The organism is Edaphobacter dinghuensis, assembly GCF_014640335.1.
Classification (GTDB): domain Bacteria; phylum Acidobacteriota; class Terriglobia; order Terriglobales; family Acidobacteriaceae; genus Edaphobacter; species Edaphobacter dinghuensis.
The window spans coordinates 692,057-746,969 of record NZ_BMGT01000001.1 but is presented as its reverse complement, the minus strand read 5'-3'; the positions used below and the strand labels follow the sequence as shown (position 1 = coordinate 746,969).

Genomic DNA, 54,913 nt, shown 5'->3' with positions numbered 1-54,913 from the left:
CGAACCAATCTTTGGCGCGTCATCGCCATCTTCTGGAGCATCCTATGCAGCCTGCCCGGAACCCACGTCCACGTCAGCACCCAGGATGCCCGCGTCCTGGTCCGCATCCTGTAGAGGCCGTCATGCGATCAGATCGCCGTGTCATCGTCTCGCTCGTCGCTCTCGGCCGTATCACTCCGTCCGAGGCAGAACGTCTCCTTATCGCCTGCAACATCGGCCACTCCGCTCACGACGGCTTCTGGATCTTCGCCGCCTGTCTCGCGGCCGCGCTCTTCACCCTCGTCCCGCACCAGGGCCTCTTTGCCCTCCTGCATCTCTCGCGCGTCTTGCTCGCGGAAGCTCCGCTGCACCACGCCCTGTCCTTCATCCACCATCTTTCAGGAGAAATCCAATGAACGAAAACCGCCGCCAGATTCTCGAAATGCTCGCCGCCGGCAAGATCACCGCCGACGAAGCCGAACGCCTCATCGCCGTCCTCGAAACCGAACGCGCCACTCCCGTCGGCGAGTTCTCCGGCACCGTCTCCGGCTCCAACGGAGCCACCGTGAAGACCCGCGTCAAATACCTGCGCGTTCTGGTCGAAGCCGACGAGTCCATGACCGGCATGAAGGGCCAAACCACAGTCAACGTCCGCGTCCCCATGCAACTGCTCCGTGCCGGCGTCCGCCTTGCCAGCCTCATCCCCGCCCAGGCCCACCAGCAGTTGGACGACGCGCTCAACAAGCACGGCGTTCCTCTCACCCTCTCGCAGATCAGGCCCGAAAATCTGGAGGAGCTCATCGACCACCTCGAAGACCTCACCGTCGATGTCAACGGCTCCGAAGGCAACGCCACCAAAGTCCGCGTCTTCTGCGAATAAGCCAACACCAACCAGGTCGCGAACCTGCAAACGCCGCATTCGGAACTCACATGACTATTCGTGCGCCTTCGCAAGAGGAATTGTTGAAAGAAGAGATGGGCTTGCTTCAGGCGAAGATTGCATGTCTCGAACAGCTCGTCGCCGAATTACTTCTGAAGAACCAACAGCTCCGGGGAGCATCCGAAGCAGCTTCTCCAGATTGATGTCAACTCAGAGCTGGCCAGGACTTACGGGCCGGTTCTGACGATCGCAATGATTCAATCGCCAGCTTCCCCCATGTCAGCTTGACGCCGCGCGTTACAATTTGCGCATCGATCTCGGTCAACACTCACCGGCGCGAAATCTGCGAATTGGGAGGATCGGATGCGGAAGAATCACGTCAAGATCATCGTTTTGGCATTTGCTCTGCAAATTGTCTTTCCCAACGCAGGCGGGCAGGCAGTCGCGCAGGCCGGAAACACTGCCTATCCGGCAATGGCTCCCCTCGATCAGTACCTGATATCAGACGAGAGCGCCGAGATCGCGCTAGCTCGCAGCGCTGCCCCCAGTTCCATCTCCGACGCCGCCGAAGTGATGGTGCTGGGCCGCGAGGGATACAAAACTGCCGCAAAAGGCACGAACGGTTTTCTCTGCCTCGTAGAGCGGTCGTGGGCGCAGGCCACCGATCAGGCAGAGTTCTGGAATCCGAAGATGAGAGCGCCCCATTGCTTCAACGCGCAGGCCGCAAGAAGCTTTGCGCCCATCTATCTGATGAAGACCAGGCTTGTGCTGGCAGGAAAATCGAAGGATGCAATCGCGAGTGCAGTCGCGACGGCACTCGATAAAAAAGAGCTGCCGCCGCTGGAGCCCGGCGCGATGGCCTACATGATGTCGAAACAGCAGTACCTAAACGATCACGATCAAGCCTGGCATCCGCACGCCATGTTTTTTTACTCCGGCGACATGGCGAAGAGCTGGGCAGCCGACGATCCCAATTCACCCGTCATGATTGCGAACGACCCCGAAGAACGTGTGACGATTCTGTTCGTTATTGCAAACAAATGGTCCGACGGCTCGCCAGCTCCATCGACTACACCCTGATCCACCCCCCGCAGTTTCAGACGAGACATCTCTTCAGCAAAAGCCACAATACCTGTGTCAGGCAAGCTCGTTGACACTATACTTAGATATCTATATAAAGACATCTAAGTATGGCCAAGACTGATGCTCTCCAAGGTTCGCTCGATCTGCTCGTGCTCAAGATACTGTCACGACGTCCTCGCCTTCACGGCTACGCCATCATGGCCGCCATCGCCGATATCTCCGGCGAGGTCCTGCGCGCTGAAGAAGGCTCGCTCTACCCCGCGCTCTACCGCATGGAAGAAGCAGGCTGGATTCGCGCCGAGTGGATCAAGAAAGACACCGGTCGCCGCGCCCGCATCTACGAGCTAACCGCCGCAGGCAAAAAGCAGCTCGGCGCGGAAGAGTCGCGCTGGCAGTCCGTCAGCCTTGCAATCAATCGCGTTCTCAGGGAGGCCTGACATGTCTTTGTGGTCGCGCATTTCGAATGCCCTGCACGGCGAGCGCTTGAATCGCGAGATCGACGAAGAGCTTCAGTCGCACATCGAAGAGGCCGTCGCCTCAGGACGCGATCGCAACGAAGCGCGCCACGCACTCGGTTCCACCTTGCGCTCCCGCGAAGTAAGTCACTCCATTCGCGTCGTCGGCTGGCTCGAATCCCTTCGTGCCGACCTCTCCTTCGGCTGGCGACAGCTCTGCCGCAACAAAGTCATGACCGCGGCCGCTGTCCTCTCCCTCGCACTCGGCATCGGCTCCTCCGTCGCAGCCTTTCGTCTCATCGACGCTCTGCTCTGGCGTCCGCTGCCCATCGCCCACTCCAGCAGCCTGTATATCCTCTCCCGCAAGATGACCGGCTTCGACGGCAAGCCAATCGAGGACAACCACTGGGCCACGCCTGACTTCAATCTCATGCGCGATGCCGTCAAAGACCAGGCCGACCTCATCGCCATCAGCGACGCCGACCGCACCGACATCACTTGGTCCACCGACGACGACATGGAGAAAGCCCACGTCGTCTCCATCTCCGGCAACATGTTCCCGCTCTTCGGCCTCCAGCCCGCACTCGGCCGCCTGCTCGCCCCTACAGATGACCGCGCTCTCGGCGCCAGCCCCTACGCCGTCCTCTCATGGGACTACTGGAATCGCCGCTTCGGCCGCGATCCCCACGTCCTCGGCCGCTCGCTTCACATCGGCGACCAGACCTTCGAGATCGTCGGCGTCGGCCCTCGCGATTTCACCGGCACCGAAAAGGGAACTGTCACCGACATCTTTCTGCCCCTCACCATGAGCAGCTTAGCCACTCAGGATAACGTCTCCTGGCACCGCGCCTTCCTGATGTTGAAACCGGGCATCGACCCAGCCACCGCCCTCGAGCCGCTCCGCCAGCATCTCTCCGCCGTCAACCACGTCTTCAATATTGCGTTTACCAAAAGCTTCCACGGCGCGCCGCAGGCACAGATCGACCGCTATCTTAATCAGACGCTCGCCATCTCTCCCGCCGGTGCTGGCATCTCCGATCTGCAAAAGGAATATCGCCGACTGCTCGGCGTCCTCGGTCTCCTCGTCGCTCTCGTCCTGCTCATCGCCTGCGTCAACGTCGCCAACATGATGACCGCCCAGGCAGCCGCACGCACACAGGAGATGGCCCTCCGAGTCTCCATCGGCGCTGGCCGTCGCCGCCTCGTCCAGCTCATTCTGTCCCAAAGCACGCTGCTCGCCCTCTTCGCCTCCATCCTCGGAGCGTTCTTTGCAGCATGGTCCGCGCCCTTTGTGCTCAGCCTCGTCAATCCGCCCGATAATCCTGCACGCCTCGCCCTCCCCGCCGACTGGCGCGTGCTCCTCTTCGGCTTCGCGCTCATCCTCCTCATCGTTCTACTGCTCGGCTTGTTTCCAGCTCTCCGCGCCTCTGCCGTCCAGCCCGTCACCGCCCTCAAAGGCGGTAACGATCCGCACTCGCCACGCCGTCTCATGCGCGGAGCCATCGCGCTGCAAGTCGCCTTCTGCTGCCTCGTCCTCTTTCTCTCTTCGCTCTTCGTCGCGTCCTTCCAGCGCCTCCAGAACCGACCTCTCGGCTTCTCCACCGACCGCATCCTCCTGCTCGAAACCGTCGCCGGCAAAGGCCAGCTCCCCGTCGTCTGGAATCAAACTGCCGATGCGCTCCGTGCCGTCACCGGCGTCGACTCCGTAGCCATCGCGCGATGGCCCCTTCTCGGACGCATCGCCATCAACAGCGACATCTCCATCAACAACGCAACTCCCAGCCCAACTCCCGCCTTCTTCCTCAGCGTCTCCCCCGGCTGGCTCTCCACGATGAAGATCCCTCTCGTCTCCGGCCGCGACTTCAACCGCGACGACACCTCGCCCGGAGCCGCCATCATCAATCAAAGCTTCGCCAAAACCTTCTTCCCCAATCAGGACCCCATCGGCCACACCTTCGCACGCGGCGCCAATGAACATCCCTATGCCATCGTCGGCATCACCCCCGACGCCCCATACCGCGACCTGCGCGAGCCCAACCGCCCCGTCTTCTATGTCCCCTTCGGCGAAATCGATAGAGTAGACAACCAATCCGTTCCTAAGACCGTGGACTTCGCCACCTTCACCATTCACACCGATACCCAAAACCCGCTTGCCCTCGCCGACACCCTCCGCCAGCTCATCGCCGAGCGCCACAACGGCCTCCGCATCTCCAACATCACCACCCAACTCGATCTCTTCCGCGACCAGACCGTCCGCGAACGCCTCCTCGCCATGCTCGCCGCCTTCTTCGCCGCCGTCGCTCTGCTCCTCGCCGGCATCGGACTCTACGCCGTCCTCAACTACAGCGTGCAGCAGCGCCGCCGCGAGATCGGCATCCGCATGGCAATCGGCGCACCTCGCACCCGCATCGTGCGTCTCGTCACCTCCGACATCTTCCTGATGATCGTCCTCGGCGGCTGCGCAGGCATCACCCTCGGACTCGGCACAGCGCGCTACGCCGAATCGCTCTTCTATCAAGTCAAAGCCACCGACGCAGATATGATCGCGCTGCCGACATGCGCCATCCTGCTCACCGCCCTCATCGCCATCCTCCCAGCTGTCCTCCGCGCGCTACGCACCAACCCCACCGAAATCCTCCGCGCCGAATAAGCAACAAATCACTTCTCTTCCGGATTGCCCGTAATCGGAGGATTATGGGTAATCCGAAAGCAATCAGGCAACCTCCGCGCGGATTCTGCTTCGGCCTTGCAAAACACCCGTTGTTGCATCCATGCGACATCTTGTACAGTCGACGCATGGCGCTCAAACGGATGGATAACATAGGGATTGTCGTCGATGACCTCGAAGCGACGATTGATTTCTTCCGCGAGCTCGGCCTGGAACTGGAAGGGCGAGCCACGATCGAAGGAGAATGGGCAGGTCGTATCACCGGACTCGGCGACCAGCGCGTCGAGATTGCCATGATGCGTACACCGGACGGCCACAGCCGTCTCGAGCTCTCCCGCTTCCTCGCGCCGCCAGTCGTCGCGGACCACCGCAACGCCCCGGTAAACGCTTTAGGCTACCTCCGCGTCATGTTCGCCGTGGACGACATCGACGAAACGCTTGGCAGGCTGCGCAAGCGCGGCGCACAGCTCGTAGGCGAAGTCGTCCAGTATCAGGACTCTTATCGGCTTTGCTACATCCGCGGGCCTGAAGGCCTTCTCATCGGACTCGCCCAGGAACTCCTCTGAGCGCAATGGGACTGGGCTATTCAAAAACTTGAACGAATCGGTCCTCAAAAGTCGGCTTCTCTTTCCTGGTTCCAACGGCATTGAAAGCTCGCTTTGAGAAAAACATGCACCGCCATCGCAACCTTGAATGGGCGACCATCCAGTCAAGCCACAACACCGCTCCCTGCTTTTATAGCGGCAGAGCTTCTCGTGGCTTATTGCAAATAGAAGCCAACTGCGAGCACTTTTGTTCGAGGATTGGGATCGAAGATTTCGCAAACTGAGTACACCTTTACAGGTGCGCTTCCGAGCATCGCACTATACGTTTCGCATATCTGTTCCGAACAATCTTACCCTCGACTTTCGGAAGTATCAGTAGGATAATCCGAGAGTTTCCTGCTGCACATTTTAGGTTCTGGAGGATTCTGCCATGGTTGTTGTGCGTAAGCTATTGCTGTTCCAGTCCACCCTACTTCTGCTTCTGCCTGCCTTCCACAGTGCAGGAGCGCAACTGCATCCAGGTATTAATGCAACTGCAGTTTCTGCTCAGGTTCAACAAACCCCCGATACCACCAAACTGAACGTACTTGCTCAGCAAGCCGCGTCACAGAGTTCTGTACAGGATCAACAGATCGCCGACCTTCAAAAACAACTCGAAGCTGTTCAGTCCCAGTTAGCGCAGAACAACAATGCTGCGTCTACTATCCAGACGCTCACCGCGCGAATAACCGCACTTGAAACAGCTCAAAAGACCCAACAAGATCTAGCTGCGACACAAGCAAAAAAAGCGACTGATGACCTCACCAGACAATATCAAGCCGGATATGCAGGCTTAAGTCTTATGGACGATCAGGCTCACAGACTTGAATTTGCATTCAACCTGGGATCAGCGATTAGTGACTTTCAAGATGCTGTAAATCCTATGAATAACCAACTCTTCACAACTGACGTTCAGGCACTCTTGCAGAAGCAAAACACAAACGTTATTTCATCGTTAACTAGCAACCCTTTGGTGAAATCAGTTGCCACCGCTAATCCCTATGTTTCGCTTGGTCTCTCACTCGCATCGTATTTCACGTCGAAGGTCAGCGATAAGGATCAAAAGTTAACAGACATCGCTTGTGTCGTTAATCTAGGAACTCAGAGTCTCACCGCTACCCAGCAGATTCAGGCGCAACTGACTAGTGTCCAAGCGAACATTAAGCAATTCGAGGCAACCAGCGATTCAACCTTTCAGGGATATGCTGGAGTAATAGGGTATAACAAGAACCTCGATCAGTACCGCGCCGATCAATTGCAAGCGGCCACAGACATTCTCGCGCCATCCGTTGCAAATGCATTCAAAGACGGTGGAAATGCTATTTCTACCGCTGGGATTGTGAATACCCGATATCAGCTTGGTCAACTGAGAACGCAACTGGCGCAGTATGACAGCCTTGTGCAGAACGTCAGTGACTTCTTAACTAAATTCGGAGCAATCCTTAGCGATCAACAGAAGGCTTTCGCAGGCGCGACCTGTGCCTCTACTGCAAACGACAAATTGAAGCAATTGCAACAAACCGTGGCTGATCTCAAGCCCGCATTCGATCAGGGACATTGGGCGATATCGGCATCTCAACGTGCGTTGATGGAGGGAACCCCCGTTCAATAATCGGGCTACTTGACCCACCCAAGTCTTCATGGAACTGATGCATGCATCTTTACAGAGCCGTTTGCGAACTCGCATAACGGCTCTGCCGCACACTCACCTACAATGCAATGAGTCCCTTCATCGAGGATCTACCACCTGCTCGCCGCCATTCGAAGCCGTCTCGTCCGCGCCGCTCCCACCGTTACCGCTGTCAGCTTAATGGCAGGGAACACCGGTCTGCTCCTGAGGCGGGGCCTCCACCCAAACCTTGAAACCGCGGTCGGCTTCCTCTGGATCGCCTCCGACTACGCGCTCCGGCAGAAAAATCGTCATCCCATCGCCGCGCCAAGAATCAACGCCGCGGGTGTCATCCTCGGCAGTCTGCTGCTCGCTGCAAGCGGCCTCCACGCCGGATACATCGACTGGAACCGGGTGAGGACGCCGCTCGGCTACATCCCCGCCGCAGCCATCGTAGGCTTCCAAAATGAGCTGCGCCGTCTTGGCCAGCGCATCACAGCGTCGCCTTCCACCATCGCAAAACTTGCGGGCACCGCCTTGAGGCATCCCTACGCGCTCTCCGCACTCGCATGTTCTTACGGCGTCGTCGAGCTGATGAAGAGCGCCCTGCACATCCACGATGCAGGCCTCGTTGCCATCAGCGCTGCCTACGCCTTAGGAACTCTCTTCCTGTCCCTGTTGGACTACGGACGCGCAGGCGGCAAGCTCGACTTAGCCTCCGATACTTCAGCCACCGGCCAAAGCATCGAAGCCGGCACGCCCTAAGCAAACGACGCTCAACCGGTATCGGAAACCGCGCATCTCAGAAATCCCCTCCGCAAACAAGCGCACCAACTCACCGAGTACCAAAGCATCACCCGACAGAGCAAGCCCCATGGCCTCTGATAAATCTCCTCGCGCATAGACATTTCATACTTGTTGGTATATACCTACCAGTACGATTTTGGAGGTCGTCTCATGCCCCGATCCCTCGCCCAACAGCTCGTCAGCCTGCTGACCGCGCTTGCCCTCGTCCCGCTCCTGTCCATCGCATCCGCCCAGCAAATCCGCACAGGTCCTGCGACACCACCCTCTTCCGCAGTTCTTTGGCGCTCGGCCCACGCCGAACACGCATACGGCCTGCCCGACGCCAGGCCCCACCAGAAAGGCGTTCTCACTCTCGATCAGAAGAGCTTCACCTTCACCGGCAAATCCTTCCATACATCGATCCCTCGCGACCGCATCACAGCCGTCAGCGCCGGCAATGACCGCGTTGAGATGTGGGGAACCGGTGGCCGCGTCATGCGAATGGTCATTCCCGACGGAGGTGGCTTAGCCGCCGCAGCCGTGATGCATCATCGCGTCGACATGCTCACGCTGGACTTCCGCGACGCTCGCGGCGGCAGCCATTCCGCCGTCTTCTATCTCCCCGCAACCGAAGCCGACCTCGCGCTCAAGAGCTTCGGCGACGCTCCCCCTGCACCGCGCCTCTCGCAGACGGCAAGCTGCAGCGGCAAACCTCTCGATCCCCGCGGCGTCCTCGTCGATCTGCCCGACTGGGACCGCGCTCAGGTCCCCGCCGCCTATCGTGCGCTCGTCTATGAACATGTCATCGCCCGTCTCAAAGCAGCGAAGGGCGTCGGCAACGTCTATCGCGCCGGTGAGCTCGGCGAGGGAACAGCCTGCCCGCAATTCACCATCAAGATCGCCATCGATGCATACAAGAAAGGGAACCAGGTCGTGCGTGCGGCAACCGGACCCATCGGCATGTTCACCAGCGCAACCCAGATGACGTTCGATGTGGCCTACACCGATGCTGCATCCGGCGTCACAAAGCAGGAGAAGATCAAGGCTGCGGTGCGTACCGAGTCTGAGAGCACCGGCGTTGCAGACGCCGTAGCAAAGAAGCTCGCAAAGAAATACGTGACGATCCTGAAGGCGTCAGCATCCTCCGTGGTGTCCGCTCCCAACAGCCAGGCGTAGAACTGAGAGGCCAGTACGCAATGAACATACAAGAACAATCAAGCAAGCCTATCTCGCCATCCCAGATGATCTTGGGACATCCTTCAGCTACGATGGTGGACGAGATGCCACCGACAAAGCTGAACAAGCACGAGCAACGCACCAAAGAGACCAGAGAGCTGCTCCTTCAAGCCGCAGAAAAAGTCTTTGTGCGCGATGGATACGAGAAGGCCGACCTCGCCGAGATCGCCGAGATCGCCGGACGAACCAAGGGAGCGATCTACGGCCAGTTCAAGAGCAAGGAAGACGTCTTCCTCGCTCTCATCGAAGCAACTGCTCTCCGCCGCAGAGTCACGATGAGAGACCTGCTCGAGGACTCGCGATCGACCGAAGAAAACATCCGCATCCTCCGAAAGTTCCTCCTCTCGCTCGCAAAGGACGAGGTCTGGAGCTTGCTGATCCTCGAGTTCAAGCTCTATGCAATCCGCCACCCTGAAGCGCGAGAACGCCTCCTCGATATCTACAAGCGCATGCGGCCGCAGGACGAAGAGACCGAATACATCGCCCATCTTGGAAAGCCTCCACGCGGCAAACAATCCTTCACGCGGACCAAGGCAGTCCATGCATCGTTCGCCGTCCTCTACGCCCTGCAGTTCGAAAAGACCTTCGACCCTCACCTCTTCCAGCTCGCCGACGTGGAACGAATCTCCGCCACCGTCTTCGACACCCTCTTCGGAATAAAGTGACTCGCTTGAGTGAAATGCCATGTCCTGTCATGTCCCATGAAACGAATGACACCGCCCCAAGCGCGTCCGAAGAAAGAGACCGGCTCCAGTTGCTCGTCGCCGAGCTGCTGATAAAAAACGAGCGCTTACGAAATCAGTTGCACGACTGCACAGCAAACCTGGCCAATTGCCTTGAGACCGAAGGCAAGAGATAACGCCCGAGAACAAGCGCTGTGCGAACGCGCCATTACGATCTCTTCTCCAAAGCAATGGCCTTCTTCCCGAAATAACTGATCAGGTAGAACGACGCTCCCAGCGAGATCACGTCCTTGAAGAGAAACAGGCCCAGAAAGCTCATGTACCTCATCCCATGAATCCCGGGTACAGAGATGATCGCGCCCGGCGTAGTCATCAGCATGGTGCTGGTCGTAAAAAACATCACCACACCGATCAGCCCGCCCGCGATACCGGCCTTCGGTTTAAAGTAACCCACGATAATCAGCAGAGCGTAAAGCCACTCGGTCAAGCCGATAAGGTCCGATCCGACATAAGGGCCGAACACCTTAAAGTGCCACCAGATCAGCGGGCTGTTCGAAACCAGAGGAATAATGCCTTCGGCGCCGGGACGCGTCATCTTAAAAGACCCGGCCCACAGCAGCATCACAATCATGCCGATGCTCGTGACCAGAAACGCAATCTTGCGCTCATCGATCCATGCCGCCAACTGCACCAGGCCGCTCTCTGCTTTCACTCGAACCTTGCTCAATCCATTCATCGTCTCTGTCCTTTCCGCTCCATCTCAGGTCGTGCCCGAAGCGTCTTTAACCATAAGACGATACTCTATGTTCTTTTTAGTGCCTTTGGTCTACCTTATAGTCTCGTTATGGACCGCCTCGCCCCTTTCTTCGAACGATTCTCTCTCTCCGCCCGCATGTTTTACTCGGGGCGGCAATGCGGCCTCTCTCCTAACCTCGACGAGCCGACAGGCTATCTTCATGTGCTCCGCAGAGGAACGTTGACGGTCATTCGCCCCAACGCTCGTCCTCTGGTGCTCGATACGCCAAGCATCCTCTTCTTTCCTCGTCCTCAACAACATCGCATTCACGGCCCCAAGACCGGTGGTGCTGATCTCGTCTGCGCCACCGTGCAATTCGGCGTCGGCATGTTGAACCCTCTCACCGTCTCACTCCCGGAGCCGTTCGTCGTCCCTCTGAACACTCTTCCCCAGCTCGCTCCCGCCCTCGAGCTTCTGTTCTCCGAAGCAAGCTCTCGCTCCGCCGGCAGGCAGGCCGCGCTCGATCGTCTCTTCGAATACATTCTCGTGCTCCTCATACGGTCCGCCCTCACCGATCGCCTGCTCGACAGCGGTGTCCTGTTGGGCCTTGCCGATGAACGTCTGGGCAAGGCAATCGAGCTTATGCACAAACACCCTGAGTTTCCCTGGTCGCTCGAAGAGCTGGCCAGACGCGCAGGCATGTCCCGCGCCCGCTTCGCCGCACGCTTTCGCCACATCGTCGGCATAACGCCATTCGATTACCTGACAGACTGGCGTCTCGGTGTTGCCCAGACGATGTTGCGCAAGGGCAGCTCTCTGAAGCTCATCGCAGCCGCCGTGGGATACGCCAACGCCACGGCCCTCACGCGGGTCTTCACCCAGCGTCTCGGCATGCCACCCTCCGAGTGGCTCGCACACCAGGAAGACTGAACCTCAGGCAGCACTCACTCTCACGGCGCTGTGGCACTGGAATCGGAGCTATGCTTCGTCAGCCGCTTGCCGATAAATTCCTGAATCACGCCTTGCGCGGCGCGGCCTGCGATGCCAAGCCCCGCGTTCGTGAAGACCAGCCCCGCTCCGCGATCCGACTTAGGATAATACGCATTCGAAATAGCGGCAGAGGTGATATCGCCAAAAAGATACGCATAGTTGGGCATGGTCTTGCCGCTATCGCTGCGTGCAACAAATCCATTGCTCAAGGCATGGAAGAGCCGCGATTTCTTTGTCCCCGTGCCCTGGTAAAAGTAGCGCGGGTCCTGGTGAAGCAGCGATGCGAAGACATAGTGGCTCAGCAGGTCGCTCGTCCGTCCGTCGGCATAGAGCGCGCCCCATCGCTTGCCATATCCCTCCGCACCCTGCCCATAGCCGCTGAAAGAATTGTTGGCCTGCTGAATGCCCGCTCCGATGCTCACGCCGACAAAGCTCGTCCAATCGAACGTGTCGTGAACAGCCATCGAGAGCTTTTGCTTCGACGTCAGAGGAGCGGCATCCGGAATGTAGCTCACATAAAAGTTGGGGACGATGCCCAGCGCGCGCTGCTTCTCTTCCGCCTTGATCTGTTCCGCGGCCACCTCTTCCGTAGGCCGAACCACCACACTCGTGTTTACCCCTGCAATGGCAAGCGAAATCTCCGGGACCGAATAAGCCTGCCCCGCCGCGACAGTAAACGGCGGCGTCTTGAAAGAGGTGAACCTCGAAGCATCCACCATCACGGAATAAGATCCCGCCGGAACCTGTGTGAACGTGAACTCTCCATTCACGCCCGATTTCAGCGTCGCAAATTGCCTTCCATCGCTCAGCAGAACTCTGACCAGCGCACCCGAAACCGCCGCGCCATCCGAATCGACCACTACGCCTGCAATGCTCGCCGTACCTGCCGTCTGGTCATTGGCCGAACCATCCTGCGCGGGCAGCGGAGCATCAGGCAGCGGATCGGCCACTCTGGTCAACCGCGCCGCGCTTTGTTGTGCACTACCGGGAACGGAAAGAACTGAAAAAAATGGAAGCAGTACAAAAATGAAGCGCGCACGCATTCTTGCGTAGTTGCAGATGCGAAGAAGATTACCCGGTGATGTCACTTTTTTTGTTCCTTGTGAGCCGCAAGCCCGTCAACCCATCGTAATTCGTCACGCACAAGATCTTGGCCGCGATTAAGGGCGATGCGTCGAAACGATTTGGACTCAACATGCTCGGAAAGTTCTTCCAGTGGAATGAGTGGAGTAAGTGGAGTAAGTGGAGTGGCGCATTCGCTGAGAGATCACTTGTAAACATTCAGTATTTGCTGGCGCTTCGGTCTTGCCAGTCAATTCTCCCTTTCACAAGCGCTATGCATTAGACGTAGTCATAGATAGACGTCATCACAAAAAAGACGTTAGTTAGTGTCGATGCGAAAACGCAGCAGACGGCCCCGCAGCCGCATCGGCCTCATCCCCAAGCTCCATGGCTGCGATAAGGCCGCTCTTCACCGTAAATACATGGAGAACTTCGCCGTCCGCCAGCACATCACCTTCAAGGCTCCTGACAAGCTGGTGCACCCTCACGCGGACCTTGCCGCCGTCTCCCTCGGTGATGACCAGCGGGTCGACATACGGATCAAACTCGCCCCATTGCCGCATCCAATAAGCGCGAATCTCTTCCTTCCCCACAACCCTGCCGCCCTCCGAAGCCTTCGGCCAGCTCACATCTTCGGTCATCAGCGCTAATGCGCCATCGATGTCCCGCTTGTTGAACGCCGAGTACGCCCGCTCGATCAGAATCTCAGTGTCTGCCATACCACCTCGCGCAACCGCTCATGAGGAATAGATTCATCTGCTCGCGATATGACTCGGAAACATACACTCCACGCGAAGTTCCTGCGCCGTAATGCACTGTGGCGTACCGACCGTCGTAATCAGAGAAAAATAAGAGAAGCGCTCCTCTCCCCGCCTGAACACAATCGGCAATACAGCGCTCTGAGCAGCAGGCGGAGGCTTCAATCCTTCAACCTCTGGATACTCCTGCAACCGCTTCAGCAATCGTTGCAGCTCCACATCCAGCACCTGTCCCACCGCCTCCCGCCGAACCCTTTGCAGCAGACCGGCGGCAACCTTCTCCCACTCCTCAACAAAAGGCCGCACTCCCGCTGGATCGAACATCAGCTCAAGAAGGTTCCGCGGCTTTGGCCACGCCTCCAGGTCAACGAATGAGCCAAAGAATCGTGTCGCTGCCTCATTCCTCCTCAACACGTTCCAGTGCCGGTCCAGCACCAGCGCCGGATGCGGTTCATGCTGCTGCAACATTCGGTCGACGGCACTGGTTACGATCGCCATCTGCTCGTCATCCATGCTCTGCTCGCTATACTGCGGCGCATAGCCCGACGCCAGCAGCAAAACATTTCGCTCGCGCAGTGGAATGTTCAAAGCATCGGAAACAGTGGAAAGAAAATCCCGGCTGGGTGTGCTTCGTCCGCTCTCCACAAAGCTCACATGGCGTTGCGAGATGCCTGTGTCCAGCGAAAGATCGAGCTGGCTCTTGCCGCGCTCCTGTCTCCAGTAGCGCAACAACTCACCCAGTTGAGGAGCCGCGGCAATCGAATGTGTTCCCATCACGATCTTCTCCTGCAACACAAGATCCGGCGAAGCTACGGCGGATTCAGATGCATCCTCCGCTCTATCCTCGCCACGCATACTGCCGGAACGGATCGTCCAGCGGCGTATTGGCGATGGTTCCAGCATAGTTTGTGATCGTCGAGGCTGCCACAATCGCGATCACTTCCAGCACCTGCTCTTTCGTGAACCCGGCAGCAAGAAACGCATCAAGCTCCTCTTCGCTCACATGTCCGCGCCTCTCGATAAGGTTCGTTGCCAGGTTGAAGAGCGCAGCATATCGTCCATCCGCAGGCGCCTGCCGCGCACGAATCGCATCGACCGCCTCGGCCCCGACTCCCTGCTGCAACGCCAATGCCGTATGGAACGCGACAGCATAGGCACACGAGTTCGTCACAGCATCTGTCAAAAGGACGATTTGAATCTCCGCTTCGGCAAGGCTGCTGCTGTGGACCTGCTGAAATACGCCAACCAGAGCGTTGATAAGTTTCGGTGAATTTGCAATCGCTCCGGCAATATTCGGCACGACGCCAAAAGCCTGCTGCAACTGTTCAAGCGCCGTCTTCGAGTTCTCAGGCGCTGAAGCGATGGTATGAACGGAATAATTCGGCATGACGATCTCTCCTCTGTAGCCTCCAGGTCATCCTGAACAGCTACAGCTTCAATATCGAACGGATCGCAGAGCACAGCAATTACCTCGCAGGTAATCGTGAGCGAATCGCCGAACGCAGCCCTGCGCGCCTCACACTGGAAATCTCTCCGCGTTGCGCGCTCTGGCTTTGGCCGCCTCTTCTTCTCGATTCTTTGGCGGCGCATTCGTTTCAAGCGAAAGAAGAAGCTCGGTCGATATGCCTGCAATCGCATCGATCGCAGCCATGAACGCCTCTTCGTTCGCCTTCGATGGCTTGTTGAAGCCAGTGATCTTTCTAACGAACTGCAGCGAAGCCGCTCGAACCTCGTCTGCGGTAACAGGCGGATCGAAGTTGAAAAGCATTTTGATATTTCTGCACATCTTCTAAGAACCCTCCAATTTTCTACCGAGAACGGATAAGTAACGATAAACGCTCCTCCGCGAAATTGGCTGGTTGCCGACCATAAGCCGGCCTATCGGTACAGATCGGATCTCGATGAGCACATTGGCGATCACGCACTCACCGAGATCCTCTGGTATCAGATGGCCGAGAAGCCGCCGTCGACGTTCAACTCCACTCCATTCACGAAGCTCGAATCGTCCGAAGCAAGAAACAGCGCGACCGCCGCAATCTCCTCAGGCTTACCCATCGTTCCCCGCGGAATCAGCGATTCGAACATCTGCTTCGCCTCCTTGGTCAGAACCTGGTCCTGCATCGGTGTGGCGATCGGCCCCGGACCTAGCACATTCACACGGATATTCCTGCCCTTCAGTTCGTTGAGCCACGTGCGTGCGAAGGAACGCAACGCCGCCTTGCTCGCCGCATACACGCCGTAACCGGGAAAGCCCTTCACCGAAGCAACCGACCCGGTCATGAAGATCGATCCGCCATCGTTGAACAGCGGCAGCGCCTTCTGAACCGTAAACAGCGTTCCGCGCGTATTCAGGTCGAAGACCGCATCGAAGTGCTGCTCGGTGATCTCGCCCAGTGGGACAGCTTCGCCCCAGCCCGCGCTCGCGTACAAAATGTCGATCTTGCCCTTCTCCCTCTTGACCGTATCGAACAGGCGATCGAGATCGTCGAGATTGGCCGCATCGCCGCGCACAGCGGTCACGTTCCGGCCAATCACCTTGACGGCCTCGTCGAGCGTCTCCTGCTTCCGGCCCGTGATAAAAACATAGGCACCCTCTTCAACGAACCGCTTGGCGCTCGCCAGCGCCATACCGCTCGATCCCCCCGTAACTACTGCAACCTTACCCTCTAGCTTTCCCATAATGACTCCCTTCGCTGAATGTGTAGTTCTGCTGTGTAGCATTCCTACAGAAGAGTAGATTTCTTTGGCGGTGGACGAGAACTGCTCAGCAGTCCTAAACTTTTGTCTATTCGTCCAAAAGAGGGAGACTAAATTGGACTCGATAACAGACATCTTCAGAACAATGCATGTAACCGCTTTCGGTCAGCACAGGCTCGAAGCCACCGCTCCGTGGGGCTTGATGCAGGACAAACAGACTGAAGAAAGAGTCACGCCCTCCGGCAAAAAAATTTCATCCACAGATTCGGCGCACTTCGCCATGCTGTCGCGCGGCAACTGCTGGCTCAGTGTCGAAGGCATTCCGAAGCCGATCCCCCTCACCGGTGGCGACTGCATTTTGCTGGCCCCGGGAACTTCGATTATCTTGCGCGACAGTCCGCGAACACGTCCAAGGTCAACCTTCCGCGAGATCGCAGCCAAAGCCAACAGCAACGTCGCTCACTATGGAGGCGGTGGCGCACCGACGACAATCGTCTGCGGGTCCTTCAGCTTCGATCGCTCCAGCCCGAAGCCGATCACTCAGTTATTGCCGAGCTTCATTCTGATTAAGGCCGATCAGGCACGCACGCTTGCTCTTCACAACACCATGCAGGCGCTGGCGTCAGAGATGGCAGAACAAGTGCCCGGATCTGAAGTCGTCGCGACTCGCCTGGCCGAGGTCCTGTTTATCCAGGTACTCCGCGCGCATATCGCGTCGGAACCGGAACGCAACAAAGGATGGCTTCGTGCCATCTTCGATCCTCAAATGGGCACTGCCCTCAGCGCCATTCACGACAGAGTGAATACCCCCTGGACGGTCGAATCCCTCGCCGAAGCAGCAGGCATGTCCCGCTCCGCATTCGCCGCCCGCTTCAAAGAGCTGCTCGGACAAACACCACTCGAATACGTAACCGAGTGGCGGATGCAGAAGGCGATGCAATTACTACCGCAGCGTGACAAAAAGCTCATCGACATCGCTCGCTCGGTCGGTTACGAGTCCGACGCTGCGTTCAGCAAAGCATTCAAGCGAGTCGTCGGAGCCAACCCCGGCGAATACCTCAAACGCGGTAAAGAAAAGTAAAGCAAAAAAATTGTCCCCCCAACCGCACGCATCCCTAGTTTGTCATTCCCGAAGGGAATCTGCGTCTAGCATTTCCATTCCGCAGCGAAGCGCAGGAATCCGCCTCTCCACCACCGCACCTCGCACCCAAAACCGGGACATAGGAGTCCACAAATCACCCCAAAATCCAACCCCAAAACTCGCTTTTTGCCCCAAAATGAACCAAAAACCGCACAAAACCGGCAAAAACCCGAAAAAACCTGTGGAAACCGAAGAAATCCGGTTGACAAAGCGCGCGGAAAAGCCGAAGGTGAATTGCGGTACGGTTCTCCGCACCCGCATGAACATTGAGGAACACGCATCCATCCAAGGATGTTTTTCTCCTCCGATCTTCACGCGGGCCAGGCGAGCGGGCCCAGAGATTTTCTATTTTGAACGCTAGAAGGAGCAATACATGGCAAAGGGAATGACAAAGACAGCACTGGTTCGCCACATGGCGGAGAAGCTCGAGATCACCAACAAGCAGGCCGCAGCCGGCCTCGAGCTGCTGGCTGAGACCGCAGTCAAAGAGACCAAGAAGAACGGCGAGTTCACCATTCCCGGCATCGGCAAGCTGGTGAAGGCAGAGCGCAAGGCGCGCCTCGGCCGCAACCCCCAGACCGGCGAGACCATCAAGATCAAGGCCAAGACCGTGGTCAAGTTCCGCGTCGCCAAGGTCGCCAAGGACACCATCGCTCCGCCCAAGAAGTAACGAAGGGGCAGTAGCCACAAGCAACCGCTACAAACAAACGACAAGCCCGTTGTGCCCGCCGCAAGGCAGCACACAACGGGCCATCGTTTTGTTTGTCATTCCCGAAGGGAATCTGCGTTTTGCACGACCCCCAAACCACCTCCGGAAGAGCCCTCAAACCGCACGTCATCTCGACCGAAGCCCGAAGAGCGAAGTGGAGAGACCCCTGTATTTGCCGTAGCTGTTGCTGTTGCCTGTTCTTAAAAACCCACATACCAACCGGGGACGTGAGTTTACGAAGCGCCACAACCAACCCTTAGAGGTCACCTACTCCACCGCAGTCACACCATCCTGCGTCACCGACGTCTTCGGAATCAGCGCCCGAGCCACCAGCGAAACCCCCACCGAAACCACCACGCCCTGCGTAATCAAAAACGCGTTATACCGATACCCCACAGCGATAAACGCAATCGCCACGCCCCACATATAAATCTCGCCCAGCAGAGCCGAGCCCCACGCAGCCGAGGCCTGCGACGCAGCCACCCTTGGCATAAGCGCAGGCAGCAGCCGAGGAACCCGCGCACAGTAAGCCAGATAAGGCTCACCCAGCTTAGCCGTAAGAAACGCCTCTTCGCCCAAAATCAATCGCACCTGAAACAACACAATCGCCACAATCGTGAACACCGCACCGCTAGGCGGCATCAGCAGCGCCAGCGCCAGCACATGAATCATCGTGCCCAGGTACAGCGGATTGCGCACAAAGCGATAAGGCCCCGCAGCCACCACGCCGTTGCCCTGAAACGTATGCGCCTTCACCACATTCGCGCCAAGATACGCCGACCCCCACGTCCGCAGCGCCGCCGCCGCCAGCGCACACACAATGCCCACTCCCAGCAGCACATTGAACGCAGCCGCAATGCCGATCGTCCCCGGCTTCAACATCGCTACATAGGCCGCCAGCGTGCCCCAAACATGCGCGTTAGGCCCAGACGAGTCCACATGCAGCCAGCGGTCCCACGGAGCCGTAAAGCCCAGCACGATGATCACAAAGTGAATCAAAAACCGAAACCGAAACTCAAACGCCGTGGCTTTCATATCTCCGCTCAGCGGACCTCTTTCTCAACCACACATCATCTCAACAAATAACCGGGTGCCGGGTGCCCCATGTCCCGCTTCTGGGACTTGGGTTGAACCACCACAACGTCACCCATAAACCCACGTCATCTCGACCGGAGCGAAGGCGGGGTCCCCGACGAGCTTGCTCGTTGGGGTGCAAGCGAAGTGGAGAGACCCCTGTATTTCGCTCAAATCGCCAAAACTATATCCAGAGAAGAACCACTCTACCCAACCCCAAATCCAACCCAAAACAAGCAACCAAAAAAGTTACAAATAAAAGAAACTCATTCAGTTACATAAAACCCAGCTACTCCTCGCCGCCCAGCGCACTCAAAATCGCATCAAAATCCTCCAACCCCGAGTACTCGATAATCACGCGCCCCTTACCCTTCTTGTCCTCGATCTGCACCTTCAGCCCCAGCGTCCGCCGCAGCTTGTCCTCGGCCTCGCGCACATTCGGGTCCACCTCGCGTTCCGGCTTGTCGGCCTTCTTCTGCTTCGCCTCCGGATTGATCAAGCCCTGCACATACGTCTCCGTCTGCCGCACCGACAGCGACAACGCCAGCACCTTCTGCGCCGCGCTCGCCATCACCTCCGCCGAATCCAGCGACAGCAGCGCCCGCGCATGGCCAAAACTCAGCTCGCCCGTCTCCACCTTCGCCTGGACCGTCTCCGGCAACTTCAACAAACGAAGGAAGTTAGCCACGCTGGCCCGTTCCTTGCCCGTCCGCGTCGCCATCTGCTCCTGCGTCAGGTGAAACTGCTGGCTCAGCCGCTGATACGCCCGCGCCTGCTCCATCGGGTTCAGATCGGCGCGCTGCAAATTCTCGACAATCGTGATCTCCAGCGTCTGCTCGTCCGACACCTGCCTTACAATCGCCGGAATCGTCGACTTGCCCACCCGCCGGCTCGCCAGCCAGCGCCGCTCGCCGGCGATCAACTGATAGCGCCCCGGCATATCCAGCGGCCTCACCAGAATCGGCTGCACCACACCCGTCGCCGCAATCGAGGACGCCAGCTCCGCCAGCTTCGAATCATCAAAGCGCGTCCGCGTCTGAAAAGGATTGCGCTCAATCTGGTCGAGCGGAATCTCCAGCGGCTTTCCATTCGACTCCACCGCCGCCGTAGCGGCAATCTGAGGAACAACTGCCGGACGTGCCGGCAGCAACGATTCAAGCCCCTTGCCGAGGGCGCGGCGCTTAGCATCTGCAGTAGCGGTAGCCATAGTCTTTACGCTTTCTATAAAAATCTCTGAACATCACTCACTGAAATTCAATACATCCAAACTCACGTCATCTCGGTCAAAGCGCCCTAACCGAACGTCATCTCGACCGAAGGCGAAGCCGAAGTGGAGAGATCCCTGTATTTCCGCCGCTCGAATCACCCCAAACCCTGAGTTGAACCACCACAAACCCAAACCTACTTATTCGACCGCCAGAACCGCCCCTTCTTCTCCGGCTGCTGAAACGACTTCAGCGAGCTGGCCGCAGCCCTGGCCGCTGCCTTCCGCCGCTCTTCCTCCGGACTCTTCATCCCATTCCGCTCAAGCAGCTCCATCGCCAGTTCGCGGTAAGCCTCAGCCCCGCGCGACTTGCCGTCATACAGCGACACCGGTTTGCCATGGCTCGGCGCCTCCGCCAGCCGAATATTCCGCGGAATCGTCGTCTTCAATAACTTGTCGGTAAAGAAGCCCTTCAAATTCTCAGTAACCTGTTGCGACAAGTTCGTGCGGTCGTCATACATCGTCAGCAACACGCCCTCAAGCGCCAGCTTCGGATTGAACGACTGCGTCACCCGGTCCAGCGTCGACATCAGCTCCGAGATGCCCTCCAGCGCAAAGTACTCCGCCTGCATCGGCACCAGCAGCCCATCCGCGGCAACCAGTGAATTCAGGGTCAACAAGTCCAGCGCCGGCGGGCAGTCCAGAATAATAAACGGAAACTGCGCCCGCACCGGCTCCAGCGCGTCCCTCAGCCGATACTCACGGCGGTCCTGCGCCACCAGCTCGATGTTCGCGCCAATCAGGTTTTTGCTGCCTGGAACCAGCGACAGGTTCTCCACCTCAGTCGGCACAATAATCTTTTCCGCAGGAGCATGCCCCATCAGCAGGTCATAGATGCTCGACCGCTCATCGTCCCGCGCAAACCCCAGTCCGCCCGTCGTATTGGCCTGCGGATCGCAGTCAATCAAGAGCGTCTTCAACCCCTCCAACGCCAGCGCCGCGGCAAGGTTGATGGCGGTCGTCGTCTTGCCGACCCCACCCTTCTGGTTCACGACGGCCAGTACCTTCGAACCCTTGCCTCCGCCTGCTTCAGCAGCAGGCTTGGCCGCGGACGAAGCGCCGGACTTGGCCCCTGAATTGGATACCGCCGGGCCGCTTGATTCGAGCTGTTTGGAAGAAGGATTTTCGGGCATAACCTGGTAGAAGAAAGGGTATCGGGCATAGCCCCCCGGCGCAACGGCGATCTCGTTGTGGAGAAGCGCTCTCTCCTGTGGAGAACTTGTGGAAGCCGCGTTTTTCAGCCCATTCAGGGGAGTTAGCCCTGCCTCCATGTGGAAAACTTTTGTTCCACGTGGAACAAAATGCGGCCAAAAAAGGACGGTGCAAGGCCAGTGCAGAGTCGCAAGAGACCATAGCTCACCAAGCAAATGTTCCACGTGGAACACTCGCCCCAAAGCCGGGTGCCCCATGTCCCGCCTCTGGGACATGGGTTGAACCAACCATCATGCCACCCCAAATCCACGTCATCTCGACCGAAGGTGTGCAGTTTTATCGCACGCCGTAGTGGAGAGACCCCTGTATTTCGCTATGTAACGAGCCGGGCATCGAAGCAAAATGCGGATACAAAATACAGGGATCTCTCCACTACGCTACGCTTGCACCCCAACGAGCAAGCTCGTCGGGGACCCCGCAATTCCGGTCGAGATGACGTATGGAAGAGTTGAGAATCTAGGACCAGCCAGGCAGAAATGTTCCACGTGGAACATTAAGCCCGCGAAGCCACCAACAGAACACCACTCTGCGAGCCGGGCAAAGGAATTACCTGCTGCTCGGAAAACCCCGCCAGCTCAGGAGCCTGCGCCGCGCTGGTCAGCACTACTATCTGCCGTGCAGCCCGGTCCTCGGCAACCGCAACCGCCGCAGCCATATTATCCACCGCGCGCAGCGCCACCGTATGAAATCGCCGCTCAGGAGGCATGGCCTCCGCCCGTCCGGCCCAGACCTCCGTGGAAAGCCCCAGCGTCCGCACCGCCTCACGCAGAAAGCTCGCCTTCTTATGTTGCGACTCGGCCAGCGTCACCCGGATCTCGGGACGGAGCAAGGCAATTGGTATCCCCGGAAAGCCCGCCCCTGAACCCAGATCGAGCAACGTATCTACCTCCGGCCGCAGATGCCGTGCGGCAAACAGGCTCTCCCCGAAGTGGCGGCGCACCATCTCCTCCGGCTCGCGGATCGCGGTCAGGTTCGTACGGGCATTCCATTTCAGCAGAAGGTCGAGATACGCCGACAGCCGCGGCAAAAGCTCAGGCGGCGGAGCAAGATAAGGCTCAAGCAAACCTGCAATTGCGGATTCCGAGAGAGTGGCCATAGGAAGCTCCAGTATCTCAAACCCGGCAGCGATTTAACCCCAGGCGCGCATCGATAAAGCAGGAATGTTCCACGTGGAACATTCCTGCCGCTTCACAACCTAACCTCTTATTTATCAATCGCCTTCAAAGCATTGGCCCCGTAGCGCTCCCCGGCAATCTCGTCCTGCGGAATCGCGGCCTCCAGCTCCTCAATCTCCGTGGGGGTCAGTTTGATCGCAGTCGCAGCAGCGTTCTCCTCGAGATACTTGCGCCGCTTGGTGCCGGGGATCGGCACAACGTCCTCTCCCTGAGCCAGAACCCATGCCAGCGCCAGTTGGCCAGCCTTGACTCCTTTACGCTCCGCGATGGCACGAACGCGCTCGACCAGAACCTGGTTCTTTTCAAGCGCTTCTTCGCTGAAGCGGGGATAGCGGGCGTTACGGGTGTCCTTTTCGCCCAGATCGCTTACATTGGCGATGGTTCCGGTCAAAAAGCCGCGGCCGAGCGGGCTATACGGGACAAATCCGATGCCAAGCTCGCGCACCGTGGGCAGAATCTCCGCCTCGACATGCCGTTCCCACAGGGAGTACTCCGTCTGGAGCGCGGTGATGGGGTGAACCTTGTGGGCGCGGCGGATGGTGGCAGCAGATGCCTCGGACAACCCTAAGTACCTTACTTTTCCTTGCTTTACGAGATCTGCCATGGCCCCCACCGTATCTTCAATCGGGGTATTCGGATCGACGCGATGCTGGTAATAGAGGTCGATGTGGTCGACGCCCAGCCGCTTGAGCGAGGCGTCGCAGGCAGCGCGGACGTACTCGGGCTTGCCGCTGATCGACCACTTGTTCGGGTCGGCCTTGGTGCGGACGTTGGCGAACTTGGTGGCGAGAAAGACCTCGTCGCGGCGCCTGGCGATGGTCTTGCCGACCAGCTCCTCGTTGTCGCCGATACCGTAGACATCGGCGGTATCGAAGAAGTTGATGCCGAGATCGAGCGCCCGCAGCAGAGTCGCTGCCGACTCCTCGTCGTTGCGCTCGCCGTAGAACTCGCTCATCCCCATGCAACCGAGCCCCATACGGGAGACGACTGCGCCTTGTGAACCCAGCTTTACCTTTTCCATGCTCATAAAGGGGTTAGATGGAGCGCGGGGCGGTTGCGATGCGGCTGTGGTTTGACCTGATACGGCTCTGTTTTTACCGTTTCTACATGCCGTTCCAACGTACGTCATCTCGACCGGAGGCGGCGCTTTTGCCGCCGTAGTGGAGAGATCCCTATATTTTGCCGATGCTGACCTACAGCTTCGGAGGCTGTCGCTCTATGTCTGCTGCCTGCCCGATGCCACAAGTGGCTTATTCCATTGCATTTACTCCGCACATAGACGAAATACAGGGATCTCTCCACTCCGCTACGCTTGCACCCCAACGAGCAAGCTCGTCGGGGACCCCGCAATTCCGGTCGAGATGACGTGAGTTTTGGGGCGGAAGCGAGTGTTCCACGTGGAACATTTTGGGATGGGCGTGAAACAGGATGGCGATTCAGGAGTGAGTTTCGTTGCAGCCAGAGGATTGTTCCACGTGGAACACTTAATGAGGAGAGGAAAGAATGAGGGCAATGTTCCACGTGGAACATTCGCGGAACATCGCCGTGCGAGCTTTCTTGCTACTTTGAGACCGAAGTGTGGATGGAGCGGGGCGTCCAGGCCGTGGCTTCGGCGATGAAGCGGTGGAAGAGAGCGCGGGAGGCGGCGCTGATCTCGAAGCTGCGCTCGGGATGCCACTGGACGCCGAGGACAAAGTGGCTGCTCTCGGTGTCGCCACCGGACTGGCCGCCCTCGACTGCCTCGATGACGCCGTCCTGCGGGCAGCGGGCCGAGACGCGGAGGCCGTCGCCGGGGATGGCGATGGCCTGGTGGTGGCTGGAGTTGACGGGCAGGCGCAGATAGCCTTCCTGCTCGGGCGCCTCTTCGCCGGGGATGATGGTGCCGAGCAGCGAGTCGGGTGCGATGGCGGCGGTGTGCGCGACGGCGACGCTGCGCCCGGCGGGATGGTTCACCGGCATGGGTGCGAGGTGCTGGACGAGGGTGCCGCCGCGCCAGACGTTGAGCGACTGGGTGCCGAAGCAGATAGCGAAGATGGGCTTGTAGAGGTTGTGGGCGTCCTGAATGAGCAGCTCGTCGACGTTCTCGCGGGGAGCGTCTGCGGGTTTGCACTCGGGGACAGGGTCGTGGCCGTACTTTTGCGGGTTGACGTCGGCAGGACTGCCGGGGAGCAGGACGGCGTGGCAGGTATTGATGAGGTCGATGGTCTGGCGCGGAGAGAGGTTGAGCGGGATTTCGACGGGGTGGCCCTCGGATTTTTCGATGGCGGCGGCGTAGACGGGCCAGGCGATGCGGTTGTACTCGGCGTCGGTGCTGGTGGGGAGCGGAATGGCGATGCGCGGCTTCATGGGTTTATTTGCATGATACGGCGATGGGGTGGGATTTGCATGGGCCGCTCACACGCTCGCTAATTTTGAGCGAACACCCCATGCACGTCATCTCGACCGGAGGCGGCGCTTTTGCCGCTGGAGTGGAGAGATCCCTGTGTTTCGCCTTGGATGGGTGCTGATTCGATGCGGGGAAATACAGGGGTCTCTCCACTACGCCCTTCGGGCTTGCACCCCAACGAGCAAGCTCGTCGGGGACCTCGCAGTTTCGGTCGAGATGACGTGTTTTGTGGTGGTTCAACCCATGCCCCAAAAGCGGGACATGGGGCACCCGGCTTTTTTGTCGCTCTGATCGTTTTGTGGCGGGTGATTATTGGTGGTGTTGCATGTAGGTGGTGGTGATGACTTCGCGGAGGCGTTGGGTGAGGGCGTCGGCGTCGCGGGTGGTGAGGCCAGTGGTGGGGATGGGGTCGCCTACGATGATGGCCAGCGGGCGCGGCGTCAGGTGGTAGGTGTGGATGGGGAGCAGCTCGTAGGTTCCGACGAGGGTGAGCGGGATGAGGGGGAGCTGCGCCTTGATGGCCATGTAGGCTGCTCCGGAGACGAAGGGCTGGGTTTCGCCGGTGGCGGTGCGGCCTCCTTCGGGAAAGAGGACTAGTGGGAGGCCGGATTTAAGGGTGGCCACGCCGCGGTTGAGGCTGGCGATGGCGGAACGGGCGCTGTTGGCGTCGACCGGCACCTGGCCGGAGCGGTGGAGGTACCAGCCGATGAAGGGGACCTTCCAGAGCGATTGTTTGGCGAGGATGCGGAACTGGAAGGGCAGCTTGGCGAAAAGGACCGGGGTGTCATAGTAGCTGAGGTGATTGGAGGCGTAGACGGCGGTCTCGTGCTCGTGGAGCTTTTCGGCTCCGATGAGTTCGACGGGCGAGAGGCTGAGGAGGAGGAGGACTTTGGCCCAGGCGTGGGCGATGGCGTGCTGCTGGCGGCCGGACTTGTCCCACAGGCCGGCGATGAGCGAGACGCAGCCGAAGCCGGTGGTGGCGAGGGCGATCAGCGGCATGAGCAGGAGGTAGGTCAGCCAGGGGAGGATGCGGGAAGTTGGTGGAGCTTCGGTGGGGGGGATTTGGGGTGGTTCGGGACTTGGAAATACAGGGGTCTCTCCACTTCGCTTCGCTTCGGTCGAGATGACGTGATTTTGGGGCGATCCGGGCTCGGTCGAGATGACGTCGGTTTGAGGTAGCTGCGGTCCGGTCGAGGCGTGCGTTTGCTGGAGCTCCGGGCTGTTTGGAGTAGTCGAGATGACGTGGGTTTGTGGTTCGTCGATCGGTTCGCTCATGCGGGGGTGGCCCCTTCATGGAGGGCAAGGTGGCGGATCTCGCCGACGAGGTAGACGGAGCCGGTGGCGATGATGATGCCGTCGGGTGGGGTGATGGCTCGGGCTTCGGCGAGGGCGGCGGTGATGTGCGGCGCGGCGTGCGCGGGGATGTCGAGGTCGTGGGCGGCGGCGAGCAGGTCGGTGAGCGAGGCGGCGCGCGGGTTGTCGATGGGGGCGAGGATGACGTGGTCGCGGGCGCGGTCGAGGTCGCCACTGTTGGCGTCGAAGAGGGGCAGGAGGATCTGCGACATCTCTTTGAGGCTCTTGTCGCGGAGGCAACTGAAGATGAGGGTGCGGGGCTGCGAAGAGGGCAGCTCGGCGATGGCAGCGCGGAGGGTCCAGGCACCGGCGGGGTTGTGGGCTACGTCGAGGAGGAGCGGTGGGTGGCCGGGGGTCGAGGATGGGATGAGCTCGAGACGACCGGGCCAGCTTGTGTTGCGGATTCCTGCTTCAATATTGGCGTTTGTGATTTTGTAACTTATTTGGTTACTTGTGCTGTCTGATTTGTAACTTTTTTGGTTGCGTAATGCGATGGCGGCGGCGATGGCTAACGCGATGTTGCGTTGCTGGTGCTGGCCGGGGAGTGGTGAGTTGACTTCGAGGGGTTGGTTGTCGAGGGTGAGGGTGTAGTGGTTGGGGGTCAGGGTTTGGGGTGCTTCGTGAACCCACGTCTCAGAGTCGAGACGTGGGGCACCCACTTCGGTCGAGATGACGTGACTTTGGGGTGGGGTTGGGGGGATGTAGGGGGCGGCGCTGATGGCGGTGAGGTTGGGGGTGACGGCGGCTACTTCGCCGAGGGTCTGGTTGGCCTCGGGGTGTTGGGGCAGGGTGATGAGGGTTCCGTTGGGGCGGAGGATGCCTGCCTTTTCGCGGGTGATGGCGGCGATGGTGTTGCCAAGGTAGTCCTGATGGTCGAGCGCGATGTCGGTGATGATGGAGAGGAGCGGCTCGACGATGTTGGTGGCGTCGAGACGGCCGCCGAGGCCGACTTCGAGGACGGCGATGTCGACTGCTGCTCCGCGCAGGGCGAAAGGCGCCTCCGGCGCGTCATGGGAAGTGGGCTCGCCTGTTCTCCCTGCAAAATAGAGGAAGGCGAGGGCGGTGAGGATCTCGAAGAAGCTGGGGTGGTGCGGGAGCGTGCCGGAGGCGACGAGGCGGTTGGCGACGTTGTCGACCTGGAAGTAGAGGCGGGCGAAGTCGTCGTCGGGGATCTGGTGGCCGTCGATCTGGATGCGCTCGTTGACGCGGATGAGGTGGGGCGAGGTGTAGAGGGCGGTGCGGTAGCCGGCGGCGGTGAGGATGCTGGCGAGCGTGGAGGCGGTGGAGCCTTTGCCGTTGGTTCCGGCGATGAGAACGGAGGGGAAGGTGTTCTGCGGGTCGCCGAGAGCGGCCATGAGCGTGCGCATGTGGGCGAGGTCAAATTTGCGCCGCGGCGCGGCGGCCGTCCCCGGGGCTAGCTCGTGCCCGAGGGCGTAAAGGTGGTCGACCGCAGCGATGTAGGACATGGGGATATTTTAGGCGAAGGGGATGGGGTGTGGGTCTGATTTAAGGCGGGTTATGGGGTGGGGTAGGTTGTTGCCGCCTCGTCAACCCACGTCCTGGAATCGGGATGTGGGACACCCCGGCTTTGTGCTGCTGCTGAACGAGGCGAAATACAGGGGTCTCTCCACTTCGCTTCGCTTCGGTCGAGATGACGTGACTTTGGGGTGACGTTGTGGTGGTTCAACTCATGTCCCAAAAGCGAGACATCGGGTACCCGGCGAGGTGAAATTTGAACATGCAATGGGATTCATGTTGTGTGCAAATTTTTGCCCACTGTGGAAGGGATTGTCTCTTTTCCGCTGCTTATCTGCATGTTTTTGGCATGTTTACCGAATGGCACGCGATTTGCAATAAGGACTGGCAGCACTTCTTTACCAATGGAACTGCTCGACTTTGAGAGGCCCCTATAATGTATCTTCGCAACCTGATCGCAATCTCCATCCTGGCACTGGCACCTGTACTGGCGCATGCCGATAGCTTTACCTACAACCTCAACGACAACTTTGCCAGCTTCAACGTTACCGGCACCATCACGACGGACTCGAACTCGGGTTCGTTGGCGACCGGTGACATTACTGCCTACAACATCTTTCTGAACGATGGATCGAACTCGCTGAATCTGACCCAGAGCAACTCTCAGGACGTGGTCGCGGGAAATGCTTTGACGGCGACGGCTTCCGGGCTCTTCTTTAACTTCGGCTCCTACTCCGGCAGTCTTTTTGCCATTCAGTCCCCGTTTCTTGGAGCGGGCACGAACTACCTTTGCTATCAGGGGCAGGCGGGCGGATGCGATAACTACCGCGGCGCGCATGAATCGATCGACATTGGATGGGACGGGCCACAGACGCAACAACTGTGCGGCAACGAGCAGATTGCTTCGGCGACGGCAGTAACGCCTGAACCGGAGAGCCTGGTTCTGTTTGGTACGGGAATTCTTGGCCTGGCGGGAGTAGCGCGGCGCAAATTGATTGGGTAGTTCTCTCCGGTCTGTACGGTCAGGTTGCTGATGCCTCCTCGCAGAAGATGCGAGGAGGCATTGGTGTTTGGAGGGGCAAACGCAGATTCCCTTCGGGAGTGACAGACGAGGGATGTGTTGGTTGGGTGGGGTGTGATGGGATCTGGAAGGGGCGGATTACTAAAGATCAGTCGCGAGGTGACTATAACCGCACAGGGTTTGGACTAAGCTTGGGGCGCCTCTTGAAGGGGGTCCGGATGCGAATCAAGCTACTTGCGGCTGTCGTCGCTTTGCTGTCGGCCAGCCTTGCAGCACATGCCACTACGGTTACTTACGACTTTACCTACACTTCTACAACGGGGAACCTGGCGGGTGAAACTGCCTCGGGAAGCGGTTCCTTCGCCGTGAGCTATCCCTACGGCACGAGAGGGGGGACCCTCACCGCATTTTCGTTCACCAACACCATCGACTCTTCGGCCGGCGATTCGACTTACAACTATCAGTTCAATGATGTCTCTTCGAGCGATATCGTTCTCACCCTTGGCGGCGAGAGTATCGCGCGGGGAACAATCACCGCAGGCCCCTTGTTCGGAACGAACGCAAGCTTTGGTGGCGTTGTCTTTGTGTTGAACATTGCTACGGATGGATCGGTCACCGGAAGCACGTACTACGAGGGCAATGGAAACGCCAATTCGGTTGCCGATGATACCACTGGCGTAGGAACCGTCACCTTTACAGGTACGGACGTCACCCCCGAGCCTTCCAGCTTCGTTTTGCTGGGCACTGGCTTGCTTGGGATCGGCGGCCTCGTGAAGCGGCGCATCGCCTGAGAGCTTTTTGAGCTTCCTGTGGTCCGGTGAACCGTCTGGTCTGGAGGTTTGCTTGGTGGTGGTTCAGTCCATGTCCCAGGGGCGGGACATGGGGCACCCGCACCCGGGGTTTGTACCGCTCGTTGACGAAGGCAAATACAGGGGTCTCTCCGCTGCGGCGGCAAAAGCGCCGCCTTCGGTCGAGATGACGTGCTTTTCGTGGTGCGTCAGATTTCAGGAGTCGTCAGTTTCAGGAGTGGTCAGCCGAGGCTGAAGATGTCGAAGTTGAGGCTGAAGGCGAAGGCCAGCCAGGCGAGGTAGGGGGCCAGCAGGTAGGCGGTCAGGTGGCGGAGCCGCCAGAAGAGGACGGTCGTCAGAAGGACGGTCGCCCAGAGCACCAGAAGGATGAACAGCGAGGGGCCGACGACCTGGTAGTAGAAGAAGTCCATCATCCACATGAAGTTGAGGATGAGCTGGATGGAGAACAGCGCCAGGGCGCGGGAGCGAAGCCTGCTCTCGGGGCGGCGCCAGATGAGCCAGGCGGCCAGCGCCATGCAGCTATAGAGGACGATCCAGGCGGGGACGAGGAGATGGTTGGCCGGGGCGAAGCCGTGCTTGCGCAGCTCGGCGGGGATGGAGGCCATGAAGAGATGGCCTGCTCCGGCGACGGCGTAGCAGACCGCGAGCAGGAGCGTGAGGGCCTGCCAAGACTTCATCCTAGGAAAGATGCCTTCGGGAACGCGGATGGTGGGGATGGGGCGGATGGTCTTCTCCTCTTTTGCTGCGCCGGTTCTAATGATGAGGGCATCTTCGGTGCGCGGTGGGTGCTGGATATGAGATGGCGGGTGGGGCGGTTCGGGATGCTGTTGCTGGGTTGGAGTGAGTGAAATACAGGGGTCTCTCCACTACGCAACGGACGATAAAGCTGTCCGGTGCTCCGGTCGAGATGACGTGCGGTTGGGGGACGGCTTGGTGGTGGTTCAACCCATGTCCCAGGGGCGGGACGTGGGGCAGCCGCTTTTGGTGGGGATGACGTGCATTTATGCTGGAAGGGTGAGCAACGAGATGATTTCGATTCAACTTCCTGATGGTTCTGTGCGCGAGGTTCCGCGCGGTACGACTCCTTTTGCTATAGCAACGAGCATCTCGCCGCGGCTGGCGGCGGCGGTGGTGGTGGCGAGAGTTAAGCCGCTGAAGCCCGTGTCCGCGCCCACGTCCGAAGGTCCGGACGCGGGGCACCCGGATTCGGAGGGGTCGGAGGCTTCGATGTATGGGGCGGCTGCGGGTGGGGAGCGGCTGGTGGACCTGTCGGCTCCGCTGACCGAGGACGTGGCGCTGGAGCTGTTGAAGGAGACGGACGAGGCTTCGCTGAAGGTGGTGCGGCACTCGGCGGCGCATGTGATGGCGACGGCGATTCTGGAGCTTTTTCCGGAGACGAAGCTGGGGCATGGGCCAGCGACCGATGCCGGGTTTTTCTATGACGTTTATCGCGAGACGCCGTTCAGCGAGGACGATCTGGCGGCGATTGAGAAGCGCATGGCCGACGTTGTGGCGCGCGACGAGACGTTCGTGCGCGAGGAGGAGCCGCGCGAGCAGGGGCTGGCCGACTACGAGAAGCAGGGCGAGTTCATGAAGGTCCACTTCATCGAGCGGTTTACCAAGCCGGGCGATGAGATCTCGCTGTATAAGAACGGCAACTTTACCGACTTTTGTCGCGGGCCGCATGTGCCTTCGACGGGAAGGGTGAAGGCCTTCAAGGTGACGAGCGTTGCGGGGGCGTACTGGCTGGGCGACGAGAAGAACCAGCAGTTGCAGCGCATCTATGGCACGGCGTTTTTTAATAGCAAGGACCTGGAGGCTCACTTCAAGCGGTTGGAGGAGATCAAGGCGCGCGATCATCGGGTGCTGGGCAAGCAGCTCGATCTGTTTTCGATCCAGGAGGTGGCGGGCGCGGGGCTGATCTTCTGGCATCCGAAGGGCGGGCTGATCCGCAAGGTGATGGAAGACTGGATGCGCGATCAGTGCATACGGCGCGGCTACCAGATGGTGTTCACACCGCACATCATGCGGCGCGAGCTTTGGAAGGTCTCGGGACATGATGGGTACTATGCGGAGAACATGTATCCGCCGATGGAGCTGGACGACGCGGAGTACCGGCTGAAGCCGATGAACTGCCCGGGACATATTCTGATCTATAAGAACTCGCCGAAGAGCTATCGCGACCTGCCGCAGCGGTATGCGGAGCTGGGCAATGTGTATCGGTACGAGCGCTCGGGCACGATGCATGGGCTGTTGCGGGTGCGCGGCTTTACGCAGGACGATGCACATATCTTCTGCACGCCGGAGCAGATCGAAGGCGAGATCGCAGCGTGTGTGGAGTTTGCCGATGAAGTGTTGCACGCCTTTGGATTCACGGAGTTCAAGGTGGAGCTTTCGACCTGGGACCCGAAGGACACGAAGAACTATGTGGGCAAGGCGGAGCACTGGGAGGGCGCGGTTGCATCGTTGAAGAAGGTGCTCGACGCCAAGGGGATTGCGTATCGCGAGATTCCGGGCGAGGCGGCGTTCTACGGGCCAAAGATCGACATCAAGCTGGTGGACGTGCTGGGGCGGCTGTGGCAGCTCTCGACGGTGCAGTTCGACTTCAACCTGCCGCAGCGGTTTGAGCTGGAGTATACGGGCGAGGACGGCGAGAAGCACAGGCCGGTGATGGTGCATCGCGCACTGTTCGGAAGCGTCGAGAGGTTCTTCGGCGTTCTGATCGAGCACTATGCGGGCGCGTTTCCGATGTGGCTGGCCCCGGTACAGGTGGGTCTGGTGCCGATCTCGGAGAAGCACCTGGAGTATGCGAATGCGGTGAAGGCGAGGCTTGAAGCGGCTGGGCTGCGCGTCGAGTTGGATGCACGCAACGAGAAGATGAATGCGAAGATCCGTGAGTTCACGCTGCAGAAGGTTCCGTTTGTGCTGGTGATGGGCGATAAGGAAGCGGCAAGCGAAGCGGTGAGCGTGAGGACTCGAGGCAAGGGCGATGAGGGTAGTGTTTCGCTCGATGCGTTTATCGAGAGGGCGGTTGGGTTGGTGAAGGGGCAGGGCGTGGCGTTGTAGGTTGGAGTTGGGGTTTGTGGCGCTTCGGAGGGGGAAATACAGGGGTCTCTCCACTGCGGCTTCGCCTTCGGTCGAGATGACGTGCTTTTTTTGCCGCTCAGATCGCGATGACGTGACTTTGATGGTGGTTCAACCCATGTCCCAGAATCGGGACATGGGGCACCCGGCTTTGTGCTGCGCTGCGGAATGGAAATACAAACGCAGATTCCCTTCGGGAATGACAAACAAAGGAATGACAAGCAAAAGGATGCCGCACTTGTAACGGCAATATTGATGCGGGTTATTGATAAATGCAATGGGGCGGTGATTGTAGCGGCGCTGTAACGGGGGCGTGAGATAGTAAGCTGCCGATCCGTAAAATACAGCGTCTAATGGGCTAAGCTGTAGAGCTTCGTCGCGCAGAGCATTGGATCAGGCGGGCTGGTGGCAGTACTCCCCAGGAGGCGTGACCGAGATGTTTGTTGTCAGCGACAGGATTCATGTGAACGCGCCGATCGAGCGGTGCTTTCTGCTGTCTACGAGCCTGGAGCTGGTGAAGCAGTCTCTGAAGATGAATCTGGTGGCGGGCGCGTCGACGCGGACGAGCGGGCTGGTGGAGGGCGGCGACCGGCTGACGTGGCAGGGGTGGGTGTTCGGCCTGCCGCATCGGCACGAGACGCTGATCTCGAAGTACGAGCGGCCCGACTACTTTCAGGACGCGATGGAGCGAGGGCGGTTTCGGCGGTTTCAACATGACCACTTCTTTACCGAGATCGGCGGGCGAACGCTGCTGAACGACAAGATCCGGTTCTCGCTGCCGCTGGGTGCGCTGACACGGCCACTGGGGCAGTGGGTGGTGACGCCGTATATGTCGCGGCTGCTGCGGCATCGGCTGGAGCTGCTGAAGCGGGTGGCCGAGAGCGATGAGTGGAAGCGGTATCTGCCTGGGTGATGGTGGACTTGGGGTTGGGTGGTAACGCTAAAGGCGAAATACAGGGGTCTCTCCACTACGCTTCGCTCCGGTCGAGATGACGTGGGTTTTGTGGTGACTTGATGGGGAGAAACCCATGTCCCAGAGGCGGGACATGGGGCACCCGGTTTTGTCTTTGTGCCGTCTTTTTTGGGGTGGGTAGACGGGGGTGCAGGGTTTTGCATCTAAAATTGTGTCGTTCTTTGTCCGCTATGGCGTGATGGATCGGGGCGGTATCGGAAAGGTACTGCTTCTGGTATGAAAGTGGGATTGCTTTTAGGGGGTTGCAGCGGTCTAACAGAAAGAGAACCAGGCAGCGATAAGAGACAACGAGCACACACAGAGCAAGTGGCACGACTGACGGGCTATGGAGACGATTCGAGTAACAACATGGATGGATGCGCCGATGGAGCGATGCTTCCGGCTGGCGACGAGCATCGATCTGCATCTGGTGTCGGCTGCCCAGACACGGGAGACGGCGATTGGCGGCGTGACGTCGGGCGAGATTGGCGAGGGCCAGTCGGTGGTGTGGCGCGGACGGCACTTTGGCCGATGGGTGACGCACACCAGCAAGGTCGACGGCTGGCGGCCCTTCAGCTACTTTCGCGATGTGATGACCGAGGGCTGGTTTGCGCGCTTCGAGCATGAGCACCACTTTGCCGTGATGGACGACGGCACGCGGATGCGCGACGAGATACGGTTTTCCGCTCGGCATGGATGGATGGGCAGGATGTTGGAAAAGATGGTCCGGCGGCACCTGATCGGGATGCTTCGGCGGCGGAATGCGCTGATCAAGCGGGCAGCCGAGACCGAAGAGTGGCACAAGTATCTGGAGCGGAGCGGGGCTGCGCCGAGTTCGGTGCGGGTCGCTAAGGAGAGCCGCGCGCATCGGTGGGACAAGAGCGTTGTGGGTGGGTGAGTTGGGTTGTAACGGCAACGACAAAAACAACGGCAACGACAAAAACTAAATACAGGGGTCTCTCCACTTCGGCTTCGCCTTCGGTCGAGATGACGTGGGTTTGGGGTGGTTCGGTCTAGATGATGTGGGTTTAGGGTGACGTGGTGGTGGTTCAACCGATGTCCCAGAAGCGGGACATGGGGCACCCGGTTTTGTGCCGGGCTTGTCTCGGCTGGTGAGACGGTATATCGCATTATGTATATTTTTAATTGTTGGGCGGCTTTGATCTGCTACCCTATCTCCGCGCCTTGCAAAGTCTGAGCTAAGACTTGAGAGGGCAGGGTTTAAGCCTTATTCAATCCCAAAATATTTCACTCTTTTATCAGGAGCTGGTGAATGCTGATTCGTTCGTCGTGTGTCCGTAAACTTACTTTCGGAGTCTTGTCCGTCTTAATGCTGGCTTTGAGCATGGCCCCTGCCGCAGTGGCGCAGGAGGATGTGACAGTAGGACTTAAACAGAGGTTCAAGCTGACCGAGATCAATATGCAGGGAGTCGCGGCGGTGCCGGGAACGGTGATGACGATTGAGGCCGACGGCATCAATGCGGAGCCTTATCCGACGATGATCACGTTTGAGAACCCGGTGGTGGATGGGCAGGTGAAGCAGCGGTCGAAGGGTCTGGGCCTGCTGAGGAGCAACAATTCGCAGGTGCTGCAGCCGGGCCAGAAGGTCTATATCACCAAGATCAACAGCAGCAGCAACAGCCATGAAGACGATCTGAAGGTCACGTTTCTGACGTGCGATGCGGTGCTGGCGACGTTTGGCGGCAACTACAGTCAGTATCAGGCGGCGAAGCGGTATTCGGGTACGCTGGCGTTCAAGCTGCCGAAGGGTGCACTGGCGACGATGTCGGTGGACGATGCGGCGAAGATGATTGAGGCGGTGCTGTCGGAGAACGCTGCGGACCAGGTTCGGGCGCGTGATAACGGCACGGTGGCGCGGTCGTGCGAGCCGCACTGCGCGGTTTCGACGACGACGGGTACGGTGGTTGGCGGTGCGGTGGTCGCTCCGCCGGCGGGTGCTCCGGCCCAGGGCGGCCAGGCCCCGACGATTGCGCTGGGACAAACGATCGATCAGGTGACGGCGACGATGGGTGCGCCGCAGCAGATCATCGATCTGGGGGCGAAGAAGATCTATAAGTATCCCGATATGAAGGTGATCTTTATGAACGGGCAGGTCAGCGACGTGCAGTAGTTGTGGGTGGCTTCATGACGCCCTGTTCTTTTGCTGAGTCTGTATGGATTCTGCGAGAGGATGGGGCGTTTTTGCTTGGGGAAATTTGTGGCGCTTTGTGGGGAAAGGCAAATACAGGGGTCTCTCCACTTCGCTTCGGTCGATATGACGTGCGGTGGGGGGTGTTCGGCGTTTAGCGGCGGCGGAAGGTTTTGCGGATGGCGTGGGTGCGGTCCTGGGTGGAGGGGCCTTTGGGTTCTACCGGCTCGGTGCCTTTGGGGTAGGCGACGACGAAGCGGCGGGGGCCGTCGCTGGTGGAGGCGGTGGGCAGGCCGAGGTTGCTGAGGGCGAGGTGCAGCAGGCGGCGTTCGCGGGAGTTCATGGGCGGGAAGGCGTAGGGGCGGTGGGTGGCGTGGACGCGGTCGGCGCCGGCCTCGGCCATGAGCTCGAGCTCGCGGTTGCGGAGGGCCTTGAAGTTTTCGGCGTCGAAGGAGATGCGGTCGTGCTGCTCGGGCTCGAAGCGGAGGACCTTGGCAGCGAGGTGCTCGATGGAGTGAAGGAGCTCAGCGTTGCGGGCGGTGAGCAGCGAGGTGTCGGGGCCGGTGAACTCGACGGAGATCTCGGGCTCGGAGGCGGCCTGCGTTTGCGGGTTGGCGGCGAGGATCGCGAAGTCGAGCCTCAGGCCGCTTGAGGCAAGCAGGGTGTCGAGGAACTCTTTGATCTTAGCGGTCTTATCGTCGGTGGGCTTGCTGGTTGAGGTCATTGCTGTGCTCTGTACAGCATTATCGTCTCATGGTGGGGGGTGGGTTTCCAATATTTCCAACTCCCTTCTTCTTCCTCTTGGGTGTGGGCGGTTTTGACAGGGATTTTGAGGCTTGATTTCGCTCACGCTGAGTTGGCTACGTCCATATTGAACCCGGCTTTCCGGTTCATTCAGCGGCGTGCAGCCCGGCTGGATTCTTTGGCCCCGCCGGGCTGCGGTTTTTCAGCGCTTGCGACTAAGCAGGATGCCAGCGATCAGGAAGTAGACTGCGCCGAAGATGGCGTATCCACCGAGATCCTTGATGTGGAACTTGCCATTGAGTCCGCCGACCACGAACGCGACACCTGCGGCCGTCGATTGAAGACCGCTCAAGATCATTGCCCACTGGCCGCCCATGCGTTGCCTGCGGATGAGGCCCACTACAAATTGCAGGAGGCCGGCAAGGAGAGCCCACGCACCGAAGATCGCCACGGCGTATTGGGGATGAGCATAGGCGGTGAGGCCGATGCCGATGGCGGTGAGGATTCCGGCAGCAGCATTGATATAGAGCGTTGTCGCGGATGTGGCATCACTGGAGGTCTTGAGGTCGTAGAGGGTGCAGGCGACGTCCCAGAGCGGGTAGAGAACGAGAAGGGCTGCGGCGAGTGCCGGGTTCGTGGCGGCGGTCGCGATGGTTGCCGCTGCCCAGAGGAACTGGACGGCGGTGCGGGTGAGATAGAGGTTGCGCAGGTTTTTGGTTGGCTGCAATGTTTCTGTTGTGGTCATCTTGTGATTCCTTTCGTGACTACCTTCTAGTTGGTAGGTTGGGAATGATGAGATTTGCTACGACTCTGCAATCCGGCTTTCTTATCGGATGGAAAGCCTTTGCATTGCCTGGGTGGTGACCTGTTTGAAGATGGCGCTGGAGTTGTTGACGCGGGCCGAGAGCATTGCGCCGTGGACGGCGGCCATGAGCATCTCAGCCTCGATGTCCGGTGTTTCCTGAAGCTTGATGGTCTTCTGCTTTACGCCGTCCTTCATGGTCCTGGCGATCCATTGACGGAGGGAGAGGAAGTGTTTGCCGACCTCGATTTGAATCTCGTCGGGGAGACCGGGGAGTTCGGCACCGAGGAGGGCGGCGATGCAGAAGGGCTCGGTCCTGTTGCGAATGCAGACCTCCCAGTATTCGACGTACTTCTTCAAGCGGTTGAGGGGCGAGGAGACGCGCTCGTCCAAGGCGGCATGGGCCTCCTGCATGCGAAGCCTGTGCCGCTCCAATACGGCGACGACGAGGGCGGTTTTGGTGGGAAAGTGGTGATGGATGCTCGCCTTGCGGATCTGGATCTCCTGGGCGATATCGGCGTAGCTGAAGGCGGAGTATCCGCGCTCGGTGAGGAGGCGATGGGCTACGTCCATGATGAGGTCTGCAGTCTCTCCGCTCATATGCAGATGAGACTACCTACTGGTAGGTTTGGTTACAATTTTTTGTGGGGGATTTGTGGTGGTTCAACGCATGCAAAAGGCAAAGACGAAATACAGGGGTCTCTCCACTGCGCTTCGCTTCGGTCGAGATGACGTGGGTTTGGTTGGTGGTCTGGTCGACGTTCGGATGGGGTTTTAGTGGCTGTCCCAAAGGTACGTCATCTCGACCGAAGGCGGCGGTTTTTGCCGCCGTAGTGGAGAGACCCCTGTATTTTGTCTTTCGGCTTGGCTCGCTATTTAGAGGAAAACGAGAGCGGCGGCTTGAGATTTTCTTCCCGGAACGGCTCGATTGGTTTACCCCAGTCTTCGCTTAGATCGCGCCATGTTGGGTTTTCATTCACGATCAGGCGTAGCTTCTTGATGCGGGACCAGCGCTTTAACTGCTTTTCGCGGGTGATGGCGGAGGAAAGGTCGGCGAAGCGCTCGAAGTAGACGAGGTACTTGATGTTGTATCGCTCGGTGAAGCTGTCGGGGAATGATCCATTTTTGTGTTGCAGGATGCGGTGCTCAAGCTCGGTAGTTACGCCGATGTAGAGGTGCTTGAAGCCGCTGGCAAGGATGTAGGAGATCTCCGGCATGGGAGAACGGTATTGCAGATTCTATGCAAAAGGCAAAGACGAAATATAGGGGTCTCTCCACTACGCTTCGCTTCGGTCGAGATGACGTGGGTTGTTGTGCGGGCTTCGGTTGAGGGGTGGCGTGCGGTTGGGGTGGTTCAACCCACGTCCCAGAATCGGGACGTGGGGCACCCGGCGCGGGGGTGGCATACTTTCAGCCATGCCGTCACAAAATTATTGCTTGCCGTGATTACTGTTTGCCCTGGATGACTTTGCCTGTGCCTGCTTTGCGGCGAGCTCGTTTGGCGGCGACTTCGCGCATCTCTTTGCCCAGGCTGGTGCGGTTCATTACGGCTTGCTGGATGATGCCAATGAAGTTGCCGACTGCCCAGTAGAGGGCGAGTCCGGCGCCGTAGTACCAGGTGAACCAGCCGGAGATGGCAGGCATGGTGAAGGCCATCATCTTCTGCTGGCTGGGGTCTACGCCGGGAGATGGCGTGTAGTACTGCACCAGAAACTGGCTGATGACCATGACGATGGGCAGGATGTGCCAGGGGTCGGGGTTTTGCAGGTCGGGGATCCAGAGCCAGTGGGCGTGGCGCAGCTCGACGACGCGGGGCAGCATGCCGTAGAAGGCGTAGAGCAAGGGCAGGGTGATCAGCGTCGGAATGCAGCCGCCGAACATGTTGACTCCGTTGTCCTTCTGGAGCTTCATGATCTCGGCGTTCATCTCGGACTTCTTGGGGTCGGTGGCCTTGTACTTCTTGTACTTCTCCTTGATGGCGTTCATCTGCGGCTGAATGCGCTGCATCTTCAGGCCGTTCTGCATGGTCTTGATGCGGAAGGGCAGCATGAGGATGTTGATGAGCACGGTGAGCAGGATGATGGCCCATCCCCAGTTGGTGACTCCGGCGGAGTGGATGAACTGGAGCGTGATGAAGAGGTATTTGCCGATGACGCCGAAGAAGCCGAAGTCGAGCAGCGACTCGAGGCTGGGGCCGTTGTCGGAGGCTTTGATGGCCTTGAGCACCTTGATGGCCTTGGGGCCGACGAAGATGCGCGACTGAATGTGGCCGTTGGTGCTGCCGATTCCGGCGCCGAGCATAGGCACGTTGATCGCGCCTTTGGACATGCTGAAGCTGGATTTGTGGATGGTCTTGCTGACGTCGATCTCGTTTTTGGTGGTGGTGAGGACGGCGGTGGCGGGCGCGTCGGGAAGGAAGACGGCGGCGAAGAAGGCTTCGCTGGTGCCGGCCCAGGCGATGGGGCCGTTGGTGGTGTTGCCGGTGGTGACCTTCTTTTGCGAGAGGTGCTCGGTCTTGCCGTCGATGTTGGTGTCGATCTGGGCGCTGGCGTAACCGGTGGAGTTGTCCTGGTCGCCGAAGCCGCCGGGCCACATGAGGTAGGCACGGACGGGCTGGCCGTTTTGCGTGACCTGGACATCGGCGTGGAGGACGTAGGTCTCGTCGAAGGTGAAGGTCTTGGTGACGGTGAGGTCGCCTGCGGAGTATTTAAAGGTGAGGGTGGCGGGCGCGGCGAGGTTGCCGGTGGCCGAGGGGACGTAGAGGGCGTTGGTGAGGGTGGCGTTCAGCGCCGCGTCGCCGGTCTGGAGCGAGAGCGGGTAGCCGTACTTGGCGGCGGCCTGCTGGTGAATGATGTCGAGGGGCTTGCCGTCGTCGTCCTTGAAGACGCCGCCGCCGGGCTTGTTCTTGAGAATCCAGCTAACGACCTGTCCGCCCTTGTTGGAGAAGGTGATGCGGTAGAGCTCGTTCTCGACGACGGTGGTGGTCGCGGCAGTGGCCTGGACGGTGGGCACGGCGGATTGCGCGGGCTTGGCGGCAGCGGCGGCGGATGAGGACGGCTGCGTGGCGGCGGGCGCGTTAGAGGCCGGGGTGTTCTGGCTGATGGTGGTGCTCTGCGCAGCGGTGGGGGTGGCGGGCTTGTTCTTGCCGGCGTCTTTGGTGTGGTAGTACTGCAGGCCGAAGAAGACGGCGATCAGGACGAGCATCATGAGCAGGAACGAGTTGTTGTCCTGTCCGCCCTGCTGATTGGGGTTTTTAAACTCTGCCAAGGAGATTTCCTATTCTTTTGCTGAAGCGATGGCTCGGGCAGCACGGGGCTGCGCCTGCTCTATGGTAAATGGTCTGTGTGAATGGAGACGGAATCGGGGGTCTCGGGGTTTCGGTCGGGCACGGGGTCGAGGCCGCCTTTGGCGAAGGGATGGCAGCGGGCGAAGCGCCGGAGGGCGAGCCAGGAGCCTCGGATGGGGCCGAAACGGACCATGGCGACGTAGGCGTACTCGGAGCAGGTGGGCAGATAGAGGCACTGCGAGGGGTTGAAGGCGTGCAGGATGGGCGAGATGACGGTCTTATAGAGGCCGAAGGCTAGGCGGATGGCGAGGCCGGGGTTGTCGGGTTGGGCTTCGTCGGGCATGGTGGAGCGGCTTCTATGGCGATTTCGCCGGACAGTATCGACTATATAGAAATGAAGCGGGGTGGTGAATGCTGAGGCAGGGGTGGTGGTGAATGCTCCTCGTGCGATACGGCTGCGCGGTATGCTGGCTCCACGGCACCGACGAGCGCGGCGATTTGAGATGAGGGAGGGAGAGCGATGCAGGTTCCCTATGCAGAGAAGTGGCAGAAGGAGACGGACAAGCTGCGAGAGATTGCGCTTGGCTGCGACCTGATCGAAGAGGTCAAGTGGGGCAAACCGTGCTTCACCTTTCTGAAGAAAAACGTCGCGATTGTCGTTCCGCTGAAGGAGACGTGCGCGCTGGCGTTCTTCAAGGGCGCTCTGCTCAAAGACCCCAGGCACATTCTTAAAAAAGCCGGAGAGCATACGCAGGCGGGACGATGGGTAAAGTTTACTTCGATCAAAGAGATTACTGCGTTGCAGTCGTCTCTGCGAAGCTATCTCTGCGAGGCCATCGAGCTGGAGCGGGCTGGCAGGAAGGTAGAGCTCAGGAAGCCGTCGGAGTACACCATTCCCGTGGAGCTGCAGGCCCTGTTGAATAAAGACGCGGGTTTGAAGGCGTGTTTCGATGCGCTGACGCCGGGGCGGAGAAAGTCATACGCCTTCCACATCTCCAGCGCGAAGCAGGCAAAGACCAGAGCGGCGCGAGCAGAACGATGTGTGCCAATGATCCAGAGCGGACGAGGGTTTAATGAACTGCCGCGATGAGACTGGATTCGAGCGGCAGGTTCGGGCTATTGCGGGTTGGTGTGGTGTCTTTGGATAGGGCGGGAACGGCGTTTATGAGGAGTTGTAGATTGAAAGACCTTGGTCAGCGCTCAATGAGCGCATTGCGCTAAAGGCCAACCGTGAAGTCATACTCGCTGGATCGCTGGGCTTAGCCGACTTCCCCGCTGTTGATCCGCAGATACTATTTGCAAATCATAGCGGCCTTAGCGGCACTTCGGAAGTGGTTACATCGAAATTGCTAAAACCATATCTCGCAAGCAGAAGTTCGACAGCTTTGGGCGTCAGGGACTCGTTTGCACCCGGTCCGCACACAACCTCGGTGATAGGGAGAAGCTTGCCATCATCCGGACGAAGCTCAACGTAGGGCATTATCCCATGCTGACCTTCACGAAACTCCATACCCGCAGATCTAGTCGAGAGAGGGGATGTGGGACCAGAATTAAGAAAGGAAATAATACGCCATTCCTGCTCTTCCTCAAATTTCGGGTGCTTAACTGAATGGACCCATCTTGCGATTTCTAAAAGGGCAAGATGCATCAGCATTGGCGAGTGGAAGACTTCGAAGTAACAATCTTTTTCCAGTTCTCTTCGGGCGTCCGCTATTTGAGACATCGTTTCGGAAATCATGTTTAGCTGCGACTTTGGGTTGTACTCAATCTTGGCCCAAACTCCAGTTAGCATCGCATCAGATTGCAGCGAAACAGTTTTCTTACTCCGTGTAGCATTTCCCACCGCCATTCCGGAGAATCTGATCTCAAACCCAAGTTTCGATCCGTAACCTCTCCACTGACTCAAAAGATCCTTCGACTTACAAAATGAGACAGTGAATGCGTCGAGAGATCCCCACTCCCGTATATGGGGAGGCGCAAAAAGCGGCCTGCCAACTACAAAGCTCAATGAAACTCCGAGAGTAGACCGTTCGTAGGAATCAAGATTGTCGAACAGCCCCTTGGCGATTTCTGCTCCGTATAGCGCCTCTGAGTAATCATTGGAATACTGCGCGCATGTTGCCCAAAGTGCATTGGTTCGACAGATACCTAACAACCCTGCCGCGTTGGTATAGTGCGAGACTCCGTGTGGATAGTGCCGGTATCTTTTGCTCAGGTCGGGGAAGAAACGGTACCAGACACTCCCGAATGTCCTACCGGCTTCCTCTTTTTCTGCTTCGGAGAATTTCTTCTTTCTCATCGAATTGAGGCTAGCACGTCTATGCGTGGTTACGGATTCGGAGGTAGCGTAGTAAGCGGGATGGTGCCCGGTTCCGGTCACTCGGGACCGAAGGTCCGACAGAATTCGGCGAGCGCCAAATCGCCAAGTCGTTCATCGATCCGGATCAGTAACGAGAAGTCGGCTTGTGGGCGGTGAACTGTTGAACTGACGAGCACAGCGTTTATGAGGATTGAAGAGCTTAGTTTAAGCGGGGTTGTGCTGGCGTTTTGAACATTGCAAATACTGCGTAGCCGAGTAGGACGCCGAGTGCGTTCGTCATGATGTCATCGACGTCGAAGATACCTACGCGGAAGATGAGCTCCATCGTCTCGAAGGTCAGCCCGATGGCCACGCCGAGGGCGAGCGCCTTCTGCCATGTGATGGATCGAAAGACGAGCGGGGCAAGGAGCCCTATCGGCATAAACGGAATGATGTTGCCCATCAGGTTCACCAGGTCTATTAAGCGATTTCCGTGGCCGATGAGTTCAGGAGCGATGGTCTTGAAGGGGACGAGGTTGGCAGGGCCTGTGTGAGGGCCGGCGAACCTGAACCTGAGGTGTCCGATACGAATGACAGGGATGGCCTTGAAGACGACGAGCCTGATGAGGATTACGCTATACGCGATGAGAGCACATGCCGCCAGCCAACGCGTTCGTTTCGCCTTCATGCCGACCTCTGAACAGACACCAGGAATTTTCAGAATGAGCTACGCATCATCGTTTCACAGAATGTGGGCAAACATCTGAAAGAACAGAAAACCCGCCTTTCCGGGCGGGTTTCCTGTGTCGCTCCTTCGAGCGTGGAGAATATTATGCGCAGGTAAAGAGGCACCTGAAGCGCATGGGTTGGACCGCTACACGCTCAAACCTTTAGTTTGAGAGCTTGCGGCGCACTGCTCCCGCCAGGCCGAGAATGCCGGTGCCGAGAAGCATGAACGTAGAGGGCTCGGGCGTGACGGCCGTAGATCCGCTAAAGAGCGCAACTTGTTCTGAGCCACCCTCGTAGACGAATCTCCAACCGCTGGAGGTTGTGCCAGAGCGAGTTCCGGCTTCGGGCAGTACCGATGCTCCATCCTCAGCCCAGCCAATGAAGGAGTTCGTGTCGTACGGAGCCAGCACAAACCAATATTCGTTGCCCGCTGTAAGCGCTACGGACAATCCAGATACATCGACGATGCTGGCAGAGGTCGGATTGGAAACGGTCGGAGCGACAAGGTCTGTGGCCAGATCTGCAACGAGGGTTCCAGGAACTCCTCCGTTATTGGTAAAGAGAAGCTCATCGAAGTTGGCGTTCGTGTTCTGGAGGGAAAAATGATTGACCAACACCTGGGTTTCGGTGAGAGTTACATTCGCTGTGGGGGTAAACCCAACCCCGATGGCCTCATATTGAGGCGAGACATTAGCGCCGTCGATGCCTATAGGAAAGTAATTGTTTGTGCCGGTGGGCAGATTGTCGATGATGGTATCGGCGTGTGCGAATGAAGCCGAAGCCAGGACAAGACCAAGGGCAGCGAGCGATAAACGAGATAAGCGCATAGAAGGTTCCTTGCTTGGAATGTAGTTGTAGCTGGAAGCTCAGTAAGTATTGGCGAATCAACTATGCAAATGAAAGACAAATATTAGGAAATAACTTACCGTCCGGATGAATAGACATTGAATCTTCCACCCCGATGACAGCGACAAAGAGGCCACAGGTGACATGTCGGGGGCGAAAGACGTTACACTCACCTGCGTGAGAATAAAGACCCTGTTTGCAGCTTTCTTTGCACCTGTTCTGGCGATTGCGCTCGCCTCGACTGTCTTTGCGCAGGACACGAATGCGTTTCTCGGCCGTTGGGACATGACGGTGACTCCGGCCGACGGCACGCCTTATCCGCAGTGGATGGAGCTTACGGAGGATGGCGGAAAGATCGAGGGCAAGCTTCAGCCGCGGGGCGGGGCGTGGCATCCGATTGCGGGCGCGCGGGTGGAGGCGGGCAAGCTGATTGTGGATGTGGGCCATGCGGGGCCTGGTTCGGAGGTTCGCTGGGAGCTTACTTCGCCGAGCGCAGGCAAGCTGACCGGCGTGGAGAAGCGCGGTGATGTGGATGGGCCGTCGCTGGTTGGGGTGAAGGCTCCTCTGCTCGATCGGCCTATGCCGAAGAGGTGGACCAAGCCGCGGGCGCTCTTCGATGGCAAGGACCTTAAGGGTTGGGAGCCGATCGAGCATGTTGAGAACAACAAGTGGGTGGCGCGCGATGGCGAGCTGGTGAATGACAATCCCGAGGTGCCGGGACAGAAGATGCGTCCGGCGGCCAACATCATGACGACGGAGAAGTTTCAGGACTTCAAGCTGCATATTGAGGTGAACTGTCCGGAGGGCGGCAACAGCGGCATCTATCTGCGCGGGCGGTACGAGTTGCAGGTGGGCACCGAGGGCGGCAGGATTCCGTCGCATGAGATGGGCGCGATCTATAGCTGGTATGCGCCGCCGGAGGGAGCGAAGAACGATCTCGGGCAGTGGACGACCTTCGACGTGACGCTGGTGGGCAGGCATGTGACGGTGTTGCGCGACGGCAAGATGTATCACGACAACGTGGAGCTTCCGGGGCCGACGGGCGGCGCTCTCGACAGCAATGAGGGTGAGCCGGGGCCGATTTATTTGCAGGGGGATCACCACGGTGTGATTCAGTACCGGAACATTACGATTTCGGTTCCGAAGAAGTGATGGGGGGTGAATGGGGGCGACGGCCGCACCCTTTTTATAGGGTTCTCCTCGGGATGTCGTTTTGGTGATTCGAGCAAAACGCAGATTCCCTTCGGGAATGACAAACAAGGAAAAGCGAAAGGGCAGGAACGGGGACGAAGGCGAGGTTCTCGTTCCTGATCTTTTTAAATTACGTTCTTTTTGAATCGCTAGACCGACTGGTCTACTCATATCAGCAACGAATGGCTGCCCCTCCATGGCCGTTCACAAAGGAGATCATCATCATGTCCAGTCAGGTCAGCAAAGGTACTGCACTTATTACAGGCGCTTCTACGGGAATCGGCTCCGTCTATGCCGATCGTCTTGCGAGGCGCGGTTACGACCTCATCCTCGTTGCACGCAGCCAGGACAAGCTAAATGACGTTGCGAAACGGATCGAATCGGGGACGGGCCGCAAGGTCGAAACGCTGCAGGCAGACCTTACTGTCGCCGCAGACGCTAAGCGAGTTGCCGAGCGGCTCGCCGGTGACCGCTCTATTACTGCGCTGGTGAACAATGCGGGGATTGCGGCGGCGAGCAAGCTGCTCGAGTCCGACGTTGCGGAGATGGACCAGATGATCCAGTTGAACGTGGCGGCGTTTACGCGGCTGGCGCTGGTTGCGGCGACGGCCTTTGCTGCCCGCGCTAATGGTCTGATTATCAATATCGGCTCGGTTGTGGCGCTGGCACCGGAGTTGCTGAATGGCGTTTATAGCGGCACAAAGGCTTACGTGCAGAACTTCAGCACGGCGTTGAAGAACGATCTTGCGGACAAGGGAGTGACGGTGCAGGTGGTGCTGCCGGGGGCGACGGCGACTCCGCTATGGGACAAGGCAGGCGTACCGGTGGACAGCCTTCCGGCAGAGTGGGTGATGAGTGCGGAGGACATGGTCGATGCATCGCTTGCGGGGCTCGATCAGGGAGAGTTCGCCACCATACCCGCGCTGCCCGATGTTGCTGACTTTGAAGCGTATGAGAAGACGCGGCTCGCGCTTGCGCCGAATTTGTCGCACAAGTTTCCGGCAAGCCGCTATGGTGTGGCGGCGCAAAAGTAAGTCAAGCCTTGCAGCACGAACAGGTACGATAACGAATGCAGGCTCTGCGTACACGCGCAGGGCCGCACGTTCTTCAACAGAAAGCGAGGTGCCATGTCGTCGCGTGCGGAGGTTGTTTCAAGCGGCACTATGGATGTCGGCACCGCGTCCCTGTCGACCCGCGATCGGCTTATCGAAGTCGGGCTTGAGCAGATGCGTCGGCATGGCTACGGCGCAACGGGCCTGCAGGAGCTGTTGCGTGCAGCGGACGTGCCCAAGGGCTCGTTCTATCACCACTTCGGCAGCAAAGAGGAGTTCGCCGTAGCGCTGATCGAACGCTATCTGATGCTCGAAGGCACGCACTGCGAGGAGGTTTTGGGAAACGTACGGCAGGCTCCGCTGAAACGGCTGCGGCGATACTTCGAGGACCTGATTCGCGTGGCCGGACCGGCTGCGCCGATTTCGGGATGCCTTCTCGGCAGCCTGAGCCTTGAAGTTGCCGGTGTCAGCCCATTGCTGCAAGGTCGTATCAGCGCGAGTTTCACGAGTTGGCAGGCTGCGGTTGCCGCGGTGTTGCGAGAGGCCATCGAGAAGGGCGACCTGTCGAAGTCTGTCAAGGCGGCGACGCTCGCAGGATTCATTCTTAATAGCTGGGAGGGAGCCTTGCTTCGCTCGCAAGCGGACAAGAGCGATGTGCCGCTGAAGGACTTTCTGCATTATGTGTTCGACGAGCTGCTGAAGTCGCTCTAGCGATTGGCGGGCTTGACGGCGAGGGGTGCTTCCGGCGGGACCCTGTCGGCCTGGGACATGGCGTGAGGCTTCAGGATGGCTGCTTCTGAATGGACTTTTGGATGGCGCGGAAGACGGTGGCTACCTCGCGGTCGAGGAGGGCAAAGTCGAGGTCGATGACGCTGCGGCGGGGGTGGAGGATGACGTCGACGGGAGCGTCGAGCAGGGCGAGGTTGCGGCGGACGGCCTCGCGCATGCGGCGCTTGATGCGGTTGCGGTCGACGGCCTTGCCCATGACCTTGCCCACGGTGAGGCCGACGCGCGGGCTGACGGCGTCGGCGTCGCGGAGGGGAGTGCCGTCGGGGCCGAGCTGGGGACGGAGGGTGAAGAAGTAGCTCATCTGCTTGGCGAACTGCTTGCGGCTGGCGTTGTAGACGCGCTGGTAGTCGGCGTGTTTGCGCAGGCGGAAGGTGATGGCTGCTTTGGGTTTACCGGAGCTGGCCGCGGTGGAGGGCATGGCTTGATTTTAGTGCGGATGATGGGTGGCGGGTTTTGCGGGGTGAGGTTAAGTGCGAAATACAGGGGTCTCTCCGCTGCGCCCTTCGGGCTTCGGTCGAGATGACGTAGGTTGGGGGTGGTGTGATGGGTAGTAAACCCATGTCCCAAAAGCGGGACGTGGGGCACCCACTTGGGTCGAGATGACGTGCTTTATTGCTGGTGCTGAATATAGATGGGTTATGACGGACGAGGCGAAGCCCGCCGCAGAGGGCGGGCTTCGGGCTGATGGAGATGATTTCTTATTTGTTGCCGTGGGTCGGCGTGCCTTTGGGCGGCTGAGCCATCTGGCCGCTGCCGGGCGGCATGACCTGGCCGCTCTTGGCCTGTTGTCCGGACTGCTGCCCGCCCTTGTGCGACATGTCGCGTGGGGAGGGTGGTCTCTGTTTGTCCATAGTGCTTCTCCTTCAGAGGATCGGTCGGCGCTCTTCTTGCGCGTACGCGGAGCCGGTCTATGCAGGAGTTGGATGCCCGGAGTCAGCACGAGTTGCCCCCTCTTGCGAGCGGGGAGAACGATACAGGTTGAGGAGGGTTAGGGTTTGTTGCGCTTCGTAAACCCGCATCCCGGAATCGGGACGTGGGCACCCGGGTTTGGGGTACCTGAAGGCAAAATACAGGGGTCTCTCCACTGCGCCGCGCGGTGTTGCTGCGCGGCTTCGGTCGAGATGACGTGTATTTTTTGGGGGTGGTACAGGACTAGAAAATTCTTACCCGGTGTTCCGGCAAGCCATTGAGGTGACTTGCCTTTTGGGGTGATGCGGGAAGACGACTAGTCGCGGTAACCGGCGCTGACGGCGATCTTGTGACGGCCCTTGGCGCGGCGGCGGCTGAGAACGGCAGCACCGGCCTTGGTCTTCATGCGGGTGAGGAAGCCGTGGGTCTTGGCGCGGTGGCGGCGGTTGGGTTGAAAGGTACGCTTCGGCATGACAAAAACTCCTGCGGCAGGAATCGGTTCCTGCTCAAAACTTTTAGGCTAATGCAGCAATTTCTGAGTATACCTGATGGGACGGGTTTTTCACAGGGGGGTGGCTGGAGGAAGAGAGTCTCAGCATAGGAGTCCAATCTACTATTCGTTTATGCCTTACAGGAGCAAATCACAATTGGCTCGCGTTATGAGCGAATCATGGGTGGCAAGCAACGGCTATTGTCTAGCTTGTGAGAGCGAACGTCTTGTACCGACACCAGCAAACACTCAAGCTAGGGATTTTGAATGTCGGGATTGTGGCCATCCTTATGAACTTAAGAGTTCGCTGAGACCCTTTGGAATAAAGATTGTCGACGGCGCATATATTTCTATGATCCGACGCATTGAAAGTGGCAGTGTGTCGAGTTTTTTGCTTTTGCGGTACTCAGAATCGTCGATGATTACCGATCTTGTTGCGATCCATCGTTCGTTGATCACCCGCGAAGTAATCAGCCAAAGAAAACCCTTATCGGCTACCGCCAGGAGAGCAGGTTGGATCGGCTGTAACATCCTGCTCAGTGGCATACCTCCTGAAGGGCGAATTCCCTTAATGGAAAATGGTGTGCCTGTTTCAAAAGAAAGCAGCCGAGCCATATTTGCTGCGACTGAAAGATTGCGAATTCAACCCATCCGTGGTCGGAATTGGTCGCGAGCTCTACTGAAATGTTTACATCGGCTTCCAACATCCAAATTTACTCTTGAGGACGCTTATAGATTCGAGAGAGAACTTTCGATCTTGTACCCCGAGAATAAGAATATTCGTCCGAAGATTCGACAACAGTTGCAGGTTCTTCGAGATGCAGGGCTTATCCTCTTTGAAGGCCGCGGAATCTACCGCTTGGTTTATGGAGCCACAGCAACAGGAGACGCTCTCCTATGAAATTCGAGTTGAAAGTTCAATGGTTTTTGAATTGCTATCGCTGCGTGCGATGCCACCACATTTGGGAGGATGAATGGTCCTCCATGTGCGATGATCGGTGTCCGATATGCAATATCGAAATGACTCCATACAAATCTGTCGACTTAAGCCGAAATATTGATCAAGATGATCTTGATTTCGCCAGTCGGAGATTACCGTCACCGTTGTGGGTACCGGACGTGGTGGAACTTACACAAAATAGACTCGAAAGATAATCATTCCCGGCTTTTTGATCATATGTTTTGGGCGACAGATAAGCTATTTGGTGCCCTTCACTGCGTTTTGTAAATCGCCCAGATCCATCTACGATATGTATCGGCGACAGCCTGTCGTTTGCCATAATCTTCCGTCGCTTCCGTTGAGAGAAGGTGCGGTACTTTCGTTACTTCAGTCGAGACAATGCGATCTTTATAGCAGGTGTAATTGATTCCATTATCTTTAGTTGACAGCCTGTCACTTTGCGGGCTAACTCGCACCGGACGAGATAATCTCGGTGAAACTTGATTTGAGTGAAACCGCATAAACGGGCTCTGGAATCTGAATGCACCATTTAATCGAGCAAGGCATCCAATTTTGCATGGCGAATGTAAATGCGGCGGCGAGCGGGACGTTTGCGATTGGCGGGGATTTGAGCGTCCATCGTTTGGGTTATGGCGCGATGCGGATTACCGGCGACGGTGTCTGGGGCGAGCCAAAGGACGTCGAGGGTGCGAAGAAGGTGCTGCGGCGGGCGGTCGAGCTGGGCGTGAACTTCTTCGACACGGCGGACTCGTATGGCCCGGCGGTGAGTGAGCGGCTGATTGGGGACGCGCTGGCTCCCTATGCGAAGGGCGTTGTGGTGGCGACCAAGGCCGGGCTGACGCGGCCGGGGCCGAACAAGTGGGAGCCGCTGGGGCGTGCGAGCTATCTGCGGCAAGAGGTGGAGCTGAGCCTGCGCTATCTGAAGGTGGAGCGGATCGATCTGTGGCAACTACATCGGATTGATCCGAAGACACCGCTGGAGGAGTCGCTGGGCGAGGCGGTGAAGCTGCAGCAGGAGGGCAAGATTCGCCACGTGGGGCTGAGCGAGGTGAAGCCGCATGAGATCGACCAGGCGCGGAAGATTGTAAAGATTGTGAGCGTGCAGAACCAGTACAACCTCGGCGACCGTCAGCATGAGGACGTGGTGGAGTATTGCGAGAAGAATGGTTTGGCGTTTATTCCGTGGTTTCCGGTGGCGGCGGGCAAGCTGGCACAGCCGGGCGGCAAGCTGGATGAGGCGGCGAAGAAGCATGGAGCGACGGTCTCGCAGTTGTCGCTGGCGTGGCTGCTGCACCGGTCGAAGGTGATGCTGCCGATTCCGGGGACGACTTCGGTGAAGCATCTGGAGGAGAATGTCGCTGCGGCGAGCGTGAAGCTGAGCGATGCGGAGTGGGCGGAGATCGAGGCGGCGGCGAAGTAGCGGCGGCTGGGTGTTCTCTCGGCACTGTCTGATGTTTTTACTGCTTCGTGAGTTCGAAAAATACAGGGGTCTCTCCGCTACGCAACGGACGATAAAACTGTCCGTTGCTTCGGTCGAGATGACGTGTGTTTGTGGTTTTGGTGGTTCGAGCGAGACGCAGATTCCCTTCGGGAATGACAAATAAGAGGTGCGGGCGGTTGGAGCGTGGGTGCGATTCGAGAGGACGTGCATCTGCGGGGGACGTGGTGGTGGTTCAACCCATGTCCCAGTGGCGGGACATGGGGCACCCGGCTTTTGTACCCGCACTTTGGTAACTGGTTCGGGATTTGCTTCGTTTGCATTCCGCACTTCGGGTTGAGATGCGGTGCGGAGGTGGTCGCTTCTTTATCACACGAAGGGTCTTCGTGGAGACGGATTGGAAGTTTTTATCGACGCAATTTTCCTTTCCTGCGGGCATCTTTTTTCGATCTTCACAAGGAATGGTGCAACTTGTTTTTTTTGCGGGAAGGGCATGAAAATCGCCCGGTTTTCCGTGCTACTATCGAACCCGTTCAGTAAGATGTTTTCTGCACGTCCAGCTGTTTCGCACTCTGCTTTACGTTGAATGACTGCTCTCTGCGACCCGTGTGTTGACGGTCAGCGCGAAGAGAATTCCGGCAACACGAAATCCTCCCCACTCACCTGCAAGCCGGGAAGGACTGGTGTTTCCTTTTTGATTTTTTCAGACGCGATCGTTGTTAGTGCCCAGCTGGGTTGGAACAGAGAGAGAGACAAGGAAACTAAGAATGTCATTCGTTCCGACGGCTACCGCCGTATTGAATCATTGGGTTCGCATTCTCGCCGCACTCGAGAAGAAGATCAATCGCCAGTCGTACGAGACATGGCTGAAGCCGACGCGATTTTCGCACCTCGAAGGCAAAAAGCTGTTTGTGCGTATTCCCTCGGCCGACTTTCAGCATGTGGGTGACCGCTACGCCGACCTGATCCAGGAGGCGATCGACAACCTGGGCCTCGATGTGGAGTCGGTGACCTTTACCACGCCGGAGCACGACCCGCGTGCGCCCAAGGTGCGCGAGGACGGCGGCTTTGCGCCGCTGCCCAGCCACAGCCCCAACGCTCCGAGTCCGAATGCGAAGATGGGCGGCGCGCAGACGGGAGCGCGGCAGGCAGGGCCGGAGCAGTCGCGGTTTGACTGGAACACGGCTTCGCAGCTGAACCCGCGCTACCAGTTCGACGCGTTCGTGATCGGCAGCGGCAACCAGTTTGCCATGGCCGCGGCGCAGGCGGTGGCGGAGCGGCCTTCGAAGGCCTACAACCCGCTGTTTCTGTATGGCGGCGTGGGCATGGGCAAGACGCACCTGATGCATGCGATTGGCCATGACGTGAAGCGTCGGCAACCGCACTCTTCGATCTGCTATGTCAGCGCGGAGAAGTTCACCAACGAGATGATCGACTCGGTGCGCTACGACAAGATGACCAGCTTTCGCGACAAGTTCCGCAGCGTGGACGTTCTGCTGATCGACGACATTCAGTTTCTGGCGGGCAAGGAGCGGACGCAGGAGCAGTTCTTCCATACCTTCAACACGCTGCACGAGAGCATGAAGCAGATCGTGATTGCGAGCGACCGTCCGCCGAAAGAGCTGTCGGACTTTGAGGACCGGCTGCGATCGCGCTTTGAGTGGGGATTGATCGCCGACATTCAGCCGCCGGACCTTGAGACGAAGGTGGCGATTCTGCAGAAGAAAGCGGAGAGCGAGCAGACGGCGCTGCCTACCGATGTTGCGCTGTTTATTGCTTCGAACGTGCGGACGAACGTGCGCGAGTTGGAGGGCGCGCTGGTGCGGCTGATCGCGTGGTGCTCGATGCATGGCGTCGAGATTACGCTGGCGGTGACGCAGCAGTGCCTGAAGCAGTTCATCGACACGCAGGTGCGCAAGATTACGATTGAGGCGATCCAGCGCAGCGTGGCGGAGCAGTTCGGGATGCGTGTGGCCGAGCTGAAGCAGAAGAACAACTCGCGCCAGATCGTGGTGCCGCGGCAGATTGCGATGTATCTCGCCAAACAGTTGACGGAGGCTTCGCTGCCGGAGATCGGGCGGCAGTTCGGCGGCAAGCACCACACGACGGTGATGCACTCGATTGCGAAGATCGATGAGCAGAGACGGGCGGACAAGGCGCTGAACCAGACGGTGAATAAGCTGATGGAGACGCTTAGCTAGGGTTTTTGTTCGGGTGGAGAGAGGCCGGCCTTGGGTCGGCCTTTTTTCTTTTGGGTGAGAGTGCGACTAAGCAACGGCAAGTACAACGACGAAATACAGGGGTCTCTCCACTACGCTTCGCTTCGGTCGAGATGACGTGCATTGGTGGTGGGTCTGATCGAGATGACGTCTTTTGTGGTGGCGGTGTGGGTGGTTCAACCCACGTCCCAGAATCGGGACGTGGAGCGCCCGCATTTGGTGCGGCTTTGATGAATTGATGTGGGTTTTGCGACTTTGGCTTTGGGGTGAGGTAGTATGGCTGCCTTGGGCCCCTGTCTAAAAATAGTTTTCTACCTATCTAAAATTCTGCGCTTTTACTTATAAGGAGAACACCTTGAACACTTCCTCTGCTGCGGTTACGCCTGAACGGATTATGCAATTTACCTGGGGCTTTGTGCCTCCTTTGGTGTTGGAGGCGGCGATTCATCATCGCGTCTTCGATGTGCTCGACGAGGGGCCTAAGACAGTGAAGGAGACGGCGGCGGCGACGGGAGCTTCGGAGCGCGGGTTGCACAGCATCATGAATGTGCTGGTGGGGCTGGCGTTTCTGGCGCGGGCCGATGGCGACCGCTATGCGCTGACGCCGGAGAGCGCGGCGTTTCTGGTGAGCACGAAGCCGGGCTTTCAGGGAGGGATTCTGCGGCACGGGAGCCGGCAACTGATTCCGAAGTGGCTGGAGTTGACGGAGATTGTCGGCACGGGCAAGCCGGAGCGTGTGGTCAACGAGCAGGCCACGGGGAGCGAGTTCTTTCAGCAGTTTGTGACTGACATCTTTCCGATGAGCTATCCGTCGGCGAAGGTGCTGGCCGGGCATCTTGGCCTGGGCAGCGGCGCGAAGGTACTGGACCTTGCGGCGGGGTCGGGCGTGTGGAGCATTGCGCTGGCCGAGAGCGCCGATGGTGTAACGGTGACGGCGGTGGACTGGGCGGATGTGCTGCCGGCGACGCGGGCGACGGTGGCTCGGTTTGGGCTGAGCGACCGCTATACGTATGTGGGCGGCGATCTGCTGGAGGCCGATTTCGGGCATGGGCACAACGTGGCGGTGCTCGGCCATATTCTGCATAGCGAGGGCGAGGCGCGGAGCCGGAGGCTGCTCAAGAAGACGTTTGACGCGCTGGCTCCGGGC

At 58.7% G+C, this 54,913-nt stretch carries 59 protein-coding genes (2 of these 59 cut by a window edge); 28 read left to right on the top strand and 31 right to left on the bottom strand.

From position 1 onward, the window contains the following. Positions 1-114 carry the 3' portion of a hypothetical protein gene (locus IEW09_RS02945; RefSeq protein ID WP_188552636.1) on the top strand. The gene continues 147 nt to the left of window position 1, outside the view, so 114 of the gene's 261 nt are visible here — the last part of the coding sequence; the start codon falls outside the window, past its left edge; it ends in the stop codon at positions 112-114. A gap of 14 nt (positions 115-128) precedes the next feature. On the opposite strand, the gene IEW09_RS02940 is transcribed toward IEW09_RS02945, so the two are convergent. After that, complete coding sequence (locus IEW09_RS02940; protein WP_188552635.1) at positions 129-374, bottom strand: hypothetical protein; 246 nt, start codon at positions 372-374, stop codon at positions 129-131. A 17-nt stretch (positions 375-391) separates the two neighbouring features. On the opposite strand from IEW09_RS02940, the gene IEW09_RS02935 reads away from it, so the two are divergent. The 10 genes from IEW09_RS02935 (at position 392) to IEW09_RS02890 (ending at position 9,945) form a co-directional block, all read left to right on the top strand. Beyond that, on the top strand, positions 392-859 hold the full coding sequence (locus IEW09_RS02935) for an SHOCT-like domain-containing protein (RefSeq protein WP_188552634.1): 468 nt from the start codon (positions 392-394) through the stop codon (positions 857-859). Positions 860-909: 50 nt separating this feature from the next. After that, a complete protein-coding gene (locus tag IEW09_RS02930) occupies positions 910-1,062 on the top strand; it encodes a hypothetical protein (RefSeq protein ID WP_188552633.1) in 153 nt (50 codons plus the stop codon). Between the two features lie 160 nt (positions 1,063-1,222). After that, complete coding sequence (locus IEW09_RS02925; protein WP_188552632.1) at positions 1,223-1,939, top strand: hypothetical protein; 717 nt, start codon at positions 1,223-1,225, stop codon at positions 1,937-1,939. Positions 1,940-2,049: 110 nt separating this feature from the next. Then, positions 2,050-2,379 carry a PadR family transcriptional regulator gene (locus IEW09_RS02920; RefSeq protein ID WP_188552631.1) on the top strand — a complete coding sequence of 110 codons (330 nt, stop codon included), beginning with the start codon at positions 2,050-2,052 and terminating at the stop codon, positions 2,377-2,379. 1 nt (position 2,380) lies between these two features. Next, positions 2,381-5,047 (top strand): ADOP family duplicated permease, encoded by a 2,667-nt coding sequence (locus IEW09_RS02915; protein ID WP_188552630.1) that lies wholly within the window; start codon positions 2,381-2,383, stop codon positions 5,045-5,047. Between the two features lie 146 nt (positions 5,048-5,193). Further along, a complete protein-coding gene (locus tag IEW09_RS02910; protein WP_188552629.1) occupies positions 5,194-5,631 on the top strand; it encodes a VOC family protein in 438 nt (145 codons plus the stop codon). A gap of 409 nt (positions 5,632-6,040) precedes the next feature. After that, positions 6,041-7,261: a hypothetical protein gene (locus IEW09_RS02905; protein ID WP_188552628.1), complete on the top strand. Its 1,221-nt coding sequence runs from the start codon at positions 6,041-6,043 to the stop codon at positions 7,259-7,261. Positions 7,262-7,459: 198 nt separating this feature from the next. Continuing rightward, positions 7,460-8,023 carry a hypothetical protein gene (locus IEW09_RS02900; RefSeq protein WP_188552627.1) on the top strand — a complete coding sequence of 188 codons (564 nt, stop codon included), beginning with the start codon at positions 7,460-7,462 and terminating at the stop codon, positions 8,021-8,023. A 192-nt stretch (positions 8,024-8,215) separates the two neighbouring features. Then, on the top strand, positions 8,216-9,220 hold the full coding sequence (locus tag IEW09_RS02895) for a hypothetical protein (protein WP_188552626.1): 1,005 nt from the start codon (positions 8,216-8,218) through the stop codon (positions 9,218-9,220). A 65-nt stretch (positions 9,221-9,285) separates the two neighbouring features. Then, positions 9,286-9,945: a TetR/AcrR family transcriptional regulator gene (locus IEW09_RS02890; protein WP_188552625.1), complete on the top strand. Its 660-nt coding sequence runs from the start codon at positions 9,286-9,288 to the stop codon at positions 9,943-9,945. A gap of 226 nt (positions 9,946-10,171) precedes the next feature. Here the strand turns inward: IEW09_RS02890 and IEW09_RS02885 are convergent, their stop codons facing one another. Beyond that, on the bottom strand, positions 10,172-10,699 hold the full coding sequence (locus IEW09_RS02885; protein ID WP_188552624.1) for a DUF417 family protein: 528 nt from the start codon (positions 10,697-10,699) through the stop codon (positions 10,172-10,174). 108 nt (positions 10,700-10,807) lie between these two features. Between IEW09_RS02885 and IEW09_RS02880 the strand changes: the two genes are divergently transcribed. Continuing rightward, positions 10,808-11,629: an AraC family transcriptional regulator gene (locus IEW09_RS02880; protein ID WP_188552623.1), complete on the top strand. Its 822-nt coding sequence runs from the start codon at positions 10,808-10,810 to the stop codon at positions 11,627-11,629. 20 nt (positions 11,630-11,649) lie between these two features. On the opposite strand, the gene IEW09_RS02875 is transcribed toward IEW09_RS02880, so the two are convergent. The 6 genes from IEW09_RS02875 to IEW09_RS02850 form a co-directional block, all read right to left on the bottom strand. Continuing rightward, positions 11,650-12,639 (bottom strand): carboxypeptidase-like regulatory domain-containing protein, encoded by a 990-nt coding sequence (locus IEW09_RS02875; RefSeq protein WP_229739117.1) that lies wholly within the window; start codon positions 12,637-12,639, stop codon positions 11,650-11,652. A 435-nt stretch (positions 12,640-13,074) separates the two neighbouring features. Further along, complete coding sequence (locus IEW09_RS02870) at positions 13,075-13,470, bottom strand: nuclear transport factor 2 family protein (protein WP_188552621.1); 396 nt, start codon at positions 13,468-13,470, stop codon at positions 13,075-13,077. Positions 13,471-13,503: 33 nt separating this feature from the next. Then, positions 13,504-14,283 (bottom strand): helix-turn-helix domain-containing protein, encoded by a 780-nt coding sequence (locus tag IEW09_RS02865; protein WP_188552620.1) that lies wholly within the window; start codon positions 14,281-14,283, stop codon positions 13,504-13,506. 64 nt (positions 14,284-14,347) lie between these two features. After that, complete coding sequence (locus tag IEW09_RS02860) at positions 14,348-14,896, bottom strand: carboxymuconolactone decarboxylase family protein (RefSeq protein ID WP_188552619.1); 549 nt, start codon at positions 14,894-14,896, stop codon at positions 14,348-14,350. A 129-nt stretch (positions 14,897-15,025) separates the two neighbouring features. Further along, a complete protein-coding gene (locus IEW09_RS02855) occupies positions 15,026-15,295 on the bottom strand; it encodes a DUF2277 domain-containing protein (RefSeq protein ID WP_188552618.1) in 270 nt (89 codons plus the stop codon). Positions 15,296-15,453: 158 nt separating this feature from the next. Continuing rightward, the gene (locus IEW09_RS02850; RefSeq protein ID WP_188552617.1) at positions 15,454-16,188 is read right to left on the bottom strand and encodes an SDR family NAD(P)-dependent oxidoreductase; all 735 of its coding nucleotides are present in this window, start codon (positions 16,186-16,188) and stop codon (positions 15,454-15,456) included. A gap of 133 nt (positions 16,189-16,321) precedes the next feature. Here IEW09_RS02850 and IEW09_RS02845 point away from each other — a divergent pair, with 133 nt between their 5' ends. Continuing rightward, positions 16,322-17,287, top strand: a complete 966-nt coding sequence (locus IEW09_RS02845; protein ID WP_188552616.1) for an AraC family transcriptional regulator — start codon at positions 16,322-16,324, stop codon at positions 17,285-17,287. Between the two features lie 42 nt (positions 17,288-17,329). Here the strand turns inward: IEW09_RS02845 and IEW09_RS02840 are convergent, their stop codons facing one another. Then, positions 17,330-17,662, bottom strand: a complete 333-nt coding sequence (locus IEW09_RS02840; protein ID WP_188552615.1) for a hypothetical protein — start codon at positions 17,660-17,662, stop codon at positions 17,330-17,332. Positions 17,663-17,720: 58 nt separating this feature from the next. Here IEW09_RS02840 and IEW09_RS02835 point away from each other — a divergent pair, with 58 nt between their 5' ends. Continuing rightward, positions 17,721-18,017, top strand: a complete 297-nt coding sequence (locus IEW09_RS02835) for an HU family DNA-binding protein (protein WP_026336550.1) — start codon at positions 17,721-17,723, stop codon at positions 18,015-18,017. A gap of 306 nt (positions 18,018-18,323) precedes the next feature. On the opposite strand, the gene IEW09_RS02830 is transcribed toward IEW09_RS02835, so the two are convergent. From IEW09_RS02830 to IEW09_RS02795, 8 genes are all read right to left on the bottom strand, one after another. Beyond that, complete coding sequence (locus tag IEW09_RS02830; protein ID WP_188552614.1) at positions 18,324-19,091, bottom strand: methyltransferase family protein; 768 nt, start codon at positions 19,089-19,091, stop codon at positions 18,324-18,326. 328 nt (positions 19,092-19,419) lie between these two features. Further along, the gene (locus IEW09_RS02825) at positions 19,420-20,337 is read right to left on the bottom strand and encodes a ParB/RepB/Spo0J family partition protein (RefSeq protein ID WP_188552613.1); all 918 of its coding nucleotides are present in this window, start codon (positions 20,335-20,337) and stop codon (positions 19,420-19,422) included. A 194-nt stretch (positions 20,338-20,531) separates the two neighbouring features. Continuing rightward, positions 20,532-21,665, bottom strand: a complete 1,134-nt coding sequence (locus tag IEW09_RS02820) for a ParA family protein (RefSeq protein ID WP_317890857.1) — start codon at positions 21,663-21,665, stop codon at positions 20,532-20,534. Positions 21,666-22,099: 434 nt separating this feature from the next. Continuing rightward, on the bottom strand, positions 22,100-22,702 hold the full coding sequence (rsmG, locus tag IEW09_RS02815) for a 16S rRNA (guanine(527)-N(7))-methyltransferase RsmG (protein WP_188552612.1): 603 nt from the start codon (positions 22,700-22,702) through the stop codon (positions 22,100-22,102). Between the two features lie 107 nt (positions 22,703-22,809). Continuing rightward, a complete protein-coding gene (locus IEW09_RS02810; protein WP_229739043.1) occupies positions 22,810-23,808 on the bottom strand; it encodes an aldo/keto reductase in 999 nt (332 codons plus the stop codon). 533 nt (positions 23,809-24,341) lie between these two features. Continuing rightward, the gene (locus IEW09_RS02805) at positions 24,342-25,127 is read right to left on the bottom strand and encodes a gamma-glutamyl-gamma-aminobutyrate hydrolase family protein (RefSeq protein WP_188552611.1); all 786 of its coding nucleotides are present in this window, start codon (positions 25,125-25,127) and stop codon (positions 24,342-24,344) included. Between the two features lie 349 nt (positions 25,128-25,476). Beyond that, positions 25,477-26,442, bottom strand: coding sequence for a lysophospholipid acyltransferase family protein (locus tag IEW09_RS02800; protein ID WP_229739042.1), 966 nt, complete (start codon positions 26,440-26,442; stop codon positions 25,477-25,479). Then, complete coding sequence (locus tag IEW09_RS02795) at positions 26,439-27,986, bottom strand: bifunctional folylpolyglutamate synthase/dihydrofolate synthase (RefSeq protein ID WP_188552610.1); 1,548 nt, start codon at positions 27,984-27,986, stop codon at positions 26,439-26,441. The genes IEW09_RS02800 and IEW09_RS02795 overlap by 4 nt, the downstream gene beginning before the upstream one ends. 446 nt (positions 27,987-28,432) lie before the next feature. Between IEW09_RS02795 and IEW09_RS02790 the strand changes: the two genes are divergently transcribed. Continuing rightward, complete coding sequence (locus IEW09_RS02790; protein WP_188552609.1) at positions 28,433-28,999, top strand: PEP-CTERM sorting domain-containing protein; 567 nt, start codon at positions 28,433-28,435, stop codon at positions 28,997-28,999. Positions 29,000-29,235: 236 nt separating this feature from the next. After that, positions 29,236-29,808: a PEP-CTERM sorting domain-containing protein gene (locus IEW09_RS02785; protein WP_188552608.1), complete on the top strand. Its 573-nt coding sequence runs from the start codon at positions 29,236-29,238 to the stop codon at positions 29,806-29,808. A gap of 239 nt (positions 29,809-30,047) precedes the next feature. Here the strand turns inward: IEW09_RS02785 and IEW09_RS02780 are convergent, their stop codons facing one another. Beyond that, positions 30,048-30,503 carry a TspO/MBR family protein gene (locus IEW09_RS02780; RefSeq protein WP_188552607.1) on the bottom strand — a complete coding sequence of 152 codons (456 nt, stop codon included), beginning with the start codon at positions 30,501-30,503 and terminating at the stop codon, positions 30,048-30,050. A 349-nt stretch (positions 30,504-30,852) separates the two neighbouring features. Here IEW09_RS02780 and thrS point away from each other — a divergent pair, with 349 nt between their 5' ends. The 4 genes from thrS to IEW09_RS02760 all read left to right on the top strand — a co-directional run bounded on the left by thrS (position 30,853) and on the right by IEW09_RS02760 (position 35,993). Continuing rightward, a complete protein-coding gene (gene thrS, locus IEW09_RS02775) occupies positions 30,853-32,892 on the top strand; it encodes a threonine--tRNA ligase (protein WP_188553189.1) in 2,040 nt (679 codons plus the stop codon). A 454-nt stretch (positions 32,893-33,346) separates the two neighbouring features. Continuing rightward, positions 33,347-33,823, top strand: a complete 477-nt coding sequence (locus IEW09_RS02770; protein WP_188553188.1) for an SRPBCC family protein — start codon at positions 33,347-33,349, stop codon at positions 33,821-33,823. A gap of 385 nt (positions 33,824-34,208) precedes the next feature. Continuing rightward, positions 34,209-34,760 carry an SRPBCC family protein gene (locus IEW09_RS02765; protein WP_188552606.1) on the top strand — a complete coding sequence of 184 codons (552 nt, stop codon included), beginning with the start codon at positions 34,209-34,211 and terminating at the stop codon, positions 34,758-34,760. A gap of 375 nt (positions 34,761-35,135) precedes the next feature. Next, on the top strand, positions 35,136-35,993 hold the full coding sequence (locus tag IEW09_RS02760) for a hypothetical protein (RefSeq protein WP_188552605.1): 858 nt from the start codon (positions 35,136-35,138) through the stop codon (positions 35,991-35,993). Between the two features lie 172 nt (positions 35,994-36,165). Here IEW09_RS02760 and IEW09_RS02755 read toward each other — a convergent pair whose 3' ends face one another. The 7 genes from IEW09_RS02755 to yidD all read right to left on the bottom strand — a co-directional run bounded on the left by IEW09_RS02755 (position 36,166) and on the right by yidD (position 41,186). Beyond that, a complete protein-coding gene (locus IEW09_RS02755) occupies positions 36,166-36,735 on the bottom strand; it encodes a Jag family protein (protein WP_188552604.1) in 570 nt (189 codons plus the stop codon). A gap of 222 nt (positions 36,736-36,957) precedes the next feature. Beyond that, positions 36,958-37,500: a DUF308 domain-containing protein gene (locus tag IEW09_RS02750; RefSeq protein WP_188552603.1), complete on the bottom strand. Its 543-nt coding sequence runs from the start codon at positions 37,498-37,500 to the stop codon at positions 36,958-36,960. 81 nt (positions 37,501-37,581) lie between these two features. Beyond that, on the bottom strand, positions 37,582-38,157 hold the full coding sequence (locus tag IEW09_RS02745) for a TetR/AcrR family transcriptional regulator (RefSeq protein WP_188552602.1): 576 nt from the start codon (positions 38,155-38,157) through the stop codon (positions 37,582-37,584). Between the two features lie 272 nt (positions 38,158-38,429). Next, a complete protein-coding gene (locus tag IEW09_RS02740; RefSeq protein ID WP_188552601.1) occupies positions 38,430-38,774 on the bottom strand; it encodes a GIY-YIG nuclease family protein in 345 nt (114 codons plus the stop codon). Between the two features lie 60 nt (positions 38,775-38,834). Continuing rightward, positions 38,835-38,975 (bottom strand): hypothetical protein, encoded by a 141-nt coding sequence (locus tag IEW09_RS02735; protein ID WP_188552600.1) that lies wholly within the window; start codon positions 38,973-38,975, stop codon positions 38,835-38,837. Positions 38,976-39,003: 28 nt separating this feature from the next. Further along, positions 39,004-40,824, bottom strand: coding sequence for a membrane protein insertase YidC (gene yidC, locus IEW09_RS02730; protein ID WP_188552599.1), 1,821 nt, complete (start codon positions 40,822-40,824; stop codon positions 39,004-39,006). 59 nt (positions 40,825-40,883) lie between these two features. Continuing rightward, a complete protein-coding gene (gene yidD, locus IEW09_RS02725; protein ID WP_188552598.1) occupies positions 40,884-41,186 on the bottom strand; it encodes a membrane protein insertion efficiency factor YidD in 303 nt (100 codons plus the stop codon). 177 nt (positions 41,187-41,363) lie between these two features. Here yidD and IEW09_RS02720 point away from each other — a divergent pair, with 177 nt between their 5' ends. Then, positions 41,364-41,933, top strand: a complete 570-nt coding sequence (locus tag IEW09_RS02720) for a YdeI/OmpD-associated family protein (RefSeq protein ID WP_188552597.1) — start codon at positions 41,364-41,366, stop codon at positions 41,931-41,933. Positions 41,934-42,146: 213 nt separating this feature from the next. Here IEW09_RS02720 and IEW09_RS02715 read toward each other — a convergent pair whose 3' ends face one another. The 3 genes from IEW09_RS02715 to IEW09_RS02705 form a co-directional block, all read right to left on the bottom strand. Beyond that, complete coding sequence (locus IEW09_RS02715; protein ID WP_188552596.1) at positions 42,147-43,142, bottom strand: DUF2971 domain-containing protein; 996 nt, start codon at positions 43,140-43,142, stop codon at positions 42,147-42,149. Between the two features lie 220 nt (positions 43,143-43,362). Continuing rightward, positions 43,363-43,830: a VanZ family protein gene (locus IEW09_RS02710; RefSeq protein WP_188552595.1), complete on the bottom strand. Its 468-nt coding sequence runs from the start codon at positions 43,828-43,830 to the stop codon at positions 43,363-43,365. Between the two features lie 202 nt (positions 43,831-44,032). Further along, on the bottom strand, positions 44,033-44,698 hold the full coding sequence (locus IEW09_RS02705; protein ID WP_188552594.1) for a PEP-CTERM sorting domain-containing protein: 666 nt from the start codon (positions 44,696-44,698) through the stop codon (positions 44,033-44,035). A 196-nt stretch (positions 44,699-44,894) separates the two neighbouring features. Between IEW09_RS02705 and IEW09_RS02700 the strand changes: the two genes are divergently transcribed. The 3 genes from IEW09_RS02700 (at position 44,895) to IEW09_RS02690 (ending at position 47,671) form a co-directional block, all read left to right on the top strand. Further along, entirely contained in the window at positions 44,895-45,869 is a 975-nt protein-coding gene (locus IEW09_RS02700) for a 3-keto-disaccharide hydrolase (RefSeq protein WP_229739041.1), read from the top strand. Positions 45,870-46,132: 263 nt separating this feature from the next. After that, positions 46,133-46,942 carry an SDR family NAD(P)-dependent oxidoreductase gene (locus tag IEW09_RS02695; protein WP_188552592.1) on the top strand — a complete coding sequence of 270 codons (810 nt, stop codon included), beginning with the start codon at positions 46,133-46,135 and terminating at the stop codon, positions 46,940-46,942. Positions 46,943-47,035: 93 nt separating this feature from the next. Beyond that, entirely contained in the window at positions 47,036-47,671 is a 636-nt protein-coding gene (locus IEW09_RS02690; protein WP_229739040.1) for a TetR/AcrR family transcriptional regulator, read from the top strand. Between the two features lie 70 nt (positions 47,672-47,741). On the opposite strand, the gene rnpA is transcribed toward IEW09_RS02690, so the two are convergent. The 3 genes from rnpA to rpmH form a co-directional block, all read right to left on the bottom strand. Next, positions 47,742-48,167, bottom strand: a complete 426-nt coding sequence (rnpA, locus tag IEW09_RS02685; protein WP_188552591.1) for a ribonuclease P protein component — start codon at positions 48,165-48,167, stop codon at positions 47,742-47,744. 280 nt (positions 48,168-48,447) lie between these two features. Beyond that, positions 48,448-48,600, bottom strand: a complete 153-nt coding sequence (locus IEW09_RS02680) for a hypothetical protein (RefSeq protein WP_188552590.1) — start codon at positions 48,598-48,600, stop codon at positions 48,448-48,450. Between the two features lie 374 nt (positions 48,601-48,974). Beyond that, positions 48,975-49,130: a 50S ribosomal protein L34 gene (gene rpmH / locus IEW09_RS02675; RefSeq protein WP_162539606.1), complete on the bottom strand. Its 156-nt coding sequence runs from the start codon at positions 49,128-49,130 to the stop codon at positions 48,975-48,977. 76 nt (positions 49,131-49,206) lie between these two features. On the opposite strand from rpmH, the gene IEW09_RS18855 reads away from it, so the two are divergent. The 4 genes from IEW09_RS18855 to IEW09_RS02655 all read left to right on the top strand — a co-directional run. Continuing rightward, entirely contained in the window at positions 49,207-50,049 is an 843-nt protein-coding gene (locus tag IEW09_RS18855; RefSeq protein WP_373282787.1) for a DpnI domain-containing protein, read from the top strand. Positions 50,050-50,665: 616 nt separating this feature from the next. Next, positions 50,666-51,529, top strand: a complete 864-nt coding sequence (locus tag IEW09_RS02665; protein WP_188552588.1) for an aldo/keto reductase — start codon at positions 50,666-50,668, stop codon at positions 51,527-51,529. Between the two features lie 785 nt (positions 51,530-52,314). Continuing rightward, positions 52,315-53,748, top strand: coding sequence for a chromosomal replication initiator protein DnaA (gene dnaA / locus IEW09_RS02660; protein WP_188552587.1), 1,434 nt, complete (start codon positions 52,315-52,317; stop codon positions 53,746-53,748). A 373-nt stretch (positions 53,749-54,121) separates the two neighbouring features. Further along, positions 54,122-54,913 carry the 5' portion of a class I SAM-dependent methyltransferase gene (locus IEW09_RS02655; protein WP_229739038.1) on the top strand. Its footprint extends 216 nt past the window's final position, so only the first 792 of its 1,008 coding nucleotides appear in the window; it begins with the start codon at positions 54,122-54,124; its stop codon lies off the right edge, out of view.

What these genes read in the sequence shown, in the direction of transcription:
- IEW09_RS02940 (WP_188552635.1), bottom strand. Translation starts at nt 374, where the DNA reads ATGGTGGATGAAGGACAGGGCGTGGTGCAGCGGAGCTTCCGCGAGCAA.
- IEW09_RS02935 (WP_188552634.1), top strand. Translation starts at nt 392, where the DNA reads ATGAACGAAAACCGCCGCCAGATTCTCGAAATGCTCGCCGCCGGCAAG.
- IEW09_RS02930 (WP_188552633.1), top strand. Translation starts at nt 910, where the DNA reads ATGACTATTCGTGCGCCTTCGCAAGAGGAATTGTTGAAAGAAGAGATG.
- IEW09_RS02925 (WP_188552632.1), top strand. Translation starts at nt 1,223, where the DNA reads ATGCGGAAGAATCACGTCAAGATCATCGTTTTGGCATTTGCTCTGCAA.
- IEW09_RS02920 (WP_188552631.1), top strand. Translation starts at nt 2,050, where the DNA reads ATGGCCAAGACTGATGCTCTCCAAGGTTCGCTCGATCTGCTCGTGCTC.
- IEW09_RS02915 (WP_188552630.1), top strand. Translation starts at nt 2,381, where the DNA reads ATGTCTTTGTGGTCGCGCATTTCGAATGCCCTGCACGGCGAGCGCTTG.
- IEW09_RS02910 (WP_188552629.1), top strand. Translation starts at nt 5,194, where the DNA reads ATGGCGCTCAAACGGATGGATAACATAGGGATTGTCGTCGATGACCTC.
- IEW09_RS02905 (WP_188552628.1), top strand. Translation starts at nt 6,041, where the DNA reads ATGGTTGTTGTGCGTAAGCTATTGCTGTTCCAGTCCACCCTACTTCTG.
- IEW09_RS02900 (WP_188552627.1), top strand. Translation starts at nt 7,460, where the DNA reads ATGGCAGGGAACACCGGTCTGCTCCTGAGGCGGGGCCTCCACCCAAAC.
- IEW09_RS02895 (WP_188552626.1), top strand. Translation starts at nt 8,216, where the DNA reads ATGCCCCGATCCCTCGCCCAACAGCTCGTCAGCCTGCTGACCGCGCTT.
- IEW09_RS02890 (WP_188552625.1), top strand. Translation starts at nt 9,286, where the DNA reads ATGATCTTGGGACATCCTTCAGCTACGATGGTGGACGAGATGCCACCG.
- IEW09_RS02885 (WP_188552624.1), bottom strand. Translation starts at nt 10,699, where the DNA reads ATGAATGGATTGAGCAAGGTTCGAGTGAAAGCAGAGAGCGGCCTGGTG.
- IEW09_RS02880 (WP_188552623.1), top strand. Translation starts at nt 10,808, where the DNA reads ATGGACCGCCTCGCCCCTTTCTTCGAACGATTCTCTCTCTCCGCCCGC.
- IEW09_RS02870 (WP_188552621.1), bottom strand. Translation starts at nt 13,470, where the DNA reads ATGGCAGACACTGAGATTCTGATCGAGCGGGCGTACTCGGCGTTCAAC.
- IEW09_RS02865 (WP_188552620.1), bottom strand. Translation starts at nt 14,283, where the DNA reads ATGGGAACACATTCGATTGCCGCGGCTCCTCAACTGGGTGAGTTGTTG.
- IEW09_RS02860 (WP_188552619.1), bottom strand. Translation starts at nt 14,896, where the DNA reads ATGCCGAATTATTCCGTTCATACCATCGCTTCAGCGCCTGAGAACTCG.
- IEW09_RS02855 (WP_188552618.1), bottom strand. Translation starts at nt 15,295, where the DNA reads ATGTGCAGAAATATCAAAATGCTTTTCAACTTCGATCCGCCTGTTACC.
- IEW09_RS02850 (WP_188552617.1), bottom strand. Translation starts at nt 16,188, where the DNA reads ATGGGAAAGCTAGAGGGTAAGGTTGCAGTAGTTACGGGGGGATCGAGC.
- IEW09_RS02835 (WP_026336550.1), top strand. Translation starts at nt 17,721, where the DNA reads ATGGCAAAGGGAATGACAAAGACAGCACTGGTTCGCCACATGGCGGAG.
- IEW09_RS02830 (WP_188552614.1), bottom strand. Translation starts at nt 19,091, where the DNA reads ATGAAAGCCACGGCGTTTGAGTTTCGGTTTCGGTTTTTGATTCACTTT.
- IEW09_RS02825 (WP_188552613.1), bottom strand. Translation starts at nt 20,337, where the DNA reads ATGGCTACCGCTACTGCAGATGCTAAGCGCCGCGCCCTCGGCAAGGGG.
- IEW09_RS02820 (WP_317890857.1), bottom strand. Translation starts at nt 21,665, where the DNA reads ATGGAGGCAGGGCTAACTCCCCTGAATGGGCTGAAAAACGCGGCTTCC.
- rsmG (WP_188552612.1), bottom strand. Translation starts at nt 22,702, where the DNA reads ATGGCCACTCTCTCGGAATCCGCAATTGCAGGTTTGCTTGAGCCTTAT.
- IEW09_RS02810 (WP_229739043.1), bottom strand. Translation starts at nt 23,808, where the DNA reads ATGAGCATGGAAAAGGTAAAGCTGGGTTCACAAGGCGCAGTCGTCTCC.
- IEW09_RS02805 (WP_188552611.1), bottom strand. Translation starts at nt 25,127, where the DNA reads ATGAAGCCGCGCATCGCCATTCCGCTCCCCACCAGCACCGACGCCGAG.
- IEW09_RS02800 (WP_229739042.1), bottom strand. Translation starts at nt 26,442, where the DNA reads ATGAGCGAACCGATCGACGAACCACAAACCCACGTCATCTCGACTACT.
- IEW09_RS02795 (WP_188552610.1), bottom strand. Translation starts at nt 27,986, where the DNA reads ATGTCCTACATCGCTGCGGTCGACCACCTTTACGCCCTCGGGCACGAG.
- IEW09_RS02790 (WP_188552609.1), top strand. Translation starts at nt 28,433, where the DNA reads ATGTATCTTCGCAACCTGATCGCAATCTCCATCCTGGCACTGGCACCT.
- IEW09_RS02785 (WP_188552608.1), top strand. Translation starts at nt 29,236, where the DNA reads ATGCGAATCAAGCTACTTGCGGCTGTCGTCGCTTTGCTGTCGGCCAGC.
- IEW09_RS02780 (WP_188552607.1), bottom strand. Translation starts at nt 30,503, where the DNA reads ATGAAGTCTTGGCAGGCCCTCACGCTCCTGCTCGCGGTCTGCTACGCC.
- thrS (WP_188553189.1), top strand. Translation starts at nt 30,853, where the DNA reads ATGATTTCGATTCAACTTCCTGATGGTTCTGTGCGCGAGGTTCCGCGC.
- IEW09_RS02770 (WP_188553188.1), top strand. Translation starts at nt 33,347, where the DNA reads ATGTTTGTTGTCAGCGACAGGATTCATGTGAACGCGCCGATCGAGCGG.
- IEW09_RS02765 (WP_188552606.1), top strand. Translation starts at nt 34,209, where the DNA reads ATGGAGACGATTCGAGTAACAACATGGATGGATGCGCCGATGGAGCGA.
- IEW09_RS02760 (WP_188552605.1), top strand. Translation starts at nt 35,136, where the DNA reads ATGCTGATTCGTTCGTCGTGTGTCCGTAAACTTACTTTCGGAGTCTTG.
- IEW09_RS02755 (WP_188552604.1), bottom strand. Translation starts at nt 36,735, where the DNA reads ATGACCTCAACCAGCAAGCCCACCGACGATAAGACCGCTAAGATCAAA.
- IEW09_RS02750 (WP_188552603.1), bottom strand. Translation starts at nt 37,500, where the DNA reads ATGACCACAACAGAAACATTGCAGCCAACCAAAAACCTGCGCAACCTC.
- IEW09_RS02745 (WP_188552602.1), bottom strand. Translation starts at nt 38,157, where the DNA reads ATGAGCGGAGAGACTGCAGACCTCATCATGGACGTAGCCCATCGCCTC.
- IEW09_RS02740 (WP_188552601.1), bottom strand. Translation starts at nt 38,774, where the DNA reads ATGCCGGAGATCTCCTACATCCTTGCCAGCGGCTTCAAGCACCTCTAC.
- IEW09_RS02735 (WP_188552600.1), bottom strand. Translation starts at nt 38,975, where the DNA reads ATGGCTGAAAGTATGCCACCCCCGCGCCGGGTGCCCCACGTCCCGATT.
- yidD (WP_188552598.1), bottom strand. Translation starts at nt 41,186, where the DNA reads ATGCCCGACGAAGCCCAACCCGACAACCCCGGCCTCGCCATCCGCCTA.
- IEW09_RS02720 (WP_188552597.1), top strand. Translation starts at nt 41,364, where the DNA reads ATGCAGGTTCCCTATGCAGAGAAGTGGCAGAAGGAGACGGACAAGCTG.
- IEW09_RS02715 (WP_188552596.1), bottom strand. Translation starts at nt 43,142, where the DNA reads ATGAGAAAGAAGAAATTCTCCGAAGCAGAAAAAGAGGAAGCCGGTAGG.
- IEW09_RS02710 (WP_188552595.1), bottom strand. Translation starts at nt 43,830, where the DNA reads ATGAAGGCGAAACGAACGCGTTGGCTGGCGGCATGTGCTCTCATCGCG.
- IEW09_RS02705 (WP_188552594.1), bottom strand. Translation starts at nt 44,698, where the DNA reads ATGCGCTTATCTCGTTTATCGCTCGCTGCCCTTGGTCTTGTCCTGGCT.
- IEW09_RS02695 (WP_188552592.1), top strand. Translation starts at nt 46,133, where the DNA reads ATGTCCAGTCAGGTCAGCAAAGGTACTGCACTTATTACAGGCGCTTCT.
- IEW09_RS02690 (WP_229739040.1), top strand. Translation starts at nt 47,036, where the DNA reads ATGTCGTCGCGTGCGGAGGTTGTTTCAAGCGGCACTATGGATGTCGGC.
- rnpA (WP_188552591.1), bottom strand. Translation starts at nt 48,167, where the DNA reads ATGCCCTCCACCGCGGCCAGCTCCGGTAAACCCAAAGCAGCCATCACC.
- IEW09_RS02680 (WP_188552590.1), bottom strand. Translation starts at nt 48,600, where the DNA reads ATGGACAAACAGAGACCACCCTCCCCACGCGACATGTCGCACAAGGGC.
- rpmH (WP_162539606.1), bottom strand. Translation starts at nt 49,130, where the DNA reads ATGCCGAAGCGTACCTTTCAACCCAACCGCCGCCACCGCGCCAAGACC.
- IEW09_RS18855 (WP_373282787.1), top strand. Translation starts at nt 49,207, where the DNA reads ATGGGACGGGTTTTTCACAGGGGGGTGGCTGGAGGAAGAGAGTCTCAG.
- IEW09_RS02665 (WP_188552588.1), top strand. Translation starts at nt 50,666, where the DNA reads ATGGCGAATGTAAATGCGGCGGCGAGCGGGACGTTTGCGATTGGCGGG.
- dnaA (WP_188552587.1), top strand. Translation starts at nt 52,315, where the DNA reads ATGTCATTCGTTCCGACGGCTACCGCCGTATTGAATCATTGGGTTCGC.